The organism is Spirosoma liriopis, from assembly GCF_023196085.1.
Lineage (GTDB): Bacteria > Bacteroidota > Bacteroidia > Cytophagales > Spirosomataceae > Spirosoma > Spirosoma oryzicola.
Genome location: NZ_JALPRF010000002.1, coordinates 922,745 through 980,415 on the forward strand (window position 1 = coordinate 922,745; position 57,671 = coordinate 980,415).

The following is a 57,671-nucleotide window of genomic DNA, read 5'->3' on the forward strand; positions in this document are numbered from 1 at the left end:
ATGCCGGTTGGAATCTGACGCCAAAGCTGAGCATTCGGGCAACGGGTAATTACGTGCGCGACGGAAGCGATAACCGTACCAACTGGGGATTGTACTTTATCTGGTTCGGTCGTCAGGTAGATATGGAGAAACTGCAAAATTACCAGGCTCCGAACAGCATCTATCAATACAACTGGAACTACAACTACTGGGCTAATCCGTATTATTTCCTCAACCTGAGCACCCGCGCCAACGACAAAGACCGGCTCTACGGCAATATGTCGGCTACGTACAAGTTCACGCCCTGGCTGACGCTGACCGCCCGCACTGGTACGGACGTGTACGAAGATCGACGTAAGACGAAAAATGCAGCTCGTATCGACAACCTTAATGGTGCCAAGCAGTTCGACAGTTACAACGAAGAACAGATTTTCCTTCGCGAATCGAACTCGGACTTCCTGCTCAACGCGACGCACAAATTTGGTGAGTTCGACGTAACGGCTAACATTGGCGGTAATCACCGCTACAACTACGCGCAACGCAATTACATGGGCGCTACGGAACTTGCTATCCCGCGCGTGTGGAACCTGGGTAACTCCCGGCAGGCCAAAGTTGCCGAAAACTCCTACACCGAAAAGACCGTCAACAGCCTTTATGCTTCGGCTAATATCGGTTTCCGTAATTACCTGTTCGTCGATCTGACCGCCCGCAATGACTGGTCGAGCGCTCTGCCTGCCAGCAACCGGTCGTACTTCTACCCGTCGGCGGCTGTAAGTGCGATCTTGACAGACATCTTTAATGTAAGCTCACCGGTGCTGTCGTTTGCCAAAGTCCGGGCGGGTGTTGCGCGGGTTGGTAACGATACCGATCCGTACCGCCTGATCCAGTCGTATCGGTACGAAAACCCTTGGGGATCAACGCCTTCGCTATCGGAGAACAACGCGATGCTGAATGCTACGCTGAAACCGGAGCTGACGAACTCATACGAAATTGGTGCTGAAGTAAAACTCTGGAACAACCGCGTTGGGCTGGACGTGACCTACTACGACAAGGTATCGTTCAACCAGATTCTGGACGTAAACGTATCGCAGGCATCGGGCTTTAACTCGAAGTTGTTGAACGCCGGGAAATTGCAGAACCGGGGCGTTGAGGTTCAACTGAGCGCAACACCAGTTAAAGCGGGCGCTTTCCAATGGGACGTTATGCTAAACTGGGCGCAGAACCGCAACAAAGTGCTTGAACTGGCCGAGGGTCTGACGACTTACCAGCTAAATACGTCGTACAACCCATTGACGCAGGTTACGTCAACCAACTCGTTCCGGGGCATGTCGGTCGAAGCGCGGGTTGGTCAGCCATACGGTACGTTCTTCGGGCAAGGGTTCCTGCGTGATCCGTCGGGCAACATCATCTACGACAAAAGCGGTTATCCGCAGCTGGACCCAACGCGTCGGATTCTGGGCAACTTCACCCCAAAATGGATCGGTGGTTTGCAGAATACATTCAGCTACAAGCGGCTTTCGCTGAGCACGCTTATCGACATGCGGCACGGTGGCGACATCTTCTCGCAGACGGTCAATATCGGTCGCTACACGGGTGTGTTGAAAGAAACAACGATCGGTCGCGAGGATGGTATTGTCGGTCAGGGTGTAGTCAACACCGGAACCACAGACAACCCGGTTTACACGCCAAACACAACGCGGATTTCGTCGGAAGAATGGCATAAGAAATACTACTCACTGACAAACAACGAAGCAACTATTTTCGACGGAAGCTTTGTCAAACTGCGGGAAGTGAAACTGACGTACATGCTACCCGGTAAAGTGTTTAACCGCCTGCCCTTCCGCGATATTGCCATTTCGGTAGTCGGTCGCAACCTGGCTTTGCTGCAAAGCAACGTTCCGCACATCGACCCCGAAACCAGCTACTACAACGACGGTAACCTGCAAGGAATCGAGAACGGTCAGATTCCAACCACACGGACCGTCGGCTTCAACATCAATTTCAATCTGTAAACGAGTTTTGGGCTCGGCGTTCCTGTCCCGCTTTGGGTACTGAGAAGGCCGAACCCAGAACTGAAAATCATACTCGTTTCATGAAACGCATTTTTCATTCCTTACGATATAAAGCATTGCTGGCCGCTCTTATGTTGGGTACTGCGGCCTGCACCGGTGAGTTTGATACCATCAACACCAACCCCAACTCGCCCACGGTTGGCACTGCCGATCTGTTTTTGCCACACGGTATTCAGAGCGCGGTCGATGCGTACTGGGGTGGTTCGCTGGGTATGGATGTGGGTGATCTTATTTCGCAGTACTGGGCTCGTATTCAGTATACCGATGCTGACCAGTACACCATCACCAATGATGTGTACGGAACCGCGTCGTGGCAGGTTTTCTTTATCGAATCACAGGCCGATTTTCAACGGATTTATAAGCTCGGCGTTGATGGGAATAACCCGAATTATCAGGCCGTGGCGATCATCATGCGGTCCTGGGTGTTTTCGGTGCTGACGGACATCTATGGCGATATTCCGTACAAAGACGCGATCAAAGGGCTGGAAGGAACATTACAGCCTAAATACGATGCGCAAAAAGATGTTTATGCAGGGTTGGTGGCCGAGTTGAAAGTAGCCAACGATATGATCGTGCTCAATGACAATAGCAAAGCCATTGCGGGCGATATTCTGCTCAATAACAACCTGACACGCTGGAAGAAATTCGCCAATACCCTGAGCCTGCGTCTGCTCAACCGGATGATCAACAAAGCCGATGCGCCCATTGATGTAAAATCGGAAATCAACCGGATTCTGGGCGACCCAACCAAATACCCGGTCTTGACGTCCAACGCCGATAACGTGCAGCTGAACTACCTCGACGCGACAAATAACAACAACCCGATCAACCAAAATCGGAAAACGCGCGACGATCACCGGGTTAGTGCCACGTTGGTGAACAAGCTCAAGGCGTTAAGCGATGCGCGGCTAGCCGTGTATGCTAACGCTCCTGCCGACGGTGGCGACTACAAAGGTGTGCCAAACGGCTTGTCCAACGCTGACGCTAACGCGCTAGGCTTATCGAAAACCTCGAAGGTGGGTAACTTTTTCGTATCGCCAACCGCGCCGGGGGTTATTGTGAGCTACGCCGATCTGCTGTTTACCAAAGCTGAACTAGCCTACAAAGGAATCACAGCCGCTGGCGATGTATCAACGAACTACACCAATGGTATCACGGCTTCGCACAGCCAGTACGGGCTTACGGTTGCCCCTGCTTACCTGACCGCCAACGCATTGAAATCGGGCGCGGATGGCTACACGCAGATCATGGAGCAAAAGTGGATCGCCTTGTACGGACAGGGGCTGGAAGCCTGGACCGAGTTCCGTCGGACGGGCCTGCCAGCTTTGCAACCTGCGGTGATCAACACCAACGGCGGAATCATCCCGACTCGTTTGCCGTATCCCGGCTCTGAAGAATCGTTGAACGCGACAAATTTCAACGAAGCGCTCACTCGCCAGGGTGGAAAGAACGATATGAAACTCAAACTCTGGTTCGCCAAATAATACCGTAACGTGGACATCCTGTCCGCCTAGTCGGGGGCTGACAAAATAACGTCTCTAACCAGGCGGATAGGATTTCTGCGTTACCCTTCCTCTATGAAAAACCGTATTGCTACTCCCTTGCTGGCTTGCCTGGCTGTTACCGTCTTTTCTGCGTCGGCGCAGGACGACAAGGCGCTGATTAAAAAAGCGCATAAGATTCACGAAAAAGCGTTTACCGTCGATACCCACGCTGATACGCCTATGCTGCTGTCGCGCGGTGGCTTCGACGTAACCAAAGACAACGATCCCCGCACGACCAATAGTAAGATCGATTATCCTCGGATGAGACGCGGTGGATTAGATGCGATCTTCTGGGCGGTGTATCTGGGCCAGGGGCCGCGCACCCCCGAAGGACACGAAACGGCAAAAAATAAAGCACTGGCTATTTTCGAAGCCGTTAATACAACGCTGAAAAATACCGCTTCGGAAGCCGCTCTGGCGACAACACCCGAAGAAGCGTTTCAGATCGGAAAAACGGGGAAGCGGGTCATTTTCATCGGTGTCGAAAACGGTTACCCGATGGGGCATGACATTACGATGCTCAAACAGTTTTACGACAAAGGTGCCCGCTATATGACGCTTTGCCATTCGAGCAACAACGATATCTGCGACTCATCGACCGACCCGAAAGGAGCCGAATATCAGGGCTTGAGTCCACTAGGAGAGCAGGTCGTGGCGGAAATGAACCGACTGGGTATGATGATCGACGTGTCGCACGTGTCAGATTCGACGTTCTACGATGTGGTTCGTTTATCGAAAGTGCCCATTATCGCGTCACATTCGGGAGCGAAAGCGATCTGCGATCATCCGCGTAACCTAACGGACGATATGCTCAAAGCGCTGGCCAAAAACGGTGGTGTCGTGCAGCTAAACCTGTTGAGCGATTACGTGAAAACGATTCCGGCCAGCCCAGAGCGTGAAGCTGCGCAGAAAGCCATGATGGACAAATGGGGCGTCAAGGACCGTCGGGCAATGATGGCGGCCATGAGCAAGTTGTCGGAAGAGGATCAAAAGAAGCTGCGCGAGGAATTTATGGCTATTAACAAAAAATATCCGGTACAACTGGCGACGGTGAAAGATGCTGTGGATCACATAGACCACATCGTCAAACTAATCGGTATCGACCACGTAGGCATGGGCGCTGACTTCGACGGGGGCGGTGCATTGGCCGACTGCTTCGACGTGAGCCAGTACGAAAATTTCACGGTTGAATTTGTCCGCCGGGGGTATTCGAAGAAAGACATCGAAAAAATCTGGAGCGGTAATTTCTTCCGGGTGATGAAAGCGGTTGACAAAGGCAAATCCATGGAAGTTGCCAGCAAGTAATTCTCATTACAGTTTCTTAAAAGCAGTGGGGGCAGGTTTGAGAACCTGCCCCCACTGCTTTTAAGAAACTGTAATGAGAATTAAAGAGAGATAATATACTGGCAAAAATCACTCTTTATCAATTAGTTACTTGCCCAGGCTCGCGTACGTTGGCACCTGTTCGCTGCTGAATGTCATCGCCCAGATCGGTGCGGGCTTCTTCGGCGATCTTTTCCAGCTTGGCCACGATTTCAGGATGCTGTTCCAGCACATCATAGCGCTCGCTCGGGTCGCGTCGAAGATCATACAGTGCCTTTGGAAATTCGTGCGTTTCGGTACTCGGACCCGGCTTGCCATTTTGTCCCGGCAGGAATCCTTCGTACGTACGGCCCGGATGCCCAAACACCAGTTTCCAGTCGCCCTGCCGAACGGCTTCCAGGCTGTTCTTGCGGTAGTAATAATAAAAATGGTCGCGGGGTGTTACCGTTTCGTCACCTTTCAGCAGCGCCAGCCAATCGACACCGTCAATCCGTTGTTTGGGTAAGCGGGCACCACAGATTTTGGCGACTGTCGGCAGGATGTCCATGGTCGTCAGCAGTTTGTTACTGACGCGACCCGCAGGCACCACGCCCGGCCAGCGCACCAGACATGGCACGCGGTGACCGCCTTCGAACGATGTGCCCTTGCCTTCGCGGAAGCCACCCGCTGAACCCGCGTGGTCACCGTAGTTCAGCCAGGGGCCGTTGTCACTGATGAAAATAACGAGCGTGTTTTTGTCCAAACCCTGTTGTTTCAGCTCCCCCAAAATCTGTCCAATCGACCAGTCGAGTTCGGTCATTACATCGCCGAAAAGACCGCGCGCGGTTTTACCTTTAAACTTATCCGAAACCGCCAGCGGAACGTGCGGCAGGGGATGAGGAACGTACAGGAAAAACGGGTCTTTTTTGTGCTTCCGAATAAACGAAACGGCTTTCTCCGTCACGGTCGATGTGATGTGACTGGCATCGTCCAGATTCTTGATTTCCCCTTTCGGCTCATTCCCCTCGATCCAGTGCAGCGGAGGAAACTTGACCGTAGGATGTTGCGGCCACATATCGTGCGAGTACGGCACACCGTAGTATTCGTCAAAGCCTTGCTGTAGGGGCAAAAACGCCTGCTTATCGCCCAGGTGCCATTTGCCAAAGATGCCGGTCGCGTAGCCTTTCTCTTTCAGTAGATCCGCCAGCGTTTCTTCGTTTGGGTTCAAACCAATGGGTGAATTTGGTCCTAACGCACCCGAAATACCTAAGCGGTTCGGGTAACAGCCCGTCATCAAAGCTGCCCGCGATGCACTGCAAACGGCCTGAGCCACCAGAAAATTGGTAAAGCGCGAACCGTCGGCGGCCAGACGATCCAGATTCGGTGTCGTGTAGTCGAGCGCGCCCGTAACCGACAGATCGCCATAACCCATATCGTCCATGAAAAACAGTACGACGTTGGGCGTTGCCGGAGCTGGTTTTTCAACCCAGGCCGTAATCAGCAGGCCGGTACTAATCAGGGCAAACGTGCTTAGGAGCAGATGCGATAATCGTTGCGGTAATAGAGTCATAGAGGATGGTTTACTACTAAAAGTGGTTGTGGGCTGTTCGTTACTACCAGCCGGGGTTTTGGGTAAGCGTCGGCGTTAGATACCGTTCCCGCTGGGGAATCGGCCAAAGGTAATGCCGCGACTTGTCAAAGGTTCGGTTAATACCCACGACCTGCACCGTCGCTAAGTCGCCGGTAGCGGTTTTGTAGGTTATGCCGTAAACTGGCCCCGGCAATACGGTTTCGGCTAGTTTCCACCGGCGAATATCAAAGAGTCGCTGCCCTTCGAAAGCAAGCTCGACCGTCCGCTCCCGGCGAACAATAGTGCGCAACTCAGCCTGGCTAACCGTGCTGTTGATCGACGGTTGCTTGACATCGGTACGGCCATTGCGAACGGCATTGATGGCGGCAAAGACACTCGCGTCAATCTGGTTGAGTTCGATTTTTGCTTCGGCGTAGGTCAGCAGAATTTCGGCGTAGCGCAGCAGAATGATGTTTATGCCGTTGTTGGTTGGATTGGCGTAATCCTCCGCGTTGACGTACTTCTTGATGTTGAACCCCGTTGTCGAAGCGATGTATGTATTTCCTACGGCGTCGGCTGTTCCGCTATTCGGCTCTGGTCGGAAGGTAATACCGCTGGGGAGCGGATCGCCGGTTAGGAATACGGAAAATTTAAGCCGGGGGTCGCGGTTGGCGTAGGGAGTGGCCGGATCGTAACCGCTGGTAGCGTCGGTGATCAGCTTACCCGCCGTTGTCTCGTACATATCGACCAGCGCCTTTGTCGGTACGTAGGTGCTTGTTGCACTTTTCTGACTGTAAGGCGCGAGCAGGTTAAAAACGATGTCGGGGTACGTATCCTTGATAAACTGCCGGTCAAAGAGCACTTCTTTATTGTTTTCGGCTGCGTAGGTAAACAGCTTTTCGTACGAATCATTCAAGCCGTAAACGCCAAGCTTCATCACCTGATCGGCAGCTGTGGCCGCTTGCTGGTACCGACCCGCCAGCAAATTGGCCCGCGCCTGTAGACCGATGGCTGCGCCTTTCGTGATTCGTCCTTTGTCGGCAGCCGCGTATGTTGTCGGCAATAGGGCAGCGGCCTCGCTTAGTTCTTTGTCCACAAAATCCCAGACTTGGGCAATCGGAGTGCGCGTTAGTTTCAGGCTTTCGTCCAGCGAGATAGGTGTAGTGATCAGCGGTACATCGCCAAACAAAGCGGCTAGTTTCAGGTATTGATACGCGCGCAAGGCTCTGGCTTCGCCCTTGAACTGGCTGATCAACGTTGGGTTGGATGACGCAACCTTATCGACATTCTGCAAAAAGTAATTGCACGCCCGAACGCCTTTGTACGCCTTTACCCACTCGCCGTACACCTTCGAGCTGGTTGCGTCGTACTGACCGAGTTCGATGTACGCCTGTACGTCGAAGGGTTGGTTCGTATGGGCAATATCCGTCAGGGCGTCCCAGCTGATGATGTTGGTGCTGTCGAGGTCCGTGTACAGCGAATTGATCGCCAGCCGGGCGTCGTTTTCGGTTTTCCAGAACAAATTTTCGGACAGCCGGTCGTTTGGAACGGTATCCAGTAAATCCCGGTCGCAGGAGGAAAGTGTGAGGCCAATCGCAAGCGATAGGAGTAGGACTAAACTAGAGCGGATTGATTTCATGAAATTTCTGTCAGCCAAAAGGGGTGGCGATTAGTATTGTAGATTGAGTCCCAGTGTATACAGCGCCGTTTGCGGATAATACACCGCCCGACCGGAGCCAACCTCTGGGTCCAGGTTCCACTCGTTTAGCCTCGAAATGGTAAACACGTTGGTTGCTGATACATAGGCCCGTATCCGGCTCAGCCGGACTTTACTCGCCAGCGCAGCCGGTAACGAATACGCTAGCTGAACGTTTTTCAACCGGACGTACGAGGCATTGATAACCAGCCGGTCGGACGTGGCAACGTTCCGCAAATCGAATTTTCGCGGGAGCGGGAAACGCGCGTCGGTCCGTTCGGGTGTCCAGTAATTGTTGGTATAAATGGAATGCGTAAAGCCTTCCTGATTGCCCATTTCGGCCAAAGCCCCCGCCAGGCGTGTATCGACTTTAGCTGCACCCTGAAACAACAGATTCAACTCAAAATTTTTGAAGGAAAAGCTTGAATTCAAGCCGAACGTGTATTTGGGAAACGAGTTGCCGATTGTAGTCATATCGTTGGTATCGATCTTCCCGTCTCCGTTTCTGTCCACGTATTTCACGTCGCCCGGTTTCGTGTTGGCGGCATAGGTGGCTTTGTAGTTGTTGATTTCTTCCTGCGTTTGGAACAAACCGTCCGTCTGGTAACCCCACAACGCATTGATCGGCAGGCCAACGGCAATGATATAGCGCGGGTCGATGTCTGAGCCGGTAATGTACGGTCCGGTCCCTTTCAGATCGACGACTTTGTTTGAATTGATGCTGAAGTTAGCGCCCAGATTATACTGGAAACCGGACGAGCTTCTAGCGCCCCGGTAGTTGAGCGCAAACTCCCAACCCTTGTTCTCGACGGACCCCGCGTTCTGAGGTGGCGCGATCAGACCGACCGTCGCCGGAATGTCCAGATTCAGCAAAATATCGTTCGTGAGTTTGCGGTAATAATCAACCGTCAGGTTTAGGCGATTACGGAAGAAAGACGCGTCGAGACCCAAATCCAGTTGAGTTGTCGATTCCCAACCCAGGTTCGTATTGGCAAGTGATGTCTGGCGATAGCCTTGGGCCGCAGCACCGTTGAATGTGTAGCCGCTGGCTCGTAAGGAAGAGTAATAGCTGTACAGATCAACCGACTGATTACCCGTAATGCCCCACGATCCGCGTACTTTTAGGTCATTGACGGTCGTTTGCAAACCCTGCCAGAAATTCTCTTTCGACAGCCGCCAGCCCGCCGAGAAGGACGGAAAGAAGCTGTACTGTTTATCACCCGTAAACTTGGACGACCCGTCGAAGCGACCGTTTACTTCAACCAGGTATTTGCCGTCGTAGTCGTAGTTGACCCGCCCAAAATACGACCGTAGCCCAAAAGCCGCGTCGTAACCCCCATTGCTTTTCGTACCGTCGTTCGTTCCCTGACTAATTGACTGAATATCGTTGTTGTAAAATCGTTCGCGATAAGCATTCAGAAACGTTTGCGTATTGCCGATCTGCGAATAACCGAGCAAACCTTTAACGTTATGATTACGGATATGCCGGTCATACGTAAGCAAGCTGATCAACGTGTATTCTTTCAGCGTGTTGCGTACCTCGGTCAGTGTGTTGTTCGCTACGGTCTTGGTGATGTTGGTGTTTTTGTCCGTGTTGACGTATGCGTTGGCAAAGTTCTTTTCCTGCGTGAAATAACCCCGGCCCGCTACCTGCGTCGAGAAGGTCAGGCCATCCAGAATGTCCCACTCACCTTTGACGTAACCGACCAGAAAATCCGAAAACCGCTTCGAATCACCCCCGATTTCGGCGTACATCAACGGGTTATTACCCTGCGTACTCAGGCCATACGTACCATCGGCGTATTTCGGGACGGCCCACAGTGAACCGTGTAGGAAGCGGTCAATGGGATCGACGGTCGGCGCTTGCGAATAATTATAGCGGTAGTTCAGGTCAGTGCTGACGCGCAGACGCGGGGCAATGGTATAATCGGAATTCAAACGAATCTCGCCGATCTTGCTGGCGTAATGCGTGATGATACCCGCCTGATCCTGATAGCGCACACTCAGCCGGGTACGAAGCGTTTCCGTACCGCCCGCTACGGATATCGTGTGGTTCTGCTGAGGGGCCGCATGGAGCATGGTCTGAAACCAGGTGTTTGGTAGCGGGTATTTCTCCCTGTCGCTGGTACTGACGTAGGTTTGAATCGACTGTTCGGTAAAGCGGGCGGGCAATGGCGAACCGGCGTTTGTGTACGCGGCAACCTGCATCCGCATATAGTCTTCCAGTCCCATCATGTGTGGTACGTTGATCGATTTCTGAATGGCATAATAGCCGTTGTAATCGACCTGAACCTTACCGCCTTTGGCCCGTTTGGTTGTGACCAGTACCACGCCGTTGGTCGCCCGTGATCCGTAAATAGCCGTCGAAGCGGCATCTTTCAGAATCGAAATCGACTCAACATCGTCGGGATTAATATCCGACAACCGCTGCTCAATACCATCGACAATCACCAGCGCGTCATTCTTGCTTAAATCATACTGACCGTTGGCATTACTGGCTCCGGCACCGGCGGTGCCGTTTATATTGAACGTCGTTACGCCCCGAATGCGAATGGCCGTGTTCGAGCGACCGGGTGAACCGCCCTGGTCCAGTACCGTAACGCCGGGCAACTGCCCCTGCAAGGACTGCTGAATGTTGGAAACGGGGCGTCGGGCAACTTCTGCTGCGCCAATCTGCGCCACTGAATTGGTCAGGCTTTCCCGCTTTTGTGTGCCGTAGCCGACGACGACAACCTCGTCAAGCTGTTTGTTGTCCGTCGCCAGCGAAATGGTAATGACCGTCCGGTTGTTGACGGCTATTTCCTGCGTGGTAAAGCCGATGCCCGAAAAAACGAGAACCGCATTGGTTGGTACATCGAGCGTGAACTTTCCGTTGACATCGGTGGTGGTTCCTTTCGTCGTTCCTTTGACGACCACGTTGATACCCGGTAAGGTTTCACCCGATTGACTCTTAACCGTACCCGTAATAGGACCCGCTGTTGTCCCGGCTTGGGCGGTAGCTACGCTGTTGCGAGCGAAAACCACCGACTGTGACCAGCCCAACCTGGGGCCAATCAGCAGAAGCGTTACCAAAAGACTCACCTGAGAGCGTTTGCGTATAAGCTTTATCATAGAAATGAAAATTGATTCGGTCCGGTAATCGGACATTGCAGAGGATGAGTAGTTAATCGATTAAACAGAGTCGCCAACTAAGAGCAAAAAGATAGGAAAACCCCAATTTGCTATGGTACTATAGTTAAAAGGTGGGCAAAGTTTAGTAGGCGGAATTAGTTTTCCAAGCGAAATGTAAAATTTTGACAATCAATCGATTGTCTATTAGTCTATCGGGAAATACCCTTATTCGGTAAGGATATGCACTAGTGCAATGAGGCAGAAGTTGTTAGCAGGTTACGCGCTGGTAAGAATTGACTGTTCTGCTGAACGATGGGTTGTATACGTATAAGCTTGTGGTGTCGGTTTTGAGAACCCGTATTGTCCGGAATCCGTAGAATGCATGATAGATAGGGTGATGTTTGAATAGTTAGGTGGTTGGGCGGCCCCGCCGACACCACCCAACTATTCAAACATCACCTCAGAAAACCGTTAAACATCAGGCCGTAACCTCAAAACTTAGTAGTCAATTTTTTTGCGATTGGCTTTTACGTCGCCTTTTCGCTTCTTCTCGGCAATCCGTTCGGCCACCGACGCTTTCGACGGTTTGGTTGCCTTTCTGGCTTTCGGCTTTTCAAACGCTTTCTCAATCAGTCGGTAAAACTTCTTGGTAACCTTTTCTTTGTTCGCCAGCTGCGTTCGTTCGGTTTGGTGGGTAAGCACCAGTTCGCCGTTGGTCGTGAGTTTTGTCGCCAGTTTTTCTTCCAGAACAGCGCGCTCTTCCTCGGTTAATAGAGACGATGCCCGAACGTTGAAACGCAGTTCAGCTTTGGTCGCCACTTTGTTGACATTCTGCCCGCCAGCGCCCCCGCTCCGGGCAAACTGATACTGTATGTCGGGTTGTAGGCGGGTTGCATCCATGAATAATCGAGTCGATTAGTAGATTTTGTGTAAAAAACGCTAAGTAAACGAACAATCGCCTGTAGTAGCGGTTCTTTTTGTCAAAACTAATGGATTCAACGTTATGGCTCATCACGATCAGAAAATCGATACCATACTGGACGATACGCTGGCAACGCTCGGTGGTGGCGCGTCCTCCACAACACCCGATGCAGGCGTAGACCTTATTCAGGAGTGGATTTTCATTGTGCGCTCGAACGTGAGTACACAATGGGTCGCTGAACCCCTCGAGAAGCTGCGGGACGCAATTAATACCGGTACTGTTCGAGAAGTAGAGCGTATCCTTTACGATCTCTCCGGTGAAACAGTCGACCTAGCAAATAACGCTGCCGAAGGAGACTACAAAGTACGTTTGCAAAACTTGTCAACAGCACTAAAAGACTTTGCGCACGGACTGGCCAAATAAAGTCCGGGTGCCTTTACTCAACAAACAAAATCATGATTTCTCAAGACCAGAACCAGACTTCGCTCATTGAGCAAACAGTAAATACATTCGACGGAGCTATCGGCGAAACGACGGCCACCGACGGTTTATCACTCATTGATCAGTGGCTGAATCGGCTCGACGTAGCAGGCGACGAAGACACCGACGATATTGCGGATACGCTTGAAAGCCTGCGGGCCGAAGTGCACACCGCGCAACAATACAACCGTCCCGACAACCAGCGGATTGCGTCGCTGTTGCAGGACTTAATTGATCAGACCCGGAAAGTAGCTACCTCGGCTGAAGCTAGTGCCGAGCAGGTTGAGCTTTCTCAACTGATTGCCACGCTCGAAAACCTGCACCGGCAGGTTGCTCGTGCTACTGAACAAGCCTAGTATTCACCCCTAGCTAAACCCGATAATATGGCAATTAATCAGCATGCATCAAACTTAGTTGATGTAACCGTCAATGCGTTCAATGGCGATGTGACAAGTATTTCGCCGTTCGATGGAATCTCGCTTATTGACACCTGGATTACAACCTTGCGTAATGGTGGCGAGTCGGACACAATTTCGGTAGCCAACGGCCTAAGTGAACTAAAGGCGGAGCTACAGAGCGGTAACCCCAACGGATGGCATATCCGGGGCATCATGGAAAATCTGGTTAGCCAGGTTCGACAAAGGGCGGATTCGGCGGATACCGACGTGAAAACAAAACTGGACGCGCTTGTTGAAGTACTGGATGGTTTTAGTCAGCAGCTTGGTGGCTCGTCGAAACCAGCTAATACCGGAGGACAGGCACCGATGACCAGCACAGTCGGCGGTGAGTCGACCAACAGCGGGACCGGTACATCAGCAATGGACGACACAACGGGCAGCGATGCACGGAGTACGGGCGGCACGGGTGATGACTACAGCCAAGGGTCAGGTACACGATCATCAGGGGTTTCGAGCGGGCCAATGCCCGACCATACGCCCCGGGATGAATCGGAAACCAGTACCGGAACATCAGGCGGTCGTTCGCAGTACTAAACCGTTGTCAACAGAAGGAGAGGGCTTTGCTAGAAGGGCGGGCTCTCTCTTTTTGTTGACGACAAACAAAGCGTCGTTGGACGGGTTCTAACAAATAACAAAACCAATTAACCTCCGCTTCGGCGGTCTTAACGAACATGGCAAATCAACACTCGCAGACAACTGGTTCGTCGGCCACTACATTGCTTGATGCAACCGTAGCGGCTTTCGATCAGGGACAGGCTGCAACCCCGCAGGAGGGTATGTCGCTTATTACGGACTGGTTTTCATCCATCAAAAATAATCACTCGACCGGCGATCTGGTAGAGCCGCTTACGCAGCTGCACGATGAGTTGAAAACGGGTGAACCAAATCCACAGAAACTCCAGAAGTTGCTTAACGAACTGGCCGATAAAACGGAAAAAGCAGCGCCGAAAGCGGAAGGTGATTTACAATCACGCCTGCAAACGCTGGCAACGGCGCTGCGCAACTTCGCTGGTCAGATTTCAACGGCAGTATAAAACAAGGCTTGGATAAAAAGTCTGTTGTCAGTGATTGGTGATCGGCTTTTTTGTAAACCAAAAACAGTAAACACATGGCTTCACACGCATTAGATCAGCGTCTGTTTGATCAGACGATTGGCATAGCCGACAATGGAACGGCAGCATCACCCGCTGATGGCGTACAGCTCATCAACGGATGGTTGAAAGTTATTGAAGGAAATAAAAGTACTGAACTGATTGAAGCAAAGCTGAAAGAGCTGCGCGGCTTGTTGCAGTTTGCCAATCCTGATGCGGACCGCGTTCGTAGTTTGCTGATGGATCTGGCGGATCATACCGAGCAAGTCAGCCAGGGGTCGGATATTCAGGAGCTGACCGTCAAGAAGCTCGAAAACGTCGTTGATTCGATTCAAAAACTGGCCGAACAACTGTAAAACAAAAAAGTCAGTTTGCTGCCACACGCGCTGAATCAAAAATAGACGATGTGCCTTGCTTAGCAGCAAACTGGCTTTACAAAACGAAACTGCACATGATGGGATCTAACATATTGGAAGAACGGATGCTCCAAGATACACTTGGGGTGTTCCGGGACGATAGCCAGTCGAGTGTTACACCAGCGCAGGGCGTCATGCTGATCGATGGCTGGCTACAAGCGCTTCAGGGTGACCCGAATCTGGAACAGCTTGAAGCCGAACTCACCGAACTCCGCAATGAGTTGCAGAGTGGTCAGCCCAACGAGCAGCGCGTCCGGGAGCTGATGCTAAGTCTGGCCGACAAGACGCAGGCCGTTGCCGAAGGTCCTAATGCCGAAGGTACCTGGACCGGCGGTTTAGAAAGTCTGTCAAAAATCTTACGGAATTTTAGTAATAAATTGTAGGGACGTGGCGGCTTCAAAGTCGCCACATTCCTTAGTTCAAAAGTATAAACTGTTCACTACTATATGGAAACGCAAACCACGCTAGAGCACAGAATGCTCAATGATATGCTGGGAGCATTTGGAGAAGGACATACAACGGTAGTTTCTGCGGAACAAGGGATTCTACTGTTGGAAGGCTGGATAAATGCATTACAGGGTGATATCGGTGCCGAACGGATTCTGGATGAGTTAAGACAACTACGGGATCAAATCAAGTCCGACCATTGCGATAACGATAAAGTACGGCATTTGCTGTTGAGTCTGGCTAGCCACACATCCGCTATTTCGCACGAGCCGCGCGTCGATCCGGCAACCGCTGACCAGCTGAAACAGTTAGTAAACATTTTACGAAACTTTAGCAGCCAACTTTAATATGCTTGATCACGAAAAATCATCGGATCTGCTCGACTCCACGATGGACGTTTTGAATGCAGATACTGCTACATCAACACCGCAAAGCGGAACGGGTGTCATCAATAGTTGGCTCGAGGAACTCCGCAAAGCGGACAACGCTGCCGACATCACAAACAGTCTTGAGCAAGTGAAAACGCAACTAGAAAGCGGTGAGATCAGTGCGGGCGAGCTAAGTGAGTTGTTTACTACGTTGGCTACCCAAACGGTTGAATTCAGCACGCGCTTAGGATCGGAAGGAGATATTGCCTACCGACTCGAAGGCTTGGCATCGGCTCTACGCTCGCTGGCCGGTCAATTAGGGAATCAATAAAAAAGTCAGGGTATTCGGTTTGCACGCATGATACGCCTTCCAAAAGAGGGTACATCCCTGTAAACCGAATACCGACAATCAGGGCTTTTGCTGGTTCCAGTAAATAAGCACGTTCAGCGTAGCACGACCCGATGCAATCAGGTCCAGATCCCCATCACCATCCAGGTCAGCCGCTTGCAGATCTTCGCAGGCCATCCGTACGCTGTCGTCCAGTGAGTACCCTTCCAGATTCCCTTCTTCTTTAGGCTTAAAGAGCCGGACTCCTACGGCTCCCGCTGCGTTTGGATTGCGCCATCCGGCTACAATCTGGTCACTACCGATCCCCAGAAAATCACCGCAAACAAGGGCGTGCCCCTGGCTGAGTATATCCGTCAACACATCGACTACTTTATCCTCAACTTTCGGTTTTGGTTTCGCAAACGTGTACGCTCCGCTTTCGACCTGTAATAGATTCCCGTGCATAGGCTGGATCGTTGCAATAGCGCGGCCACCGTTTAGCCGACGAATTTCGCCAATACCTTCGGTGCCTTTCGTCAGTAACGGTAACGCATTGCTGGCCACTTCATCATCGTACGGACGCCACCGCTTTTTTCGCCACTCAAAAATGCCACCGCCTTCTTTTCCGGCAACAATCAAACCGGTAGTAGCACCATCTTCCCACAGCTCGAAATTATGCGTGAGGTGCATCGTCGAATCGACCAGGTGACGCTTCCAGGTGTCCCTTGGATTTTTGGGGAACTCGTAACCCCAGATGCGAACACCCCGGCCTTCGCCGTTTTTGTTGCCCAGGCCGTGCAGCGGGACAACGATCAACTGGTGACTGTCTTTGCTAACCTTTGCCCAGCGCATTCGGTGGGTCGTCACTTCGTGTGGCAAGCGAATGGCTTCCCAACGTTGGGTCGGATCTTGGGGACGAACGAGGTAAAAAACGGCACCGGACTTCGTACTGTCGGTTGTTTCGGCGGGATTCCAGCCAGCGCCAACGGCCACTTCAACGCGCCCGTCGCCATCCAGATCGCGGGCGGCAATGCACACATTATCCTGTGGCGTCAGATTTGCTGCCATTACATGACGTTTCCACGGGCTACTTTTATCGCCTGGATTCTGATACCAGACAAACTCTTTCTGATCGGCCAGTAGAATGTCGGGACGACGGTCGCCGTCAACGTCACCAATCGCCAGTCCGTAACCGATATCAATCTGATTATCGACAACCTGGATTTTAAAGTTGGGCGTGGTAGACTGACCAGCACTGTCGTGACTAAGCAATAGGGGTGCAGCCAGCAAGTAAGCCAACAAGGGATGTTTCATCGTTTTAGATTCGTTTCGGGCTCCCGACTTAGATGGATTCCTTCGCCCAACTGCATGACGCGGTAAGGCGTCCCGTATTGGTTGCAGGCTTCGACGAAGTCGGCGGGGTCAGCTGTGTTAAAGGCAAACAGATCGTAATGGTGCGGGACAACGAGCTTTGCCTCAATGGCTTTACCGAGCCGGGCGGCCTCGTTGGAATTAAGATTACCCGCTACGCGTCGTTCGGGTTTATTACCATTGATGGGCAAAAAGGCCACATCCACGTCAAACGGTTTCAGAATATCGACCAGGTTATCATACCAGAGCGTATCACCAGAATGGTACACGCGATAGGGACCCAGTTCGACCACAAAGCCCATGAATTTACAGCGGCCTTCGGCGTCACGTTCGAGTTCATTATGGGCTGCGGGAACACCGTGGATAACGAACCCATCAACCGTACTGGCTTGCCCGTCGTTCAGGCCGATGGGCCAGTGCCGTCCGCGCCAATGGGTGGACTGCTCCAAACGTTCGGCAACAAAATTGCGGTTGGCTTCGGGGATAACAAAGCGTAGCGACGGGTTTCCGGCCATGATTGGCAACAGCGTTTCGGCGTCCAGATGATCGGTATGGTTGTGGCTTGACGTTACCACGTCGATACCTGTGAGCTTGGCCGGGTTAATGACAATCTCCGATAGTCGAACGTGCGGTTTATCCGTGTGGGCATACTTACGGCTTAGCGAATCCGACAGATACGGATCAAACAGCAGTTGTTTCCCGTTGTATTGCAGCAGAAAACCGCTTTGTCCAAGCCACCAGATATGCAGTATATCCGGTTTGTCTCTCGCTGAGGCTATATTGGCCAGTAGCGCGTCGTCTTTTTGAAAAGCAGGTTTAAGCATGGGCTGTTATCTGGAAGCGAACCGTTAACGACTGAAAGCGAAAAATCTTACGGCTTATACCGCAATCCACTCACCCGGCCCAGAATCCAGTCGATAGTTCGGTCCGGCAATAGCCTTGGTAGTATCCAGCTGGTTAGTTTGTTTGGTACTATTGCGTACCGCGTATGAGGATGCTTTGTTTCGTGAATTTGCACAATACGCTCACCGAGGTAATCGACAGAAAAACCACGTTGCTCAGACGCTTCAACCTGCTTTAGAAACCATTGCATGGCCGGATAATAAGCCGTGTCCCGATAAGCGCTAATATCCGTCCCTTTTCCCCAGATCGGCGTTTTAACGGCACCCGGTCCAACAATAACGACAGGAATACCAAACAGTTTCAACTCCCGGCGCAAGCTGTGCGAGATGCCTTCAACGGCATGTTTGGAGCCAACGTACGCGCCCATAAACGGTATCGCAACCTGACCGTTGACTGAGCTGATGTTGAGAATTCGGCCCGGCTGAACCGGATGGTTCGCCCGCGCGCCCAGCAAAGGCAGAAAGGCCTGTGTAACCTGAATCAGTCCCAGCACGTTTACGTCGAAATGATTTCGGATGGTTTCGATAGGCTGATAGTGCAGCGGACCGCCAACGGCAATCCCCGCGTTGTTGATGAGCCCACCCAGGCCGCTGTCGCCGAGCTGATCCGTAAGCCATTGCGCCGATTCAGCAATGGCGCTGGCATCCGTTACGTCGAACACCAGCGGAACAAACCGAGGCCCCAGTTCCGCCTGAAGTCGGTCGGCGTCGGCCTGCTGGCGGACACTGCCAAAAACCGTATAGCCACGTTGAATAAACTGCCGGGCTGCCCCGTAGCCAATACCGGTCGATACGCCGGTGATGAGAATGTTTTTGCTGACGGGTTTCATGCTGTAAACATACCCATAATCCGGCTCAACAAACGCCCGGAAATTGGCGTTATCTTTTTCGAATTCGTTAGGGATACGGTAAATTGACAAACAAATCCGGCTCTGGTAAGCGAAAATCCTTATCGGTGTCGACCAAATTAGTTACTCAGCACATCAATTCGTTAATCAGTCAACAGTTATGCAGGACATTGAGCCCTTCTACGGCTGGGAAAAATATTATACGTCGGCCGACGATGAACGGTCGCCGTTTCATGAACGGGAGTATAATATGCAGCAGTACGAAAACAATATATACGGTTATTACATCCACCCGCTTTGGGACGAAATCGGATCGGAAACGCTTTACTGCAAAATACTATACGCCAATTATGACCGACAGTTTGTTGTGATTGAGCTTTTTGGGGAATGGAATGACACGCTTCACAACGACATCATGTACTTGAAGCGGCAGGTAATCGATCCGTTGGTGTATCAGGAAATCAAACATTTTATTCTGATCAGCGAAAACATTCTCAACTTTCACGGTTCGGATGATAGCTATTACGAGGAATGGTTTGAGGATGTAGAAGATGGCTGGATCGCGGCTATTCATTCGCCGGAGTTTATCGAGCGTGAATGGAAAAAATACCACCTGGATTATTACATCAATTTTGGCGGTACGCTCGACATTGCCAACTGGCGAACATTAAAACCCGTCAATCTGTTTGAGCTAGTGAACAGCCTGATCGTGCGTCGGTTAGGGTAAGCACCCGCAAGGCTCTGTTCACGAGTTACCCATTACTCAAATCCCACAATCCTATGGAAAATAACGCGAAAAATACCACTGCTGACGATGTGAACACGGCTAAATCGACGGCGGCAGAGAAGCTGGCGTCTTTCAAAGCCGAAGCGAACCAGCACTTAAACGCAGCCGCTGCGCAACTGGACGAGTTAAAAGACAAGCTGATTGCTCAGGCCCAGGAATTCGGAAAGGACATTGATGTGGAAGGCATCAAAACAAAAGCAACCGAGCATTTTGACGCGGCTAAAGCATCCACCGCCGATAATCTGGCCAACCTGCAAGCTCAGGCCGAAACGGTTTTTGCTGCGGCATCGGCCAAAGCAGATCAACTGTCGGAGGTTGCCGAAGATAAATTCGACGAATTGAAAGCCGAAGCCTCGGTGCAGTTCGAAGCCGCTCAGGTAAAACTGGACGAGCTGAAAGCCGAAGCGGCTCTTCAAATTGAAGAAGCCAAAGAAAAAGCGAAGAGCTTCTGGGAGCAGCTATTCAAGTAAAAACAATACCGTAAGGGACGGCGAACCGGGTAAGGCTTAAAAAGTACGCCCAACGTTCGCCGTCCCTTTGTCTTTACAGCTAACTTTGCCTTTATGAGGCTCCAACTTCGTAAACCTGCTCAATCACTCAACAAAGCCTATGCTCGACAGGCCGTCACGCGGGAGCAGATGGATAAATTCCGGCGGGTACTGGCAGGCTTGTTTTCGCGGGTAAACGAAAAAGAGTCCGAAGACTATCAACGAACGATTGTTGCTGATTTCCTGCGTGACGTGTTCGATGCGGAGGCATTCGACCTGAGTGCCCAGGAAGGAGTTGATATTAGTATTCAGCCAAAATCAGTTACGCAGGCTTCGACTGAAAAGGTGTCGTCCGGCGCGTCCGTGTCGGCTGTAGAGGTGCCGAGTGTTGTTGTCGAAACCAGAAAGGTGTTTGCCGGTGAGATGATGACACCGCTTAAGAACAACGTCAGGGCACTGCACGAACTAATTCTGCACTACTTCGAAAACGCTGAACGCGATCAGCCTACCGTTATCCGTCAGTTGATTATCACCGACGTTTACAACTGGTTTCTTTTCGATGAAGTCGATTTTCGCCGTTTTTTCTACAACAATGCCCGGCTCAAAAAGCTGTATCAGATCAAGCAGCAGCAACAGAAAGAGAACACCTTCTTTTTTGCGGAAACGGCCCGGATTTTACGCGACCTTGACGCCGAAATCCCCGTCACGTACCTGAACCTTCGCCAAACGGCTGACTCGCTCAATCGCGTTTCCGAGCCGGGTAACCGCGCTTTATTAACGGCTTTTAAACTGCTTTCGCCGGAACATCTGGTAAAGCGTCCATTCGATAACGGTACCGGCTCGTTCAATCAGCGCTTCTACGATGAATTGCTGTGGATAATTGGATTGCGGGAAACGCCAACGGCTAAGATTGGCCCGCGCATTGACCGGTTACCCCAAGACGAACGGTTAGAAGGCTCGTTGCTGGAAGATACGATTCAGCAGCTACAGGCGCGTAACGTACTGGGATCGGGCGACGACTGGACGGATTACGGAGCCAACGAAGACGAGCAGCTTTTTGCCGTTGGACTTGACCTATGCCTTACCTGGATCAATCGTATTTTTCTGCTTAAAGTGCTGGCAGGGCAATTGCGCAATTGCTATCCGGATGAGCCGCCCCGCCCGTTTCTGAGCGTACGATGTATTGATAATTTCGCTTCGTTGAGTGAGTTGTTCGCCACGTTAACCATACCTGTTGAACAGCGTTCCGTAGATGCAATCAATCGTTTTGGCCGCGTTCCTCACTTGGGCAGTTCTTTATTCGACAAAACGGATCTCGAACAAAAAACGCTGACGGTCGATGCGCTTACTGCTACGCTCGAATTACCGCTGTTCGGACAAACCGCTTTGCGGAGTTCGCCCAATGAGCCGCAGACTGGATCGCTAGCGACGCTGCCTTATTTGCTAACTTTTCTGGACGCTTACGACTTTTCGGCTGATGGGTCTGTTGAAGTAGTAGACGCAGATAAGCCTAGCATTCGTGCCGCTACGCTTAGTGTAACGCTCGAACGGCTTAACGAATATCGAAATGGCTCATTGCCCATACCTGCCGCCGTAACGGCGTACACGGTTCAAGAGGCACTCCGTAGAGCGATACTATCCAAGTTCACTACGCTATCGGAATCGATCGATCCTTCTATTCCCAATCTGAGCGGTGCGACGAGCATTGCTGAGCTAAAAAGTCTTTTTCGTGATGCGCAACCCGATGCGCTGCTTCGATTAAATACAATTGTCAACAGCCTGCGTCTTGTCGATCCAGCCGTAGGGAGTGGACGTTTTTTACTCTCGGCGCTCAACGAACTGATTGCTTTTAAAGCCGAACTCGGTATTCTCGTTGACATTAACGGACAACGCTTGCCGCAGCTTGCAATAAGTGTCGTTGATGGTGATTTGCTGATGACGAACGAAGACGGTGAACTGTTCACGTATACCGGAACCGAAGAGGACAATGCCGCCTACTCGCCTTTCGAGCGGCAACGGATTCAGAAAACAATGTTTCACGAAAAGCAGACGCTGATCGAAAACTGTCTTTTCGGAGTAGATCGTGCTCCTGGTTCGGTGGCAACGTACCAGGTTCGTTTGTGGATAGAACTGCTAAAAAGTCTATATCGGCCAAGTGCTGAACCGCAATACCTTACTGTCCCAAAAGACCAGTTTGTCAACCGGACAATGGTATCCGACGCGGATGACTCACCCGATGGCGTAGCTTTGCGGCTCACGCCGAATAGCAACGTAGGCAATTCGTTGGTGTCGCGCATTAGCGTTGATTTTCGGGTAGAAAGTCTGAGCAGCCTATCGGCGCGCGAAAAGCTTCAGGTCGATCTTGAGCAATACAAAGCCGACTTATTGACTCGTAAACAAAGGCATGATAACGCCGGGGACACCGAGACTCGTACTCGCATTAACGCATTCGAGGAGTCAATAAAGCTGCTTTTACCCACTGATCAGAAAGAAATCGCATTGATCAGGCGGATGGAAGCAAAACTAGCGCAATCGACGCTGACGTTTGATTTTGTCGATAACGACGACCGGTTTCGCAAACTGAATGAGCAACTGGCGGTTCGTAAGCAGGCACTCGCTAACCAGCAATGGCTGTTTCAGCAGGCGGTTGAGTGGCGGTTTGTATTTCCTGACGTTCTCGATGATGCTGGTAACTACGTGGGTTTCGATGCTGTGATCGGGTGTCCGGTTTACCCACGCTCCGATGATTTTAGCCGGTACAAGCCGTACCTACAAAAAGCGTTCCCTAACACGTATACGAGTAAGGCCGATCCGTACATCCTGTTTGTCGAACTAGGAATGCGACTGCTAAAACCAGATGGACATCTGGCTTATGTGTTGCCCGCAAAATGGATGCAGGCCAGTACCGCGAGTAAGCTGCGCAACTGGTTAACGACCAGACACATCGAACAGGTTCTGGATTATAGTAGTTTACTGACTACAGAGCAGAATACGTCTTCAACAAGCGTTTTGTTCGTAAGTAATACCGAAGCGACGCCGACATTTCAAGCGGTTAAGATCGACGCGCTTGACCGAAATGCGGATAATACTGCGGTTACCAGTCAAACGGTGGAGATTGCTGTTGCATCCTTACAAGACACGCCCTGGAAACTATTTACTGCCAGTAACTAGTAATCAATACTAGTTCACCGTTGATTTTAGCGGGTTGAGTAATGCCAAAATTGTAGCATAACAAGGAAAACTAAAACGATACCGCCAATCTTACCGTTCGGTGAGTCCGTTCAGATTGGTTATTCCCGGCGCTGATTATATTTGTAGACCTACCAACCGTATTGGGTGTATGGGTAAGCTTCAACGTCACGTCATACTGCACCGGTTTCTTTGCCTGTTGATGGCTCTACATGTCATCAATGTCAGTATTGACGCGCCCGACCCATACGCGCACCCGCGCTATCCCGGCGAACGACGCGAAGATTTATCCATCAACGAAATTGAAAGTTTTGGCGAACTGCTGCTGGAAGAATGTTTCGGTTTCGAGAACGCCATTCCCGAACACGAAGAATCGGACGACGATTCCGAAGTAACCAACGTCGAACACGATTACTTCTTTCATCAACTTTTCGTATTCACGACCTTACCCGCGCGTTATTGGTATTTGATTCGGCAGTCCGTGCCCTTCAAACCCGCGCATGTGCCTTCGCACGTGCCCGAAATTACGTCTCCTCCTCCCCAGTACGCCGTATAACCAGAGCGGTTCGCGTTTGTACTGGCTTAGGATAGCTTCTGCTCACGATTGGTTGATAATCAAGTAACGTACTGTGCTTTCGGTCCAAAACAGATCGATACACACCGTACGGTGTGTGCTTATTGACTAAATCTTCACTATAAATTAATTGGTGCGATCAATTGCTGGCAACCACGGAAAAGGTGGGCGGGCCGGACTGTTTGCACACAGGTACAATTCTACCTTCAGAACCATGAAAAACTATGAGATGTTGACCGCGCTCATGATGGGTGCGGTAATGATCGGTTGCACAAAACAGGAAACGCAAACCGATCAGGCCGAGAAGCTTACCTTGCCCGTTGTCAAGCTGGCGCGCCAATCGACGACGCTTAAAAAAGAGTACGTTGGTACGCTCGAAGCCGTTCGGAACGTCGAAATACGGGCGCGGGTGTCGGGTTTCCTCGAAAAAATCTTTGTCGATGAAGGGCAGCCTGTCCGGCAGGGACAACTGCTGTTTAAATTAAATGAAGCCGAATACCGCGCCGAACTCGACAAAGCGAAAGCGAACCTGAAAAGTGCAATGGCTGGTGCCAAAACGGCCGAAGTCGAACTGGGCCGGGTGAAATTACTGGTCGATAAAAATGTTGTCTCACCCTCTGAACTGGAACTGGCTAAAGCGAAGCTGGATGCAGCGCGGGCGGCTATCGACGAAGCGCGCTCCATGCAGGACAATGCTTCCCTTCGATTGTCGCACGCCAGTATCAAAGCACCGTTTGACGGCGTCATCAACCGGATTCCGTTTAAAATGGGCAGTCTGATCGAAGAAGGAGCCTTGCTGACATCGGTATCCGACACCCGCGAGGTCTACGCGTACTTCGACGTGTCGGAGAAAGAATACCTGTCTTACGTTAAGAAACATCGCAAAAATCCGGAGCAGGGCGTTCGGACGGTGGAGATGTTGCTGGCCGATGATACGAAGTACCCACATACGGGAAAAATCGAAACGGTTGAAAGTGTCTTCGAGGAAGGAGCCGGGACGATTGCCTTCCGGGCGCGGTTTCCAAACCCCGAGAAGCTGCTTCGGCATGGCTCTTCGGGAAAGGTTCGGTTGGCAAACGATGTAGATGATGCATTGCTGGTGCCTCAGAAAGCGGTGTTTGAGGTACAGGACAAAAACTACGTGTACGTGGTCGACAAGGCGAATAAAGTAAAATCGCGGAGTTTCGTGCCGCAGGGCCGGGTCGATCATTATTACCTGGTGCAATCGGGGCTGCAACCGGGCGAACGGGTTGTTTACGAGGGTATTCAAAATATCCGCGACGGCATGCAGATTATTCCCGAAGCCGTTCCTGCCGATAGTGTGGACTCACAGAGTACGCTCGCACAGCACTAACCTAGTTTACAGCCGCTGGTTTATCGCTTCATCGTTTTGGTGTGGTTCCTCCGGAGCTACCTCAAAACGGCGTTGTGGGCTATAAATCGTGTACCGAAACCTTAAAACATGTTTAATCTCTTTATTAAAAGACCGCTGCTGTCGGCGGTCATATCGGTGCTGATTACCCTGCTGGGCGGATTGGCACTGGTCGGTTTGCCTATTACGCAGTTCCCCGACATTGTGCCGCCTTCCGTAACGGTAACGGCTAAATACACGGGAGCGAATGCCGAGGTGGCTACCAAAGCGGTAGCGATGCCGCTGGAACGGGCCATCAACGGAGTGCCTAACATGGTGTACATGAACTCCACCTCCAGTAACGATGGGACAACACTGGTGCAGGTGTTTTTCAAAGTAGGCACTGACCCCGATCTGGCGGCCATGAGCGTTCAGAACCGCGTGACCACCGTGCTGGACGAGTTGCCACAGGAAGTGATCAAAGCCGGGGTGTCGACGGAAAAAGAGGTAAACAGTATGCTGCTGTACCTCAACGTTTTCAGTAACGATCCGAGCGTTGACGAGAAGTTTATTTACAACTTCGCCGACATCAACGTGCTGGCTGAGCTCAAACGAATCGATGGCGTAGGCGTGGCTACCATCATGGGCGCTCGTCAGTATTCGATGCGCGTCTGGCTCAAACCGGACCGGATGACGGCTTACGGTGTATCGGCCGACGAGGTCGTTGATGCCATTCGCGAACAAAACGTCGAAGCGGCCCCCGGTAAAGCGGGCGAGAGCGCTGACCGAGCCCCGCAGATGCTTCAGTACGTACTTCGATACAGCGGTAAGTTTTTCGAGCCGAAGCAGTACGAAAACCTTGTGTTGCGGGCCGAATCCGATGGTTCGATCCTGCGCCTGAAAGACGTAGCCGACGTCGAATTCGGATCGCTCAATTACGATGTATTGTCGAAAACGGACGGGCGGCCATCGGCGTCGATTATGCTTAAGCAACGACCGGGATCTAACGCGCAGGAAGTCATCAACAACGTAAAAGCGCGGATGGCGGAATTAAAGAAAACCAACTTCCCGCCCGGCATGACGTACAACTTCGCATACGATGTGTCGCGCTTTCTGGATGCGTCTATCCACGAAGTAGTGAGAACGCTGATTGAAGCGTTTGTGCTGGTGTTTCTGGTCGTGTTTCTGTTCCTTCAGGACTGGCGGTCTACCCTGATCTGTGCACTAGCAGTGCCCGTGGCACTGGTGGGTTCGTTTGCTTTCATGAGTGCAATCGGCTTTTCGATTAACCTGCTTACGCTGTTTGCCTTGGTGCTGGCTATTGGTATTGTGGTGGATAACGCCATTGTGGTGGTGGAAGCCGTTCACGCTAAAATGACGGAAGAACATCTGTCGCCGAGAGCCGCTACGTTTGCCGCCATGAAGGAAATCAGCGGAGCGTTGATCGCGATTACGCTGGTGATGTCGGCGGTGTTTGTACCCGTTGCGTTTATGTCGGGTCCGGTCGGTATTTTCTACCGGCAGTTTTCGCTGACGCTGGCCGTCGCTATTGTTATCTCGGGAATTAACGCCGTTACGCTGACGCCCGCTCTGTGCGCCCTGCTGTTACGCCCGACGCATGCACACGAAGCAACAGGATTGCTTGGGCGGTTTTTTGCCCGCTTCAACCGGGGTTTCGATGCGCTGACTGGCCGCTATCAAAAAGTACTTCGGCGAATCGCCAGCCGAGGTATGGTGACGGTTGCCATGTTGTTGCTCTTCGCGGCTGGTACGTGGGGCATCACGTCCTTTCTACCGAGTGGATTTATTCCGACGGAAGATCAGGGTATGATTTACGTGAACGTGACGACACCCGTTGGGGCTACGGTTAAACGTACCGAAGATGTACTGGACAAAATTCAGCGGGTGGCTTCGAAGATGGACGCCGTTGAAAACGTATCGACGCTGGCCGGTTACAGCCTGATGACCGATGGTAACGGAGCTTCGTACGGAATGGGTATGATCAACCTGAAAAGCTGGGACGCTCGTACGCAAACGATGGACGATTTAATTGTCGCGCTGCAAGAAAAGACACGAGGCATTCAGGATGCGAGTATCCAGTTTTTTCCCCCACCAACGGTTCCCGGTTTTGGTAATTCCAGTGGTTTCGAGCTTCGTATGCTCGACCGTACGGGTTCCGGCGATTTACAGAAAACCAAGAAAGTTGCTGACGATTTTATTGCTGCATTGAAGAAGCGCCCTGAAATCAGCAGTGCTTTTACAAGCTTCGATCCGAGCTTTCCGCAGTATCTGTTGCAGGTCGATCAGGACAAGGCCGCCCAGAAAGGTGTGTCCATTGACAATGCGATGAATACCTTACAAACGCTGATGGGCAGTTTTTACGCGTCGAATTTTATTCGGTTCGGGCAGATGTACAAAGTGATGGTGCAGGCTTCTCCCGAATACCGGGCCAAACCGGAAGACGTACTGAACCTACGGGTGAAAAATGACGAGGGGGAGATGGTGCCTTATTCGAACTTCGTCAGCCTGAAGCGGGTGTACGGACCAGAGCAGATTACCCGCTACAACATGTACACCTCCGCGCTGATCAACGGCGATCCCGCGTCCGGTTATAGCAGTGGCGACGCCCTGCGCGCGGTTCAGGAAGTGGCCGATAAGACACTACCGCGTGGTTATTCCTTCGAATGGTCGGGTATGTCGCGGGAGGAAGTACTGTCGGGCGATCAGGCCATTTACATCTTTGCCATCTGTCTAGTCTTTGTGTACCTGCTGCTGGTAGCGCAATACGAGAGCTTGTTTTTGCCACTTGCCGTATTGTTATCGCTGCCCGCCGGAATTTTCGGTTCGTTTGTTTGTCTGCAACTGGCTGGGCTGCAAAACAACATCTACGCACAGGTATCGCTGGTGATGCTCATTGGTTTGCTCGGAAAAAACGCGATTCTGATTGTCGAGTTCGCTAACCAGCGTCAGCAGGAAGGACTGTCGATTCTGGATGCCGCCATTGAAGGAGCCGTAACGCGCTTGCGTCCGATCCTAATGACCTCGTTAGCGTTCATTGCCGGACTGATTCCGCTTTGCATCGCGTCAGGAGCCGGAGCATTAGGCAACCGGTCCATTGGTACAGCGGCTGCTGGGGGTATGTTTATCGGAACCGTCTTCGGACTGGTACTCGTCCCCGGCCTGTACATTCTCTTTGCTAAACTAGCCCAGCGATTTCCGTCGAAAACGTCTGCTACCGATGACGAATCGGAAACGGGTTCAAATCAACAATCCATTAAAACGAATGCCACTCGTACAGTCTTTCAAGAAACATAGTCTAACCTACAGTCTATTCATTTTTCTGGTCGGTCTGAGCGGTTGCCAGGCTGTCCGTACGCCTTCCCGGTCGCCGGGAGTGCCATTGCCCGCAACGTTTATCAACCGTACGGATTCGGTCGGTATCGGCGATCTGCACCGGACAAAACTATTTTCGGACCCGTATCTGGTCCGGCTGATTGACACAGCCCTAACGCAAAACCCGGATCTCAAAATGGCTGTACAGCGAATAGAGGTAGCGCGGGCAAACTTTGTTGTTAGTCAGGGCGCGTTGCTGCCGAGTGTTAATGCGGTGGCTGCTGCTGGTTTTGATCGGTACGGACGGTATACGCTGAATGGCGTCGGTAATTTTGATACAAACCTGTCGGGCAATATTGACAACCAGCAACGGATTCCCAACCCGACCCCTGATTTTTTCCTGGGGTTACGCAGTTCCTGGGAGATTGATATCTGGGGGAAGCTCCGCAACCGTCGTCGGGCGGCTTACACACGGCTGTTGGCATCGCAGGAGGGACGTAATCTGGTTGTAACGGCGCTCACTGCCGAAGTAGCCCGGTTGTATTACACGCTTCTTGCGCTGGATGGGGAGTTGAACATTATCGAAGAGAACGAAGCCCTGCAACGACGTGCGGTTGAGTTGGTCAATGTACAGAAGGATGCGGGTCGGGTAACGGTGCTGGCCGTTCAGCAATTTACGGCTCAACTGCTCAATACGCGCAGTCTGGAAGGTCGGGTGAGGCAACAAATCGTGGAAACCGAAAACCAGCTGAATGCATTGCTGGGGCGTTATCCGCAACCGATTTCGCGCGGTCAGACCATCGAAAATCAGCAATTGCCTGCTTCGGTTGTTGCCGGATTACCCGCGCAATTGGTACGACGCCGACCCGACATTCGGCAGGCTGAACGCGAACTGGAAGCGGCTAATATTGACGTAGCCGTGGCTCAGGCCGAATTTCTGCCGTCGCTGACGCTGACGCCTTACATTGGGTTAAATTCATTCCGGGCGGCTACACTCCTAAACCCCGGATCGTTGGCGCTCGGCGCATTGGGGGGATTAGCCGCTCCGGTGTTCAACCGGCGGTTGCTGAAAGGGAATTATGCGGCTTCCGTTGCACAAAGTCGGGGTGCTTACTTTGCTTACCAAAAAGCAATTCTCACTGGTGTCAGCGAGGTTGTCAGTAGTCTGAAAGGGTTGGAGAATTACCGGTCTGTGGCGGATATACAAACGCAGGAAGTGGCGATGCTAAAAAACGCGGCTGTCACGTCGAACGAGTTATTTACGAACGGATACGCTACGTATCTGGAAGTGATTACGGCCCAGCGTAGCGTATTGGATGCGCAATTAGCGCAGATCGACACCAAGCGGTCGCAGTTTTTGTCGCTGGTCGATTTGTACCGGGCGCTGGGGGGCGGCTGGGAATAGCCGAATTGGCCGGGTTGTTCATCGAAACGAGGTGTCGGGTTCTGAAATCCGACACCTCGTTTCGATGCTAGAGGTATTACGATTTATCCGTGATGATCGCAATCGTCAGTCGGCTGACGCAAACCAGTTTGCCTTCTTCGGTGGTGATCCGGATATCCCAGACGTGCGTTGTCCGTCCGATGTGAATAGGCGTACAGCGTCCGTATACCCACCCGTCGCGCACGGAACGGATGTGGTTGGCGTTGACTTCAAGCCCAACGGCACGCTGTTTCGCGGGATCGTCGAGCAGCATGTACGAGGCTACGCTTCCCAGCGACTCGGCCAGAACGACCGATGCCCCCCCGTGCAGGATGCCAAACGGCTGATGCGTTCGCGCATCGACGGGCATACGGGCGGTCAGATACCCTTCGCCCGCTTCTGTAAACTCAATACCTAACAGTCTAACAATCGAGTCGGCATGGGCAAACTCAAGGTTACTCAGGTCAAAGCCTGCTTTCATAATGCAGCGAAATTTGTTTAATTTTGCATTTGAATACAACGGAAGACAAAGCTAAAGGCTTGCAACAAAAAACCATATATTTGATTCGCCACGGAGAAACCGATTATAATCGGCGGGGTGTGGTGCAGGGGAGTGGCGTTGACTCAGATCTGAACGATATGGGTCGCGCGCAGGCGATGGCTTTTTTTCAAGCCTATCAGCATGTTCCTTTCCAGAAAATTTATATCTCCGGTCTTCGACGGACGTTTCAAACGGCCGAGCCGTTTATCGAACTGGGTATTCCGTTCGAGAAGCTGACGGGTCTCAACGAGATCAGTTGGGGCGTTATGGAAGGTAAGGTTCCGGGCAATATCGATAACGAGTATTACCGCAATCTGATCGATGCGTGGTCGTCTGGTAATACGGCGTTACCCACCGACGGGGGCGAAAGTCCCGACCAGGTGGTCAGTCGTCAGAAAGTGGCTATCGATAGCATTTTATCGCATCCCGATGAAGAAACCGTCCTGGTCGCTATGCACGGACGAGCCATGCGTATTCTGCTCTGCTGGCTTACCAATCGGCCTTTGTCGATGATGGATCACTTTGAACACAGCAATTTGTGCCTGTATAAGCTTCAGTATGATTACGATACGGCAGCGTTTACGATAGAAATTGCGAACGATACATCACACTTGCTGACGCTGGCGTTGGCTTAGGATGCGTAAACGGATATAGAGGGAAGAAGGCGGTAGATGGTTCTGCGGCCTTTATCCGTTTTTTCTCCCTTTCCTCCTTTGTCGCTTCCTTTGATGTAGTTCTCCCGCTTTTTGCCTTAAAATCTTGTACATTCGCTTATTGTCCGAAAAAGGACGATAAATGGAATGAGCACGTCAAAACAAAATATATATTGGTTTTGCCAGTTATTTGGCTGGTCGCTCCTCATCCTGGTGGAGTACCTGGCTTATGTACTGGAATCAGGCTTTGACCCGGAAGCCCTGTATCTGGCCATCGCGAATATTTTTCTGGGCATTACCCTGACGCACCTTTACCGCCTGATGATCCGGCGCTGGAACTGGGTGCGACTTCCGTTCTTTCAACTCGTACCGCGCGTACTTCTGTCGGTACTGGTGTTGGCCATGATCATGACGCTGGTTAACATTCCCATCGATCGGCGGCTTTTCCCTCAATACTTCATCGAAGAACCCTGGCCGACGATCGGTTATCTGCTCACCTGGGGTAAGAACATGCTTGCGTGGGTGCTTAGCTATACGGCCTATCACTACGTTGAAGAAAACCGAAACGCTGAAATTGAGCGTATTTTGCTCAAAACCAGTATTCGGGAAACCGAAGCAAAGGTGTTACGGTCGCAGCTTAATCCGCACTTTGTCTTCAACGCACTGAATAGCATTCGGGCGCTGGTGTACGAAAACCCGACCAAAGCGCAGCAGGGCATCACCCAACTCTCCAATCTGCTTCGTAATTCGTTGTTGGCCGACCGCCGGAAAACGGTTGAGTTGCGCGAAGAAATCAAGACAGTAGAAGATTATCTGGCTCTCGAAAAAGTCCGCTATGAAGATCGCCTGACTTCCCGCATTGAACTGGACAGCCGGACATTATTTTGGCAGGTGCCGCCGATGATGCTTCAAACGCTGGTAGAAAATGCCATTAAGCACGGGGTATCAACGGCAGTCGGTGGGGGCTTTGTCGAGGTACAATCGACTATCGTTGCGGATAAACTGCATATCATTATCCGAAATACCGGCGTTCTGGGCGACAAGGAAGCATCGGGTGGTTTTGGTCTGGCAAATACCGCGCAACGACTCGAGTTGCTGTATGGCCCCGAGGCTACCTTTCATATTTTTCAGGAAGAAGACAACCCTTTCGAGGGACCAGTCGTTTGCGCCGAAATCTGCATTCCGACCCAGTCGGAAGGAATGTTCAGACGCCGAGAAGAAGCGGCTAAATTAAAAAACTAAGAACTACTATCGTTTATTGCATAAAGGCTTTAAGAGCATCGATTGGTACCTTATCGAGAAGCCAATACGCTATAAACCGCAAACACATCTATGAAAACCCTGATTATCGACGACGAACGCCTGGCCCGTAATGAATTGCGCCGGCTGCTGGAAAACTTCCCCAAAATTCAGATTGTCGGTGAAGCGGCTAATGCCGACGAAGCCTTGCCCATGATTGATGATCTGGAGCCTGAACTGCTGTTTCTGGATATACAAATGCCGGGTAAAAATGGATTCGAGTTACTACAGTCCATAGAAGGTAAAACGCCGGAGGTGATTTTTACGACTGCCTATGATGAATACGCGATTAAGGCGTTCGAGTTTAATGCGCTTGATTATCTGCTCAAGCCGGTTGAATTAGCCCGCCTTTCGGAAGCCATTCATCGCGTTGAAGAGGAACAGCAGCACGCCAGCGAAGTTCAGGGACATTCGATAGCCGGTATTGCCTCCAAAGTGCTGGGCGAGAACGATCAGGTATTTGTGAAAGACGGAGAGAAATGCTGGTTTGTAAAGTTGGGCAAAGTGCGTTTGTTTGAATCGATGGGCAACTACGTTCGGTTGTACTTCGACGATCAAAAGCCGCTGGTGCTCAAATCGCTCAACGCGCTGGAAGATCGGCTGAATCCAGCCACCTTTTTCCGGGCAAACCGCAAGCATATTATCAACCTGCAATGGATTGAAAAGATTGAACCCTGGTTTAGTGGGGGATTGCTGGTGACATTACGCGGTGGGGATAAAATTGAAATAAGTCGTCGGCAGGCAATACGATTTAAAGATTTATTAAGTTTGTAAGTAGTGAGGCCCTTTTCATTGGTTGGTGGGTAGGTCAATTGACAAGACTATCGTTCATGCATCGGATTGCTCAGTAAACCAATTACTCAACTTATTACTTACTCCCTGCATGAAGTATCTTTTCGCAGCGTTGCTTTGCGGTTCAACAGTTTTTTTTGCGGCTTGTAATCGGTTTAAATCGGGACCACCGGAACTGGATCGCAAACAGTACGATCTCACCGGAGAAAGTAAGTGCGACACCTCACTCAACAAAGGTGTAGATGTGTCTGTATCGTACTTCTTGCTCAAAGAAGACTCGCAGGTGGCTCGAACGATCAATGACAGCATGCGCCACATCAGCGTTGGCAGTATTGTGGGCTGGCTCGATAGCGCAACCGTTGCCCGCAATCCCGAAGCCCGTACCGATATCAGTAAAGCAGCAACCCTGTTCGCAGCCGATTACGAAGCCATGATGAAGGATATGGATAAGCTGGGCGGCTGCTGGGAACTGAAAACCACGGCTGATACGGTTTATACCAGCCCAAATGCCATTACCGTCAAGGTCGAAACGTACGCCTATACGGGCGGGGCTCATCCGAACTCAAACCTGGCGTTTTATACCTTTGATCGGGAAACGGGCAGGACGCTGGCGCTAAACGATCTGGTTTCCGATACCACCGCGTTGCTGGGTGTCGTCGAAAAGGCGTTTCGGAAACAGCAGGATCTGCTACCGCAATACAATCTTGAAGAACGGGGATATTTCCTGCGCGACGGTCAGTTTTTTCTACCTGCCAACATTGCAGTGGGTCGGGGTGGATTGATCTTTTATTACAATCCGTACGAAATAGCCGCTTACGCCGTCGGTCCGATTGAAGTGACGGTTCCCTACGAACAACTCAACGGTATCCTACGCGATTCGTGGTATTGATAACCTGAACAATCTCTCCTGGATATGACATTTGATCAGTTTACGGCTACGCTCGACCAGCCACAACCACCAACGGACTTGCCTCCGCTGATACAAGCGCTTTGGTACGATGCGAACGGCGACTGGGAACAAGCGCATGAGATTGCGCAAGCTCGCGAAGGCGAAAAAGCCTACGACCGTCTCCATGCCTACCTACATCGCAAAGAAGGTGATCGCTTCAACGCTGGTTATTGGTACCGTCGTGCTGGAGCCTCTTTTTTTGACGGAACGTTAGAGGATGAATGGGCAGTGCTGGTAAAGCAGCTTTTGGGGTAGCCACTCTTTCTGTGACGAAAAAAAAGGCCGCTCCGTGAAAGAGCGACCTACGTCTGTCGATGAATGGGTAATATGTAAACAAAGCTCAACCGGCAAAAAAAATCGTTGACCGTGGTAGCTTTAAACAGTTTCTTCTATCAATACCTGGCTCACTGGCGTAAGTTCTAGTCCGAAGGCATCAGCAACGCCTTGGTACACCACTTTGCCATCAACCACGTTAAGTCCCAATTGCAGGTCCATGTTGTCGCGGCAAGCTTGCTGCCATCCTTTGTTTGCAAGTTGCAAAGCGTAAGGCAAGGTAGCGTTGGTAAGCGCAACCGTACTCGTGTAAGGAACCGCACCCGGCATGTTCGCTACGCAGTAATGCACAACACCATCGATGATGAATGTCGGGTCTTCGTGCGTTGTAGGACGGCAGGTTTCAATGCAACCGCCCTGATCGACGGCTACGTCTACCAGTACTGTACCCGCTCGCATCAGACTCAGCATATCGCGGGTGATGAGGTGTGGTGCTTTTGCACCCGGAATCAATACCGCACCAACGATCAGGTCACAAACTTTAATCATCTCGCGAATATTGTATTCGTTCGACATCATCGTCTGCACGTTCGGTGGCATGATATCCGACAAATAACGGAGCCGGGGTAGGCTAACGTCCATGATCGTAACGTGAGCGCCTAAGCCAGCCGCCATTTTGGCCGCCTGCGTACCGACAATTCCTCCACCCAGAATCAAAACGTTGGCAGGTTTTACGCCTGGAACGCCACCGAGTAGAATACCACGTCCTTTCAGGGGTTTTTCGAGGTATTTTGCTCCTTCCTGAACCGCCATCCGACCCGCTACTTCCGACATAGGCACCAGAAGCGGTAAACTACGATCGGGCCGCTCAACGGTTTCGTAAGCCAGACAAACAGCACCTTTCGCCAGCATGGCTCGGGTCAGTTCTTCCGACGAAGCAAAGTGAAAATAGGTGAACAGTAACTGATCTTCTTTGATCAGGTCGTACTCAGCCGCAATTGGCTCCTTGACCTTCATGATCATTTCAGCAATGCCGTATACTTCTTCGATGGTTGGAAGCATCGTAGCACCCGCTGCAATGTATTCTTCGTCCTCAAAGCCACTGCCTTCGCCAGCGTTGACCTGTACATATACAGTGTGGCCGTATTTGCGAAGTTCGGTAACACCCGCTGGTGTCAGAGCAACGCGGTTTTCATTGTTTTTGATTTCCTTCGGAACACCAATAACCATGACGTTTGGGACTTAAAATGTTGGTGATTAACTTTTGCAAAGGTAGATCAAATGGCTTCATTTTCTGAGTCCACCTGATTAATCAGGAAATAAGAATTATTTTTGGTTCTGCTATGGGAAAATAGTCTAAACGATAGCTAAAATTTGGGCCTATAGCGTAAAAAATTCGTCATGGTACAATTAGACGCGATTGACCAAAAAATACTGGCTCTTTTGCAGGAAAATTCCCGACTGACAATTCAGGAAATCGGGCAACGAATCAATCTGTCAAAAACACCGGTTCATGAGCGCATCAAACGGCTCGAACGTGAAGGCGTTATTGACCGCTACGTATCAATTCTTGACAAAAAGAAGCTGGGGAATATCCTGATGGTATATTGTCAGGTAACGCTTGATCGACAAACGCGCGACGCTTTTGCTGAATTTGAAGCCGCAGTGCGTGGCTTACCGGAGGTGCTGGAATGCAACCGAGTATCGGGCTCTTTCGACTATCTGCTAAAGATTATTAGCCGGGATATGGAAACCTACAATCGTTTCCATCAGGATCAGTTATCAGTGATACCCGGAACGCTGCACATCAGCAGCTTTTTTGTGATGTCGGAAGTAAAGAATTCAACGGTAGTGCCGCTGGGCTAAAGTAAACACGAACAGCTTGGAACGACCCTGCCGCGCAGAGCCGTTCCAAGCTGTATGATACTCAATTCGGCTAGTTCCCTAGTGCGTTGTAGATCAGCAGTTGATTGGCGGTAACAACGCGGTCGCCGGGGGTTAGGCCGCCGGATAGAAACGTTTTTTGACCCACCGTTTTGTAAATATTGACCTCGCGCACGATAGGCTGGTTGTCTTTATTGACAGCAACAACAAAGTTACGGTTCTTGTCGAAAACGACGGACCCTGCCGGAATCGTGACACGTTTGTCTCGGCCAGCATACGTAACACTCACATTGGCAAACATTTCAGGTTTTAAACGATAGTCTGCGTTGTTAAGGGTGACACGCACTTTCAGCGTTTTGCTATCCGGGTCAAGCACGTTAAAAATTTTGTCGATGCGACCATGAAATACCTTATCAGGGTAGGAGAGGGTGGTGATCGTGGCTGGATCGCCTTCGTGTACGTTTGCCAGATCGGATTCGTACACGTTTGCCATGACCCACACCCGATCAAGGTTTGAGATGGTAAACAAATTTTCGGGATCGTCAGAGCGGAGTTCCATACCGGGCGACGCCGTTTTTTCGACTACAAATCCGCTCATGGGGGCTTTCACGATGTAAACCGAACCTGTGCCACCCAAAATCTGCCGCCGTTCGTTGACCCGCTTCAATTCGCCTTTGGCAGCCAGAAGTTGCTCTTTACTAGCTACCAACTCCCGCTGCGAACTCAAGCCTGCGTTGGCCATGTCTTCGGTCACCTGCAAATTCTTCTGTGCAACAGATAGCTGGCCACGAGCCGCGATACCCTGCTGTTCCAGATCGGCCAAATCACCCGACCGTATAATGGCCATCGTTTGTCCTTTTTTTACAAAATCACCCAGGTCCGCCTTGATCGTTTCGATATGGCCGCCGACAAGGGGAAACACTTTAATGACCTGGTCCTGATTGAACGTAATCTTGCCCGTCAGGTTTAATTCATTGACTGCGTTTTCCAACCGGGCTGTATCATACTGGGCCGTCGCCAACAGGTTTGTTTCGTGACGTTCCGTTGCCGTCACGTCGTCTGATTTAGCCGACGAGCCGCAACTGCTTAGCCCACTCATCAGTAAAATACCCGCTACAGCCGCTACAGCTCGCTGCCGTAGTCTGGCACTGGCCGACGAACGAACCAGAAAGCCAAAAGCCGCTGCTATTGGTCTGTCGGTACTTAAACCCAGCCGGTCAGTGAGCTGAAGAGGCCGGGAGCAGGGTGATATAAATGAATGTTTTTTCATGGATTAGTTTTGAAAGGGGTTAGTACCTACGGCAAAGCTTATTTCTTCGAGACTTTGCATACGGTTATTCTGGAGCTGAGCGAATTGAACCTGGCTGCTTTTGTAGGAATCAAAAAAGTCGAGGAACTCAACAACGTCAATATTTTGCTTTTTGTAGTTTGTCGTCACTCCGTCGATCAAGCGCCCAAAATCGTCGTTAAACTGTTGATCGAACGTACGGTAGAGCTGCTCCGTCTGTTGTGCTTTGGCATATGCCCGTTCGACGTCGCTATCGACTTGCAGGGTATACGCGTTTACGGTCTGCTGGCTGCTCTGGATACGTACCTTTGCCGCCTGGATATTACCCTGGTTTTTGTTGAGCACCGGTAGATTGATACCTACCCCAACTCCAAAATAGTTTGGTATATAGCTGCCATTACGGTCGTACGTGCCCTGAAGCGTAAGATCGGGAACGGCCATTGCTCGCTGTAAGGACAGGTTCTGCTCTTCCTGCTTCGCCAGATCGCGGTAGCCTTTCAGATCAAAACGATGCTGGTCCGCTAGTTGAAATAAACGACTCAAGTTCAGGGTATTCACAGAAAACTGGTTAATAAGGCCAGACCCTATTATTGGCTGAATTGTAACCGATGGGTTTGTATTCAATAGGACTGTCAGATCAGCCTGATCATCGATTAGCTTGCTAAGCAACTGTTGCCGCTCGGTTGTCAAGCTAAATAGGTAAGCTTTCAGGCGGGTCAAATCTTTCAGCGGTACGTTTCCTTTGCTATACTGCTGCTGGTAGAGCGACACGGTCTGTTGAAGCGTAGCAATCTCTTCGTTATATACATTCAGCGTCTGCCGAGTGTAGTATAGATCGTAAAAGGTCGTATGAAGCTGGTACGTCAGCGTACGCAAGAGGTCGTAAAAGCGGTCGGAAGCCAGTTCGGTATTGGTTCTGGCAATGGCAAGCTGCTTGTTTCGCTTCCCAGCCAGCCGGATTAGTTGTTGGACCTGTACGACCTGCTGAGCACTGCTTTGCCGAAAAGGCAATACTTCCTTCGTCTGCTGGTTATACGGCATCGTTTCGACGTAAACCGCCGGATTGACTCGCAGTTGCGACTGAATCTCGTATGCCTTGTTTTCATTGATACCCAGCTGAGTAGCCAGGACTGTCAGATTATGCGCTTTAAACTGTTCATCGGCTTGCGCCAACGTTAATCTGATTGTATCCGGGGATACAGAAGAGGCAACTTGCGTTTGCGCTTCGGAAAAACTCATCGATAGAAAGAGAGCCAGCCATACGATCAGCACAGAGCGTATTGAAAAAACAAAAGTCGTTACTAAGCGGAGAATCATGTTGAAAGAATGTTCGTACATTTTTCAACAACAAAGGTCATCAGTGCCGATTAAACGGCGCTTAAACGCGAATTAAAAGGCTGTTAAATGCCTATGGGTAATACCAGGGTAGATGTACTAGGTTATACCTGATTGAATTTACATAATATATTGATTATTAGATTTTTACATTTAAAGTGAACGTGTTTTATTGAAACCAGATTACTCATAAAAAAAGAGAGTTGTGATCAATGACCACAACTCTCTTAAAAATTTAACAAGTCAGTTGACTATGCCTTAAACGCGTCTTTCGAGTGTTCAACACCGCTTTGCGCGTCATCAGCAAGCTGATCGACCTTGTTATTATATTGTGACTTTAAATCTTCTTTTTCCCGGCTAAACGCATCCTGAGCCTGATCTTTATACTGACCATATTGCTCTTTTGCTTTGTCAGCATACTGGTTCACCTGCGATTTTGCTTGTTCGAAGCCTTCTTTCACCTGTGAAACGCCTTTCTGCAATTGATCTTTCAGGTCACCAGTCCTCTTATTAGCTTCCTCAGTCAGCTTCTCGCGGGTTTCTTTACCGCTTCTTGGAGCTGTTAAAAGACCAATAACTACACCAGTGATAATACCTGTTAAAAAATCTCTTGAGCTTCTCATTATCTTGCTTTTTTAGGTGATTAGTGAATGTTAATACAGTTTAGTGCTTTGCCTTACGCTTTACCTGGCTAACTACGTCCTGCGTCTTAGAAGAAGCACTATCAACATAGTCGTTGTACTGGTCGCGAATATTGTCTAAACCAGATTGCAACTGATCCTGTAAGTCCTTGAAAAACGAATCCGATTCAGAAGTTATCCGTTTACGGGTCTTTTTACCACTTTCTGGGGCTAGCAATACGCCGACAATGGCACCTACGGCTAATCCCACTAAAATTCCTGGTAACGATTTCATAATTACTTGATTTAGTGAGTGAAGCATTTCGACGTTAGGGTAGAAAATTCTATACCAGAACGACTTTATGTAGGTAAGTTGTTGACAAATAGTGGATTACCTATAGGATTGATAGTTATTGTGCGCAGCGGCAATGGGGTATTTTTTCCACAAAGGGGGCCAATAGTTCCTCACCCAATGAGCATTTACCCACGAAGGTTTATCAAGTCTCATAAAGGTAAAAAAACAAAAAATCCCTACACTCAAATTGGTGCAGGGATTCCGTACCCACCGTAACTTGTACTTAACCTAAAATGAAACCACCTAAATATACAACCTCATTAGGTATGCTATGTATATTGTAACCAGAACAATCTGGCCTAAAAGGTAACCAACTTCAGTGTGCCTTAAACCCCTCTTCCTTGGATTAGGCGTAGGATTACTGCAATGACAGCGATAACCAGTAAGACGTGTATTAAACTGCCCAGGCCGAAGCTGTTAAAGCCTAAAAAACCTAAGAGCCAGATTATTATTAACACCACGGCTATCGTGTACAGCAAGCTTCCCATAACGTTAATTGAGTAAATCAGATTGATTGTCTCGCATTCGTCTTTTCTAATAGAAAAATGTGTGCCAAAAAGACGGAAAATACCAGAATGGGGTTAAAACAAACTTACTCGCTTGTAAATGAGACTGTAGTATCCATCCAGAAATTACAAAGAAGCTAACGGACCTATAAACGAGCATTGTCGCAGTGTGGATTAAATTCCACAATTGTAGAAATAACGGGGAAAAACAGCCCATTGTGTTGATCTGTTTTACTGAGCGTAGATCCTACTAATTCTGTTTTTAGTACCGATTAATAAGCCTAATGACCGCATTATCTGGACTTTACTAAGTATAACTACGCGATTATAGGGTGTTGTTTAGTCTTCGGCATAAAATTTCATGTAGTATGTCCAAAGCAATCCCTTTTATTAATTGGAGTAAAGCGATGATGGGAGTTAGCACCAGACCGAATTTTAGGCCGACTATAATGAATCCAGTTACCTCTACAAAGCGGGTTCTAATTGTTGATGACGAGGCAGATATTTGTTTATTATTGTCGGGTTTATTAAGAAAATTAGGATACATACCGACTTGCGCCCATTTCATTGAAGATGGTCGCCAATGTTTGAACAGTCAGCAGTTTGACGCAATTTTTTTGGATCTAAACCTGCCAGATGGGTTAGGTTTCGATCTATTACCATATATCAAACAAGATCAGTCAGAAGCCAAGATTATTATGATAAGTGCTTTTGATGGACAGGCTGAGCGCCGTCGAGCTACCGAGCAAGGAGCTGACTATTTTGTTGGTAAACCCTTTACCCGCCGTTCGGTCGAGCAGGCTTTGCAAACCATTCAGGTTTGAGTAACTTTGTTTGTGCAGCCATAAGTACCTTTCTCGTCTTTTCGTTCGTTATTTATCTGGCATAGGTTGCCTGAATCGGCTGCTACTACTTCATGGAAAAGATTTTAATCGTTGACGATAACAATGATATATGCCTGCTTCTCGAACGTTTTTTGAGCAAGCAAGGGTATAAAACGGCGTCGGTCCAACGGGGTGAGGATGGTCTCATGCTGTTAAGAAAAGAGACCTTCGAGCTGGTTATTTGTGATTTTAAATTACCTGATATTGACGGCTTAGAGATGTTGCGCCGAATCAAGGTGCTGAACCCCTCTACAGCCGTTATTATTATAACCGGCTATTCCGACGTAAGGATAGCTGTTCAGACGGTTAAGCACGGCGCGTATGACTATGTTACGAAGCCGCTTTACCCGGACGAAATTCTTCATACAATAAAGAACGCGCTCGAACGGCGGAGTCAGTCTCTAAGTGCTGCCGTCGAGCCGTCAGTTACTCCCGCTGCTTCTGGAACTACGCCAACAAAAGCAACTCCTTCTAAAACATCCAACAGTAAGGCGTTGGTAGCGCCTAATGGCAAGCGGTTTATTTTTGGTAAAAGCAGGGTAGCAGAACAGCTTCAAAAGCACATCGATCTGATCGCTCCGACCGATATGTCTGTGATTATAACCGGTGAAACCGGAACGGGCAAAGAGTTTGTCGCGAGTGCCATTCACTTGAAAAGCAAGCGGGCTGATAAACCGTTTGTTGCTATCGACTGTGGTGCGTTGAGTAAAGACCTGGCAGGGAGTGAGCTGTTTGGTCACGTCAAAGGTGCTTTTACGGGCGCGATGGCCGACAAAGCCGGTAGTTTTGAGTTTGCTAACGGGGGAACGTTGTTTCTCGATGAAATCGGCAACCTTTCCTACGATAACCAGATTAAATTACTGCGCGTATTGCAGGAGCGTAAAATCCGTCGAATTGGCTCAAACCAGGATATTGCGGTAGACGTTCGCATTATCGTTGCTACAAACGAAGACCTTCGTGACGCAGTGCGGCAGGGACGTTTCCGGGAAGATATATACCACCGGATTGCTGAGTTTGAAATTCATTTGTCGCCACTACGTGAACGGAAGGCAGACATTATGATTTTTGCGGAGCATTTCTTGGAACTGGCAAACCAGCAACTCGAGAAGGATATCATCGGGTTTAATGACGAAGCCAAGGATAAACTAAAAGAATATTTCTGGCACGGTAACCTGCGTGAATTACAAAACGTAGTTAAGCGATCCGTACTGCTAACTCAGGGCGATTACATCGAGGTTGATGTATTACCTCAGGAGATTATATCGCCACAGTATCTGGCTCCCGAAAGTGTACCAACTGCTCAGGTGAGTTATGACCCGGCCCGGCCTGGTGTTCCGGTTATCAGTCAATCAGCTGCTAATCTGAAATCTGTTTCGGAAAATGCTGAGCGTGCTGCTATCTTGAAAGTCCTTGAAAAGACAGGGTATAACAAAACGAAAGCGGCAGAGGTCCTTAATATTGATCGTAAAACGCTGTATAATAAACTAAAAGCGTACGATATCCATTTATAGTTCCTATAACCAAATTCCTGCTTGACTGGTTTTATACGCTACCGATAGCCTATGACCAATCAAGCAGGAATTGTTATTTTAGTTGAAGCTAAATCCTACCGATAACAGACCCACACCGTTTTTAGCGTTGCCTAAAACCGTACGAGCCGCTCCGCTATTCGCAATGTTTTGTAAGCCTTGTGCGTAACGAGCTCCGATAAATGCTTTCCCAAAGTAAACATTCAGTCCACCCGCGAGGCCATAGTCGACTTTGTTGAAATTATCCCGATTGATGGCCGATGTACCCGTTCCAAAATCACCGTTCGAGTTGACATTCGAATTCAGGAGATAAGACACATACGGTCCTGCCTGAAGCTCAACAGCCTGACCTAGTTTGAACGTAGCCAAGACGGGCAGTTCTGCGTAGTTGAGTCGGAATGTGTTTTTGCCGTTAAAGCCAACAACATTGTAGTCAGCAGATGCGCCTTTTGTCGTGTAAAGAAGTTCTGGTTGAATGGCAAAAAACTCGCCGATAGGAGCTTGGGCAAACACACCAAGGTGGAAACCAATACGTTCGTTTTTGTTTTGGACACCCTGGCTATCATAGTACAGGGAGCTAGCGTTCAAACCGCCTTTGATCCCGGCCCGGACGCGGCCTTGGGCCAGTGTAGCTGTGGAAGTAGATACGAACGCACCAATTGTTAAAACAGCAGCCGTTGCTAAAATACGCAGTGAGCTTTTCATCGTGTTTGAATGTTGGATTACAAAGCAGGAACACGTCCTGTTGCCTCACTTCATTGTAAAAATTCGTGCCAAAATCTGAAGACAAACGTTCGATTATTCAGCAATAGATTGTAAGTCAGCTCATTGGTTGCTCGCGCGTGAGAGAAGTGCCGCTTATCTGCTTGTATGGTCTGCTATTTTGCGGATTGTCTTCCACAAAATGGGGAACAATTCGATCAAAAAAGGAAAACAGCGCTGTACGGGATTAGGACAGACAATCATCGACGAGGTTATTTTGGCATGACGAAGAATAGCTTACAAAGCCCGGCTATCATCCCAACTTTTTTGCGTGCTTTTTACAACGGATACGAATACTCAATTAAGGGCTCAACGCGATTATTTTGTTTCCTACAAACCTTATAGATGATAGTTTTTTTTTACTTTTGAGCGATTGTAAGTAGGCGGAAAATCACGACAATACAGTTTACCTAGTTGACCGTTTTTCTGCTCGCTCAGTTTACGATACCTACCGTTTTGTAGGAATTGACAGAAAGTACTTTTCCGTAACTGCTTAACTCGATTGAATCCATGCAGCGAAAGCCTACCGTGATGACTATTCTTATTGCCGACGACGATGCAGATGATCGCATGTTCCTCGAGCAAGCGATGCGGCAGAATGGCTATAATCAGACAATTGAGTTTGTTGAGGACGGTGAACAATTGATGGAATATTTGAGGCAGGAAGGACGTTATAGTAACCAGAATGTCCCCTGGCCGAATTTGTTGATTTTGGATCTCAACATGCCCCGCAAAAATGGGTTTCAGGCACTCAGTGAAATAAAAGATGATCCTAAACTCCGTCGGTTGCCTGTGGTCGTTATGACGACATCATCTACGGACGAGGACGTGATCAAAACCTATAATCTTGGCGTTAATTCGTTTGTGACGAAACCCTTTAATTTTAATCGACTGGTTGAAATGATTGGCGCCCTGAAGACCTATTGGATGGATACTGTCAAACTGCCCTAAGTGATCATACTGACATTTACGGCAAGTAAGGCATTTGCTGCTAGTGGACAACTGATCGTATGGACTACACTCCGAGAATTCTATGACTGCTGATTCTGCACTCGACGTTTCTGTTAAAAAAGACATTATTCGCGTTCTCCTGATCGAAGATGATGAGGACGATTACATGTTGACCCGGGCGCTTGTGTCGGCGCGGGAAAACGCAAATATTAAACTTGACTGGGTCGATAATTACGACAGGGCTTTGGAAGCGCTGGAGCAGAACGACCATGATGTTTATTTGGTCGATTACCGGCTGGGGCATCATACAGGAATCCATTTGATTCAGGAAGCCTTCCGGTTAGGGTGTCAGGCTCCCATGATTTTGCTGACGGGTCAGGACGATCTGACCGTCGATCAATCGGCTCTTGAACTGGGTGCCGCCGATTACCTGGTAAAAGGACGCATTGATGCTCAACTGCTCGGGCGTAGTATTCGTTATGCGCTCCGGCAAGCCAGCGTCTTGGCCGAAGTTGCCGAGAAGGAAAACAAATATCGTTCGCTTTTTGAACGATCAATCGATGCCATTTTCGTGGCTGACGAACAGCTTCACTTTCAGGATGCAAACCCTTCTGTAGAACGTTTGCTTGGCTACAGTCGCGATGAGTTACGAAAACTAAATCCCGCCCGCCTATTTACCGACCTGAACTTCCTTCGCGAGTTACGGTTCAACGTTCGCGAATACGGTCAGATCAAGGATTTCGAAACAACGCTTATCAGTAAGAATGGTCGTAAGCGTATCTGCTTGATTTCGGTCTGGGCCGTTGAGGACCGGGCTGGCCTGCCTGAATGGTATCAAGGGATCGTGCGGGACATTACCGATCAGAAAAAAGCGCAGCAGGACTTGATTCTGGCCGAAAAGCTAACTATGACGGGTAAAATCGCCCGCAGTATCGCGCATGAAGTGCGTAACCCGTTAACCAACCTGAGTCTGGCTCTGGAACAACTCAAAGACGAGCTGGAAACCGAGAATGAATACGTAACCATGTTTACGGATATCATTGGCCGGAATGTGGACCGTATTGGGCAGCTGATCACTGAGATGCTTAACTCGTCGAAACCACGTGAACTCGAACGGCGTCGGCAGGATTTCAACGGTGTCGTAAAATCAACGCTGCAACTTATCAGTGACCGCATCAAGCTAAAGCGGATGCGGCTGGAAGTTCATTTCTCGAATGACGATTGTAATGCACTGCTCGACAGAGAACAGGTAAAAACCGCATTGCTTAATATCCTAATCAATGCCGTGGAGGCCATGGAGGAAGGTAAAGGCGTGTTGGTGGTCAGTACGTTTTGTTCGGAGGATAGTCGCGTTTGTGTAGAAGTGACAGACAATGGCGGTGGGATCAGCGAAGCCGATCGAAAACGCCTGTTCGACCCTTTCTTTACAGGTAAGTCAGGCGGAATGGGCCTCGGGCTGACGGCTACGCAAAACATCATCAATAGCCATAAAGGCTCGATCGATGTCGAAAGTCAGGTTGGTCACGGAACCACGTTCCGACTGTATTTTCCCAAATAGGTAGCGGCAGATCGATAGTGTTAAGAACGCTGACAGCTACAGCTGTTTTATCCTTCGCTTTCTGATTTGAATCGGTATAGGTAAGGGGCTTTATGGGCTCCTCCACTATACTGCTTTTCCAGCCGTTCCAGAATGTCCAGCCCCAGCATCCTGCGCTGAAAGCTGGATCGGTGTAAAGGCTCCCCCAAAATGGTTTCGTAGAGACTTTGTAGGTCATTCATTGTAAACGTTTCCGGAAGTAGGTTGAAGCCTATCAATTTGCGATCTAAGTCAGCTCGTAATGTTTCCAGCGCTTTCTGCACAATCGTCTGATGATCAAGCATCAGAGTAGGTAGGTAATTCAGATCGTACCAGGAGCAGTCATCGGCCAGCAAATCGGGGTTCGGGACCGCCTTAGTGAAATCAACAAGAGCGTAATAGCCTACCGTAACAAAACGGCGCAGTAACCAATGATCGTCGTCGGGTGGCAGGTCCTTACCAGCCATGATCATTTGCAGCGGGACCGGATCGTACCGAGCGAAATTTCCAAACGTATAAAACTGCTCCAAGTAGATGTCGTGAAGCCCTGTTCGTTGGGCTAAGGTCCGCTTGGCGGCATCGTTTACGTCTTCCTTTTCACGAATAAAGCCACCGGGCAGCGCAAACAAATCCGTGTTCCGATAGGCTAGCAATAAAATTTTAAGCTGATTGTCGTGAAAGCCGAAAATGACGCAGTCAATAGCCAATCCTGGTAGAAAACCGGCTCCATCGGGTTGAATTTCTTCTTGAATAACGTGTTCACGCATACGTTTTTATTCAGGTTACAACGAACAGAAATTTGGCGGTTTCAATATAAGCGTTTATTATTGTCTCACTTTGCTACAATAATAAAAATAATCATTAACAAGTTGCTATCTCGTCTTTAATACCCTCGTTGAGACGGATCGCTCATTACTCCTAAACGATGAAAAAGCCTTTTATTTTACTACTTGCCCTGCAACTGACGGCGGGGGCATTTGCGCAGTCATCTAAAGACGCGCCCCAGATTAAAACCGCTAATGGCGTTGTCGAAGGCGTTGTCGAGCAAAGCGGTATCCGCTCGTTCAAAGGCATCCCTTTCGCGCAGCCACCCGTTGGAAACTTACGTTGGCAGGAACCACAGCCAACCAAAAACTGGCAGGGTGTTCGTCAAACCAAAAAATTTGGTCCACGGGCTATGCAGCGTGCTTTGTTTGGCGATATGGGCTTCCGCTCGGATGGCATGAGCGAAGATTGCCTGTACCTGAATGTCTGGACACCCGCCAAGTCGTCGAAAGAGCGGTTGCCAGTCCTCGTTTACTTTTACGGAGGTGGATTTATGGCGGGCGACGGCTCTGAGCCTCGTTATGATGGCGAAAGCATGGCTAAAAAGGGTATTGTCGCGCTTACGGTCAACTACCGACTAGGCTTGTTTGGGTTCTTTGCCCATCCAGAACTAACAAAGGAGTCTCCGCATCAGGCGTCGAGTAATTATGGCTACCTGGATCAGAGTGCAGCGTTGCGCTGGGTGCAGCAAAACATCGAAGCCTTTGGTGGCGATCCTAAAAAGGTAACGATTGCCGGTGAGTCGGCGGGGTCTGTTTCAGTTAGTGCCCAAATGGTGTCTCCTTTGTCGAAAGGGCTTATCGCTGGGGCCATTGGAGAGAGCGGTTCTTTGCTGGGAACTTTACCACCCGTTTCACTCGATGAAGCCGAAAAGCAAGGAGTTGAATTTGCAAACAGCGTAAATGCCAAGTCATTGGCTGAGTTACGGGCTATGCCTGCTGATCAGCTACTTGAAGCGACGGCTAAAGTTCCTTTCGGTCGTTTCTCGGCAGCGGTCGATGGCTACTTCTTCCCTAAACCTCCCGCTCAACTGTTTGCCGCTGGCCAGCAGGCGCACGTTCCTTTACTGGTTGGCTGGAATTCTGAAGAAATGAGCGGTCGAGCTATTTTGGGTCAGGAAAAACCAACGCCAGAAAACTACACCAAAGCCGTGCAAAAACTATTTGGCGAACGTGCCGATGAGGTGTTGAAACTGTATCCTGCTACAACCGAAGACGAGGTTATGCAGGCGGCTACGGATCTGGCAAGTGATCGATTCATTGGATATAGCACCTGGAAATGGTCAGATGTTCAGGTTAAGACGGGCGGCAAACCCGTATATCGTTATCTGTACTCACGGCCACGGCCCGCCATGACGCCCGAAATGGGTAATGCTGCGCCAGGGTTAGCGGGCGGAGTTGTAAAAGGAAACGATGCTTCAGCCGTAAAAATGCCGCCCGCTCGTGGCGCTGTTCATTCGGCGGAAATTGAGTATGCTATGGGAAATCTGGCGACCAACAAGGTCTATGCCTGGACGCCGGACGATTACAAAGTATCGGAGGTGATGCAGAATTACTTTGCAAACTTTATAAAAACGGGTAATCCAAACGGACCCGGTTTGCCAACATGGTCTGCCGTTGGTACTGGCAACTCGGCTCAGGTGATGCACATCGATGTAAACACCCGGCAGGAGCCAGAGCAGAATAAAGGTCGTTACCTATTTCTAGATCCATTGTACACAAAACAATAGAGAACAGACGGTAATTAGCTGTAAGGTTTTACCATAAAGACTCATACCAGCCATGGGGTTTGTATGAGTCTTTTTTTATGCGCGGACTAGATGGTAGATTATGTATGTATGAAATATAGAACTTGCTGCTTAGATAGAATGATTTTTAAGGTTATTAAATAATGTATACTGTTTTATATAGATAAATAAAGATTGAATAATTAAAACTCTAAAATTTCTTATTATATAAAAATTATAATTAGAGTTATCAATAAATCACTTAAGGTATCTCTGTTAACAGAAGTGCATGTGTGACAAATCCACAAGATGAATGTCGAAAACGGTAAGTAATACGTAGGGAAATTACTTACATGTGTCTTTCAGGCCTTTTGGGATTTTCGCCGAGATGAAGCTGCTGAGCTTACTGTTGTTTATGCTGTTGTGTGGTACCTTGAAGGCCGAAATATCTGCTATTCGACGTATTACAGGCCATGTATTTGACGCTAAAAGTAAATTGCCATTGGCCGGTGCAAATGTATATGTGGCTGACAACAAGGAAGGTTGTCTAACGTCAGATGTAGGGTTCTTCTCAATCAGCGTACCTGCTAGCGCTATAACTGTTGTCACATTCTCTTATGTTGGTTTTGCCTCCGTCACATACATTGTACGACCGGAGAGCGGCACTGAACTCAGCATTTTTCTGACCGCAGGACAAACCTTGGGTGAACAGCGTGTGGAAGGGAGTAAACAGGCGTCAGTAGGCAGCGACACACCGATGAGTACAGTAAGCCTTTCAATGACTCAACTTAAAAAAGTACCAGCATTATTGGGTGAGAAGGATGTGCTGAAAATGCTGCAACTGATGCCCGGCGTACAGAAAGGGTCGGAAGGGAACGCTGGTTTGTACGTTCGTGGAGGAGCACCGGATCAGAATTTGATTTTACTGGATAATACCCCAATCTACAATCCAAACCATCTGTTGGGGTTCTTTTCCGCCTTCAACGGTGACGCTTTGAAACAAGCAGACTTGACCAAGGGCGGTTTCCCCGCTCGTTTCGGCGGACGATTGTCATCGGTTGTTGAACTAACGACGAAAGACGGAGCGACGGACAAGGTACATGCCGAAGCTACTGGCGGAATCGTTGCCTCTCGATTACTCGTAAGCGGACCACTGAGCAAAAAGGTTACGTACGTTGTAGCAGGGCGACGCACGTACCTGGATTTACTGACGGGACTGCTGGGAAAAGGCACGGACGATCAACCCGTGTTGAAAACGTTCTTTTATGACGTAAATGCCAAGTTGACGATTGAGGCTGGTGATAAAGATAAACTATACGTTAGTGGGTACCGCAGTCACGATCAGTTCAGTAATGTCCGCACCGATGGTATTGCCTTACGCTCTGCTCTGCAATGGACCAACGAAGCCGGAAGTATACGCTGGCATCACCAGGGAGCCAGAGGGTTGGCGTTCGATCTGTCGATTTTGTCTAGTCGCTACCGCATGGCGGTGCAGGATGAACAGTTGCTTCCGGAAAGCTCTTCAAACGGAACCTATAGGCTTGCTTATCAATCCGCTATCCGAGACGTAGGTGTTAGTTATGCCCTTCATCAATATATCAACAAAAAGCACCAGCTTCGCTACGGAGTACAGGCAACCCAGCACGTATTTAATCCTCAGGCTTCGGTGTCGCTGACGGTTGCCGACCCTCCGGTACAAACCGCCGATCATCAGGTTAATACGGCAGAAGCGGGTGCCTACATTGAACACACCTGGACCCCCACTGATCAGTGGAGTATCAACAGCGGCTTACGGCTGAGCGCTTATTCGCTAATTGGTGGTCGTCAGGATGCACCTTCTGGATCGGCTGGTGAAAAATTATCCCTACCTGGATACGCTCTTCCTGAACCCCGGCTGTCGCTGGCTTATCGGGCGGCACCAACGTTCACCCTAAAAGGATCGTTTGCCTTAATGAATCAATATGTTCATCTACTTTCCAGCGCTGGTGTGGGCCTTTGTACGGATTTATGGGTGCCCACAGTGGGGTCAGTCAAACCACAGCAGTCGCAGCAGATCGCACTGGGTATAGTCAAAAATTTCTCAACGGCAGGAATAACCTTAACGGTGGAGGGTTACCATAAACAGATGAATAATCTGCTTAGCTACCGGGAAGGGGCCAGCTTTCTGACCGCCGACACGAAGGGATCGATCCAATCAACCCAGTGGACCGACAATGTAACCAGCGGACACGGAAGATCCTCCGGAGCAGAGGTATTGCTGCAAAAGCAGACAGGGCGGCTGTCGGGCTGGATAGGCTATACACTCTCCTGGACGAAGTGGCAGTTTGCTGAATTGAACGCTGGTAAGCCATTTTTCCCTCGCTACGACCGTCGCCACGACGCGTCTGTCGTTGGTATCTACGAACTAACGCCTTCAATCACGCTTTCCGGCTCATGGGTGTACGGAACGGGTAATGCGCTCACACTGCCACTATCACGTTATTCGGGCTACCTCGATCAAAAAGCGGAATCTAATCCAGCTACGGCTAGTACGCTTTATGGCTCTGGTCCAAACGTCAAGGAGTACAGCGAACGAAATGCGTTTCGGGCCGATGCCTATCACCGGTTAGACATTGGTTTACGCTTCACCAGAAAGCGGACGTCTTACGAGCGGGTTTGGGAGTTGAGCGTATACAACGTGTATAACCGCCGAAATGCGTTCCTCTATTCGCTGGAAGGAAAAGAGCAGGGTAAGGGAATGCCATCGAAAACGGTCTTGTACAAGTACTCGCTATTTCCTGTAGTTCCGTCGGTGAGTTATACCGTTCGGTTTTGACTGGCATTCCTGAAAAAGATAATCCGCTGAAACTTATGGTTTCTTTCGATAAAAAATGGCTATTGCTAGTTCTGTCTACGATACTACTAGCCTGCAACTCGATGCGGGAAGAGATCGTACCGCAGGTGCTTGCGGGGCAGTCCGATAAATTGGTTGTTGATTGCTTTATTTCTCCGCAGGATACGCTGCTGACCGCTAAAGTAACCCGGTCGCGTCCTGTTTTGGATAACGATGCCACCAGGCGCGTTGAAGTCTCCGACGCTGTTGTAACACTGTCTGACGGTAGTAACTCAGTTAGACTGGTCTATAATTCTCAATTGGCTTTATATGCGGTAAAAGCACAAAAAATGGTGGTTCGGTCGGGTAATACCTACCAAATGACCGTGCGCTCCTCCACGGGTCAACAGGTGAGTTCAACCACGACAGTACCCTCAATGATTGCCCTCGATGCGATCCAGTTCGATTCAACATCAACGTCAGGACAGGTCAATGGGGCGCAAAAAGAGTATCGTGTTGTGGGAAGCTGGCAAGATCCTGCGAATGCGTATTACCGAGTCAAAGGAACTGTACGCGGTATACCCATCAATACGCCTTCGAACTCATCCTATGGCAACCCGGAAGCTATTTCATTCATTATGGCTACTAATTCGCTGGGTTTGCTAGCAAGTCAAAACAAAGCAGGAACCCTGTCGGCTTCGGCGTTATTAGATAAAGACAGACTAAGCCGGCAATACCGATCAATGGCGATTAGCTTTGACCTGATGCACGTTGACGAAGCTTATTATCAATACCATGTGGCCCTGGATCAGCAACTCAAAGCCGCCAACAACCCTTTCGCCGAACCCGTGATTATACCAACTAATATCCAGAATGGATTAGGCTGTTTTGGCAGTTACAATCAATCGAGAAAGACTGTGACGCTAAAATGAGCGTGACGAATCCTCTAGCATTGATCATCTTTAAGTTACTATAAATTTTAATATTTTAACTAATAGTTATTTATATTGCACAGGTGTTTCAATTGTAGTCAGTGTGACTTAGGTTAGACTACGCTAATTTCTACAACCTGTGAAGCGACTTTTCTTGATCATTTCTTGTCTGTCCGTTAGCTTTCTAACGTCTGCACAGATAGATTCTTTCCCTGTATCTGCTAAGCGACAAACATTTATTGACGCCGAAATCGGAGGTCTGATTGCATCGGGTAGCCGGACGCCTTTCTGGTTACAGGCTAATCAGTTTGGTCTTGTTCCAAAGAGTAGTCCGGCAGGGACGGTACGGGTGGGCATCAGCGAACGTTTTGGCATAAGTAGTATTCATCCAAATCGGTCTATTAGCTACGGTATTCAGGCCGTTGGCAATGCGGCTAGAACGTCAACTGTTTTGTTGCCGCAGGCTTATCTATCGCTTGACCTAGGACGTTTTAGCTTGTGGGGGGGACGCAGGAAGGAAGTCATCGGTCTGGGCGATTCTACCTTAACATCGGGTTTTTACTCCTGGTCGGGCAATGCGTTGCCGATCACCAAAATACAGGTTGGGACAAACGGATTTACGCCGTTAGGTTTTACAAATGGGTTTGTCTCTATTCATACTTTCTTTGCGCATGGCTGGTTTGCCAATACCGATTCGGTCCAGGGGTCTTATCTTCACCAGAAAGCGTTTTATATACGCATTGGACGCCCCAATTCGCGCGTTCGACTGACGGGTGGCGTATTGCACAACGCTCAGTGGGGGGGACGCTCAGGCTATCTGCCACCCTCGCGTGCCAAGGATGGCAAGATGCCTTCCTCCTTCAAGGATTATCTGTATGTGTTAACGGCCAGTGAAGGCAGTGACTCCAATTCGCAAGAGCTGAGTGATTTTGATCGGATTAACCGAGTTGGTAATCACCTAGGCTCCATCGATTTTAGCCTCGAAACAACGATAGGAAAGTGGGAGGTAATGGGTTATCATCAGCACCCTTTCGAAGACAAATCGGGCGTGGTTTTTATCAATTTTCCTGATGGGTTGTACGGCCTCCGCTTACTACGTCGACCAACCGAAGCAGGTGGTTTTCAGCTACGCCATATCCTGCTCGAATATTTCAACACCATGAGTCAGAGTGGGGCCTATGTCAATACCGGAACGCGCTACGAAGGCCAGGACGACTACTTCAACAATTACCAGTATATTGACGGTTGGGTGCAGAACCGACGCGTGATCGGTTCGCCGTTTATAGCCTACCGGTCAGACTTGCGGCCCGAACGGCAGAACGAGCATCCGGAAAAGCGCATTTGGGCTATTGCAAGTAACCGGGTTCAAATGGGGCACGTAGGATTTGCTGGTACCATTGGTCGGGGAGTGCAATGGCAAACTCGTTTATCGATTAGCCAGCATTACGGAACGCATCGTCATCCGTTTGTCCAACCCGTAGCGCAGTTTTCGGGGGCCGCCTGGTTAACCTGGCCGCTCGGCTGGTTAGGCGGTTCAGAATTAAAAACGGCTATTGCACTTGATCAGGGGCAACTTTACGAAAACACCCTGGGGGGGTGGATCAGTGTACGAAAGGTTTTTAAAACAGTGAAGTAAAGTGTTTTTACTGTCTTAGCCCATCCAGCAAGCCTTTGTACGCTAACTTCTTCTTATAAGTCGTGTCGAACGGCATCGGGGCATCGGGGCATTGACAGTCTTTAAGTTGATAACTGTCTTTATCGCTAAGATTCCAGATCGTAATCCCATACCGCTGCTTTTTAGGAACAACATCTTTATAAATCTCAACTATCGATTCATACTTCTGCTCCTGTTCTTCCAGCATGTTCTCTGTAATTGTAAGAGTTTTAATCTTTTTCGTATTCAGACGAATATCCAGTTCGGAGATATGTACAAGCAATCCAACCGAAGTCATCACAGCGAGGCCTCGTCTGTACTGACTGTCAGAATGGTAGATAGATATATGGGATTGTAGACCAACACCATGTATCGGAATCTTTCTCTTCCTGAGATTTAATAGCATTGCCTTAATTGCCAGTGCTTTTTTTAGATTGATCTCCTGACCGTAGTCATTATAAAATAGTAGTGCTTTGGGATCTGCCTCGTGCGCGTATTGATAGCAACGAGCGACGTAATCTGGACCTAAATGCGCTGACCAGATCGATTTACGCAATGAACCATTATCATCAATGACTTCGTTGGCAACATCCCATGACTTAACTTGTCCTTTATAATGACCTATAACGGTTTGAATATGGCTCTTTAATAAATTCTCCCAGGCTATCGAATCCCCCTGAAATGCCTCAACCCATTTTGGTACACTTCGGTGCCAGACAAGCGTATGTCCATGCATACGTTTGCCAGTTGTACGGGCAAAATCAACGATAGAATCACCTCCTGACCAATCGTATTGATTCGGCGCTACGAGAAGCCGATTCATTTTTAACGCATTTTCCGACGTTATGCTGTTGAATTCCCGATTAACCGTATTTCGGTATTGCTTATTGCTGGTCAGCAGTCTGGCATCTACTGAAACACCTAAGGGAAATGGTGCGGCCTGTTTTAACGTTGTGCTGTCTTGATTCAGTTTAGTGTTGTCAGTAGTAACATTACTATTTGTCAGGTGCCAGAACAGCGCTGATATTAACAAAAAAAACAGGTAACGCATGTGCATGTACGTTTTTAATCAATAAAATACTACGCACTATTTCTAAGTGCTGCAAACTCCTGACCTCTAATCTGTCGAACGCGTCTGAGAAAGACAAAATTGCCGATTACATAGCGCGTAAATAGTCTACGGGGTTCCAGTAAAAGCCGGAAGGCCCACTCGCCCCCAATCTGCCGGACCCAGTTTGGAGCTCTCACTACTTTGTTTCCCCAATAGTCGATAATAGCCCCCCCGTTGACAATGACACAGGGATAATCGAGTCGTTCTTTAAGATAGATCGATAACTGTTCCTGCTTGGGCATCCCCATACCTAAAATAACCACATCGGGCTTGGCTTGCTTTATAATCGGCAAATAGTTCTGGATGGAATGAAAACCATGAACCGTCAAAATGACATTGTGGCCTTTTTGCGTTAAAAAATCAGTGGCTTGTTGCAGATAGGGTTCTTCCGTACCAACTAAGGCAATACGTTTTCCTTTAGCCAGTGTGAGTAACTGAGGAATGGTATCGGTTCCACACATATTAACTCCAGGCTTCCGACCAATCGACTTATACAGTATCTCAATACCTTTGCCGTCTCGCAACAACCAATCGGATTTTAACAAAGCCTCTGCAAACTGATCGTTTCGATAACAAATATTAAAAGCGTGGGCATTGATAAAAGAGATAATGGTACAGTTCCGACTAGCAAGTGCGCTCTTGAATAGTCGATCAGCTGTTGCCTTATTCTCGATGAGGCTAACCTTATTGATCAAGGCCTGAGCAAGCTGTTTTGGAACAAGGGAATAAGCGTTTTCCATAAATAAGTTAAACAATGGAATTGTAAAACGTAAGTCAAATAAATACGGTGGGTTTAATTCGTTGCACAAATAGGGTGTGTAAGCCAACTACCACTATGCTGTTATCGTATACTGAGCAGCGTTTAGCCTTGATTTAGCTAAGCTGTGGCTGTTGCATTCGCTCCGTAGCCATTTGCACAACCCAGTCGATCTGTTCATCAATAGTTGTGTAGGACGTATCGAGTAAAAGAGCGTCATCAGCTTGGCGTAAAGGGCTTACTGTGCGAGTCGTATCATCGTGATCACGCTTTTTGATATTATCCAGAATTTCTTCCAGAGCGACAGCTTGCCCTTTATCGACCAGCTCAACTTGCCGGCGTTGGGCACGGATAAGTGCATCCGCCGTCATAAATACCTTGAGTTCAGCGTCGGGAAAAACTTGGGTCCCAATATCACGGCCGTCCATAACGATACCGCGCTGTTGACCCATCTGATGCTGTAATCGAACAAGGGTACGTCGTACTTCAGGAAGAGCACTAACCTTGCTTACCGAGTTAGCGACATACAACATCCGAATTTCATCTTCCACGTTCACACCGTTCAGATACGTTTCATTCCGTCCCGTGATCACATTAAATTTAAATGAAATCGAAATTTGAGCCAGCGCATCCTGGACTGCGTGGGAGTCAGTAAAGAGGATGTTATGTTGAAGCAAAAAAAGCGTAACGCTACGATACATAGCCCCCGTATCAATATAGGTGTACCCCAGACGGGCTGCAACTTGCTTTGCGGTTGTGCTTTTTCCACAACCTGAATAGCCATCAACGGCAATAATTAATTTAGGACAGTCGAACGTTATGTTTTCTCCGGAAGAAATTAGCTGATCAGGTTGTAAAAGTTGCATCGGAATGATTTTATTAGTTTGTTATAAATAATTAGAGAATTTCCCTTTCTTAAAAATAGTACACTTGCCACCTACTGTCGCATCGATAATTTCGCGTCCATTCTGCTGATAAAAATCGCGGGCAAGTGCGTAAGAATATTCGGATTTATCTAAATCAGGTAATTTCCATTTAATTCCTTTTGGGAAGTAATTGGGATCAAAATGGCTTTCATCTTTCTCGTAATTACGTACTTCCACCTTAGTCGCTAGTCCTTTTTCTTTGAAACTATGGTCCATGCCAATAATAACTACTTCTTTAAAACCCATATAGTAGGCTAGCTGTAGACAGGCATAGGTTACTGTTCCGCCAAAATGAGTGGGTTCAAGAATATTATCTTGAAAAAAAGGATTAAATGAGTAAGCTTCTTTCAGGAAGTGCGCTTTAGGGAATTGTTTGTAAAAGCGCCAGTTAAAGAAGGTCTCACACGAAAGATTATTAAAGTCTTCTTTAAATTGCTCAAGAACTAGTTCTTCAACGCAAGTCAAAAAAGTAGGGGTGAATCCGAGCTTGTCAAAGTAAATATAGAACCGGTTCATGCACATGGTATACTTATCTTTCAAAACCGAAAGATCCATGTCTTTAATACTTGGCCCATTCGCGATTAGAAAAAGCCGTTCTCCTGCGTAGCGATTATGAATTTGCTGCAGATAACTCCTGTTTTTCTTCCCCTGAGCGGAATTGTACCAGGCCTGCGTGAATGG

The 57,671-nt window shown here is 49.4% G+C and carries 53 protein-coding genes (3 of these 53 only partly in view); 32 read left to right on the forward strand and 21 right to left on the reverse strand.

Annotated elements, in window-relative coordinates; translation table 11 throughout:
* From M0L20_RS12725 to M0L20_RS12735, 3 genes are all read left to right on the forward strand, one after another.
* Positions 1–1,991: the 3' portion of a SusC/RagA family TonB-linked outer membrane protein gene (locus M0L20_RS12725; protein ID WP_248477318.1), read on the forward strand. The gene continues 1,153 nt to the left of window position 1, outside the view; only the last 1,991 of its 3,144 coding nucleotides appear in the window; its start codon lies off the left edge, out of view; the stop codon is at positions 1,989–1,991.
* A gap of 80 nt (positions 1,992–2,071) precedes the next feature.
* The gene (locus M0L20_RS12730) at positions 2,072–3,535 is read left to right on the forward strand and encodes a SusD/RagB family nutrient-binding outer membrane lipoprotein (protein ID WP_248477319.1); all 1,464 of its coding nucleotides are present in this window, start codon (positions 2,072–2,074) and stop codon (positions 3,533–3,535) included.
* A 93-nt stretch (positions 3,536–3,628) separates the two neighbouring features.
* Positions 3,629–4,900: a dipeptidase gene (locus tag M0L20_RS12735; RefSeq protein ID WP_248477320.1), complete on the forward strand. Its 1,272-nt coding sequence runs from the start codon at positions 3,629–3,631 to the stop codon at positions 4,898–4,900.
* A gap of 118 nt (positions 4,901–5,018) precedes the next feature.
* Here M0L20_RS12735 and M0L20_RS12740 read toward each other — a convergent pair whose 3' ends face one another.
* The 4 genes from M0L20_RS12740 to arfB form a co-directional block, all read right to left on the reverse strand.
* The gene (locus tag M0L20_RS12740) at positions 5,019–6,467 is read right to left on the reverse strand and encodes a sulfatase family protein (RefSeq protein WP_232561352.1); all 1,449 of its coding nucleotides are present in this window, start codon (positions 6,465–6,467) and stop codon (positions 5,019–5,021) included.
* Positions 6,468–6,510: 43 nt separating this feature from the next.
* Positions 6,511–8,106 (reverse strand): RagB/SusD family nutrient uptake outer membrane protein, encoded by a 1,596-nt coding sequence (locus tag M0L20_RS12745; protein ID WP_248477321.1) that lies wholly within the window; start codon positions 8,104–8,106, stop codon positions 6,511–6,513.
* 30 nt (positions 8,107–8,136) lie between these two features.
* Positions 8,137–11,274 (reverse strand): SusC/RagA family TonB-linked outer membrane protein, encoded by a 3,138-nt coding sequence (locus tag M0L20_RS12750; RefSeq protein ID WP_248477322.1) that lies wholly within the window; start codon positions 11,272–11,274, stop codon positions 8,137–8,139.
* 498 nt (positions 11,275–11,772) lie between these two features.
* Positions 11,773–12,174, reverse strand: a complete 402-nt coding sequence (gene arfB, locus M0L20_RS12755) for an alternative ribosome rescue aminoacyl-tRNA hydrolase ArfB (RefSeq protein ID WP_248477323.1) — start codon at positions 12,172–12,174, stop codon at positions 11,773–11,775.
* Between the two features lie 103 nt (positions 12,175–12,277).
* Between arfB and M0L20_RS12760 the strand changes: the two genes are divergently transcribed.
* The 8 genes from M0L20_RS12760 (at position 12,278) to M0L20_RS12795 (ending at position 15,787) form a co-directional block, all read left to right on the forward strand.
* A complete protein-coding gene (locus M0L20_RS12760; protein WP_248477324.1) occupies positions 12,278–12,619 on the forward strand; it encodes a hypothetical protein in 342 nt (113 codons plus the stop codon).
* 32 nt (positions 12,620–12,651) lie between these two features.
* Positions 12,652–13,032, forward strand: coding sequence for a hypothetical protein (locus M0L20_RS12765; RefSeq protein WP_232561357.1), 381 nt, complete (start codon positions 12,652–12,654; stop codon positions 13,030–13,032).
* A 27-nt stretch (positions 13,033–13,059) separates the two neighbouring features.
* The gene (locus M0L20_RS12770) at positions 13,060–13,668 is read left to right on the forward strand and encodes a hypothetical protein (protein ID WP_248477326.1); all 609 of its coding nucleotides are present in this window, start codon (positions 13,060–13,062) and stop codon (positions 13,666–13,668) included.
* A 137-nt stretch (positions 13,669–13,805) separates the two neighbouring features.
* A complete protein-coding gene (locus M0L20_RS12775; protein ID WP_232561359.1) occupies positions 13,806–14,168 on the forward strand; it encodes a hypothetical protein in 363 nt (120 codons plus the stop codon).
* Between the two features lie 74 nt (positions 14,169–14,242).
* Positions 14,243–14,581 carry a hypothetical protein gene (locus tag M0L20_RS12780; RefSeq protein ID WP_248477328.1) on the forward strand — a complete coding sequence of 113 codons (339 nt, stop codon included), beginning with the start codon at positions 14,243–14,245 and terminating at the stop codon, positions 14,579–14,581.
* Between the two features lie 95 nt (positions 14,582–14,676).
* Entirely contained in the window at positions 14,677–15,024 is a 348-nt protein-coding gene (locus tag M0L20_RS12785; RefSeq protein WP_248477330.1) for a hypothetical protein, read from the forward strand.
* A 63-nt stretch (positions 15,025–15,087) separates the two neighbouring features.
* Positions 15,088–15,435 carry a hypothetical protein gene (locus M0L20_RS12790; protein WP_232561362.1) on the forward strand — a complete coding sequence of 116 codons (348 nt, stop codon included), beginning with the start codon at positions 15,088–15,090 and terminating at the stop codon, positions 15,433–15,435.
* Between the two features lies 1 nt (position 15,436).
* A complete protein-coding gene (locus tag M0L20_RS12795; RefSeq protein ID WP_248477332.1) occupies positions 15,437–15,787 on the forward strand; it encodes a hypothetical protein in 351 nt (116 codons plus the stop codon).
* A gap of 78 nt (positions 15,788–15,865) precedes the next feature.
* Here the strand turns inward: M0L20_RS12795 and M0L20_RS12800 are convergent, their stop codons facing one another.
* The 3 genes from M0L20_RS12800 to M0L20_RS12810 are packed head-to-tail and all read right to left on the reverse strand — an operon-like array spanning position 15,866 to position 18,977.
* On the reverse strand, positions 15,866–17,098 hold the full coding sequence (locus M0L20_RS12800) for an FG-GAP repeat domain-containing protein (protein ID WP_248477334.1): 1,233 nt from the start codon (positions 17,096–17,098) through the stop codon (positions 15,866–15,868).
* Complete coding sequence (locus M0L20_RS12805) at positions 17,095–17,979, reverse strand: MBL fold metallo-hydrolase (protein ID WP_248477337.1); 885 nt, start codon at positions 17,977–17,979, stop codon at positions 17,095–17,097. The genes M0L20_RS12800 and M0L20_RS12805 overlap by 4 nt, the downstream gene beginning before the upstream one ends.
* A gap of 47 nt (positions 17,980–18,026) precedes the next feature.
* A complete protein-coding gene (locus M0L20_RS12810; RefSeq protein WP_354004174.1) occupies positions 18,027–18,977 on the reverse strand; it encodes an SDR family NAD(P)-dependent oxidoreductase in 951 nt (316 codons plus the stop codon).
* Positions 18,978–19,065: 88 nt separating this feature from the next.
* Between M0L20_RS12810 and M0L20_RS12815 the strand changes: the two genes are divergently transcribed.
* The 7 genes from M0L20_RS12815 (at position 19,066) to M0L20_RS12845 (ending at position 30,032) form a co-directional block, all read left to right on the forward strand.
* Positions 19,066–19,632 carry a hypothetical protein gene (locus M0L20_RS12815; RefSeq protein WP_248477338.1) on the forward strand — a complete coding sequence of 189 codons (567 nt, stop codon included), beginning with the start codon at positions 19,066–19,068 and terminating at the stop codon, positions 19,630–19,632.
* Between the two features lie 53 nt (positions 19,633–19,685).
* Positions 19,686–20,162: a hypothetical protein gene (locus M0L20_RS12820; protein WP_248477339.1), complete on the forward strand. Its 477-nt coding sequence runs from the start codon at positions 19,686–19,688 to the stop codon at positions 20,160–20,162.
* Between the two features lie 93 nt (positions 20,163–20,255).
* A complete protein-coding gene (locus M0L20_RS12825; protein WP_248477340.1) occupies positions 20,256–23,351 on the forward strand; it encodes a DUF7149 domain-containing protein in 3,096 nt (1,031 codons plus the stop codon).
* Positions 23,352–23,520: 169 nt separating this feature from the next.
* The gene (locus M0L20_RS12830) at positions 23,521–23,925 is read left to right on the forward strand and encodes a hypothetical protein (protein ID WP_232561369.1); all 405 of its coding nucleotides are present in this window, start codon (positions 23,521–23,523) and stop codon (positions 23,923–23,925) included.
* Positions 23,926–24,157: 232 nt separating this feature from the next.
* Positions 24,158–25,297, forward strand: a complete 1,140-nt coding sequence (locus M0L20_RS12835; RefSeq protein ID WP_248477341.1) for an efflux RND transporter periplasmic adaptor subunit — start codon at positions 24,158–24,160, stop codon at positions 25,295–25,297.
* 108 nt (positions 25,298–25,405) lie between these two features.
* Positions 25,406–28,609 carry an efflux RND transporter permease subunit gene (locus M0L20_RS12840; protein WP_248477343.1) on the forward strand — a complete coding sequence of 1,068 codons (3,204 nt, stop codon included), beginning with the start codon at positions 25,406–25,408 and terminating at the stop codon, positions 28,607–28,609.
* Positions 28,578–30,032: a TolC family protein gene (locus M0L20_RS12845; RefSeq protein WP_232561372.1), complete on the forward strand. Its 1,455-nt coding sequence runs from the start codon at positions 28,578–28,580 to the stop codon at positions 30,030–30,032. Before M0L20_RS12840 ends, M0L20_RS12845 begins: the two co-directional genes overlap by 32 nt.
* 76 nt (positions 30,033–30,108) lie before the next feature.
* On the opposite strand, the gene M0L20_RS12850 is transcribed toward M0L20_RS12845, so the two are convergent.
* The gene (locus tag M0L20_RS12850; RefSeq protein WP_248477344.1) at positions 30,109–30,531 is read right to left on the reverse strand and encodes a hotdog fold thioesterase; all 423 of its coding nucleotides are present in this window, start codon (positions 30,529–30,531) and stop codon (positions 30,109–30,111) included.
* Positions 30,532–30,590: 59 nt separating this feature from the next.
* Between M0L20_RS12850 and M0L20_RS12855 the strand changes: the two genes are divergently transcribed.
* From M0L20_RS12855 to M0L20_RS12875, 5 genes are all read left to right on the forward strand, one after another.
* A complete protein-coding gene (locus M0L20_RS12855; RefSeq protein WP_232562799.1) occupies positions 30,591–31,226 on the forward strand; it encodes a histidine phosphatase family protein in 636 nt (211 codons plus the stop codon).
* Between the two features lie 165 nt (positions 31,227–31,391).
* The gene (locus M0L20_RS12860) at positions 31,392–32,486 is read left to right on the forward strand and encodes a sensor histidine kinase (RefSeq protein WP_232561374.1); all 1,095 of its coding nucleotides are present in this window, start codon (positions 31,392–31,394) and stop codon (positions 32,484–32,486) included.
* A 90-nt stretch (positions 32,487–32,576) separates the two neighbouring features.
* Positions 32,577–33,317 (forward strand): LytR/AlgR family response regulator transcription factor, encoded by a 741-nt coding sequence (locus M0L20_RS12865; protein WP_232561375.1) that lies wholly within the window; start codon positions 32,577–32,579, stop codon positions 33,315–33,317.
* A gap of 109 nt (positions 33,318–33,426) precedes the next feature.
* A complete protein-coding gene (locus M0L20_RS12870; protein WP_248477345.1) occupies positions 33,427–34,224 on the forward strand; it encodes a DUF3298 and DUF4163 domain-containing protein in 798 nt (265 codons plus the stop codon).
* 24 nt (positions 34,225–34,248) lie between these two features.
* Entirely contained in the window at positions 34,249–34,539 is a 291-nt protein-coding gene (locus M0L20_RS12875) for a hypothetical protein (RefSeq protein WP_248477347.1), read from the forward strand.
* A gap of 120 nt (positions 34,540–34,659) precedes the next feature.
* Here the strand turns inward: M0L20_RS12875 and ald are convergent, their stop codons facing one another.
* The gene (gene ald / locus M0L20_RS12880; RefSeq protein ID WP_232561378.1) at positions 34,660–35,787 is read right to left on the reverse strand and encodes an alanine dehydrogenase; all 1,128 of its coding nucleotides are present in this window, start codon (positions 35,785–35,787) and stop codon (positions 34,660–34,662) included.
* 171 nt (positions 35,788–35,958) lie between these two features.
* Between ald and M0L20_RS12885 the strand changes: the two genes are divergently transcribed.
* Complete coding sequence (locus M0L20_RS12885) at positions 35,959–36,423, forward strand: Lrp/AsnC family transcriptional regulator (RefSeq protein WP_248477348.1); 465 nt, start codon at positions 35,959–35,961, stop codon at positions 36,421–36,423.
* 70 nt (positions 36,424–36,493) lie between these two features.
* Here the strand turns inward: M0L20_RS12885 and M0L20_RS12890 are convergent, their stop codons facing one another.
* The 5 genes from M0L20_RS12890 to M0L20_RS12910 form a co-directional block, all read right to left on the reverse strand.
* Positions 36,494–37,711, reverse strand: coding sequence for an efflux RND transporter periplasmic adaptor subunit (locus M0L20_RS12890; protein ID WP_248477350.1), 1,218 nt, complete (start codon positions 37,709–37,711; stop codon positions 36,494–36,496).
* Between the two features lie 3 nt (positions 37,712–37,714).
* Complete coding sequence (locus tag M0L20_RS12895; RefSeq protein ID WP_248477352.1) at positions 37,715–39,046, reverse strand: TolC family protein; 1,332 nt, start codon at positions 39,044–39,046, stop codon at positions 37,715–37,717.
* A 269-nt stretch (positions 39,047–39,315) separates the two neighbouring features.
* Positions 39,316–39,687, reverse strand: a complete 372-nt coding sequence (locus M0L20_RS12900) for a YtxH domain-containing protein (RefSeq protein WP_232561382.1) — start codon at positions 39,685–39,687, stop codon at positions 39,316–39,318.
* Between the two features lie 40 nt (positions 39,688–39,727).
* On the reverse strand, positions 39,728–39,979 hold the full coding sequence (locus M0L20_RS12905) for a YtxH domain-containing protein (RefSeq protein ID WP_232561383.1): 252 nt from the start codon (positions 39,977–39,979) through the stop codon (positions 39,728–39,730).
* 386 nt (positions 39,980–40,365) lie between these two features.
* The gene (locus tag M0L20_RS12910; protein ID WP_232561384.1) at positions 40,366–40,527 is read right to left on the reverse strand and encodes a lmo0937 family membrane protein; all 162 of its coding nucleotides are present in this window, start codon (positions 40,525–40,527) and stop codon (positions 40,366–40,368) included.
* Between the two features lie 386 nt (positions 40,528–40,913).
* Between M0L20_RS12910 and M0L20_RS12915 the strand changes: the two genes are divergently transcribed.
* Both M0L20_RS12915 and M0L20_RS12920 read left to right on the forward strand, forming a co-directional pair.
* Positions 40,914–41,369 carry a response regulator gene (locus tag M0L20_RS12915; RefSeq protein ID WP_232561385.1) on the forward strand — a complete coding sequence of 152 codons (456 nt, stop codon included), beginning with the start codon at positions 40,914–40,916 and terminating at the stop codon, positions 41,367–41,369.
* A gap of 92 nt (positions 41,370–41,461) precedes the next feature.
* Complete coding sequence (locus M0L20_RS12920) at positions 41,462–42,940, forward strand: sigma-54-dependent transcriptional regulator (protein WP_248477353.1); 1,479 nt, start codon at positions 41,462–41,464, stop codon at positions 42,938–42,940.
* Positions 42,941–43,018: 78 nt separating this feature from the next.
* On the opposite strand, the gene M0L20_RS12925 is transcribed toward M0L20_RS12920, so the two are convergent.
* The gene (locus M0L20_RS12925) at positions 43,019–43,663 is read right to left on the reverse strand and encodes a porin family protein (protein ID WP_232561387.1); all 645 of its coding nucleotides are present in this window, start codon (positions 43,661–43,663) and stop codon (positions 43,019–43,021) included.
* Between the two features lie 567 nt (positions 43,664–44,230).
* Here M0L20_RS12925 and M0L20_RS12930 point away from each other — a divergent pair.
* Positions 44,231–44,671, forward strand: a complete 441-nt coding sequence (locus M0L20_RS12930; protein ID WP_232561388.1) for a response regulator — start codon at positions 44,231–44,233, stop codon at positions 44,669–44,671.
* 82 nt (positions 44,672–44,753) lie between these two features.
* Complete coding sequence (locus tag M0L20_RS12935) at positions 44,754–46,229, forward strand: hybrid sensor histidine kinase/response regulator (RefSeq protein WP_232561389.1); 1,476 nt, start codon at positions 44,754–44,756, stop codon at positions 46,227–46,229.
* 47 nt (positions 46,230–46,276) lie between these two features.
* On the opposite strand, the gene M0L20_RS12940 is transcribed toward M0L20_RS12935, so the two are convergent.
* Positions 46,277–47,014: an NUDIX hydrolase gene (locus M0L20_RS12940; protein ID WP_232561390.1), complete on the reverse strand. Its 738-nt coding sequence runs from the start codon at positions 47,012–47,014 to the stop codon at positions 46,277–46,279.
* Positions 47,015–47,172: 158 nt separating this feature from the next.
* Between M0L20_RS12940 and M0L20_RS12945 the strand changes: the two genes are divergently transcribed.
* From M0L20_RS12945 to M0L20_RS12960, 4 genes are all read left to right on the forward strand, one after another.
* Positions 47,173–48,801: a carboxylesterase/lipase family protein gene (locus M0L20_RS12945; RefSeq protein ID WP_248477354.1), complete on the forward strand. Its 1,629-nt coding sequence runs from the start codon at positions 47,173–47,175 to the stop codon at positions 48,799–48,801.
* 412 nt (positions 48,802–49,213) lie between these two features.
* Positions 49,214–51,613, forward strand: coding sequence for a TonB-dependent receptor (locus M0L20_RS12950; protein WP_248478081.1), 2,400 nt, complete (start codon positions 49,214–49,216; stop codon positions 51,611–51,613).
* Positions 51,614–51,648: 35 nt separating this feature from the next.
* Entirely contained in the window at positions 51,649–52,542 is an 894-nt protein-coding gene (locus M0L20_RS12955; protein WP_248477355.1) for a DUF4249 domain-containing protein, read from the forward strand.
* 139 nt (positions 52,543–52,681) lie between these two features.
* The gene (locus M0L20_RS12960) at positions 52,682–54,178 is read left to right on the forward strand and encodes a capsule assembly Wzi family protein (protein ID WP_248477357.1); all 1,497 of its coding nucleotides are present in this window, start codon (positions 52,682–52,684) and stop codon (positions 54,176–54,178) included.
* A 7-nt stretch (positions 54,179–54,185) separates the two neighbouring features.
* On the opposite strand, the gene M0L20_RS12965 is transcribed toward M0L20_RS12960, so the two are convergent.
* Positions 54,186–55,247, reverse strand: a complete 1,062-nt coding sequence (locus M0L20_RS12965; RefSeq protein ID WP_248477358.1) for an endo-1,4-beta-xylanase — start codon at positions 55,245–55,247, stop codon at positions 54,186–54,188.
* A gap of 29 nt (positions 55,248–55,276) precedes the next feature.
* Positions 55,277–56,047, reverse strand: a complete 771-nt coding sequence (locus M0L20_RS12970) for a WecB/TagA/CpsF family glycosyltransferase (protein ID WP_248477360.1) — start codon at positions 56,045–56,047, stop codon at positions 55,277–55,279.
* Positions 56,048–56,180: 133 nt separating this feature from the next.
* Entirely contained in the window at positions 56,181–56,930 is a 750-nt protein-coding gene (gene cmk / locus M0L20_RS12975) for a (d)CMP kinase (RefSeq protein ID WP_248477362.1), read from the reverse strand.
* A gap of 21 nt (positions 56,931–56,951) precedes the next feature.
* Positions 56,952–57,671: the 3' portion of a 6-hydroxymethylpterin diphosphokinase MptE-like protein gene (locus M0L20_RS12980; protein ID WP_248477364.1), read on the reverse strand. It continues 24 nt past the right edge of the window; the window shows 720 of its 744 coding nt (coding positions 25–744); its start codon lies off the right edge, out of view — the gene reads right to left on this strand; the stop codon is at positions 56,952–56,954.
* On the reverse strand, positions 57,601–57,671 hold the 3' end of the coding sequence (locus tag M0L20_RS12985; RefSeq protein WP_248477366.1) for an O-antigen ligase family protein. Its footprint extends 1,342 nt past the window's final position; the window shows 71 of its 1,413 coding nt (coding positions 1,343–1,413); the start codon falls outside the window, past its right edge — the gene reads right to left on this strand; it ends in the stop codon at positions 57,601–57,603. The genes M0L20_RS12980 and M0L20_RS12985 overlap by 95 nt, the downstream gene beginning before the upstream one ends.

Excerpts from the sequence above, each read along its gene's own strand:
- M0L20_RS12865 (WP_232561375.1), top strand. The coding sequence starts at position 32,577 with ATGAAAACCCTGATTATCGACGACGAACGCCTGGCCCGTAATGAATTG.
- M0L20_RS12940 (WP_232561390.1), bottom strand. The coding sequence starts at position 47,014 with ATGCGTGAACACGTTATTCAAGAAGAAATTCAACCCGATGGAGCCGGT.
- M0L20_RS12780 (WP_248477328.1), top strand. The coding sequence starts at position 14,243 with ATGGCTTCACACGCATTAGATCAGCGTCTGTTTGATCAGACGATTGGC.
- M0L20_RS12740 (WP_232561352.1), bottom strand. The coding sequence starts at position 6,467 with ATGACTCTATTACCGCAACGATTATCGCATCTGCTCCTAAGCACGTTT.
- M0L20_RS12915 (WP_232561385.1), top strand. The coding sequence starts at position 40,914 with ATGTCCAAAGCAATCCCTTTTATTAATTGGAGTAAAGCGATGATGGGA.
- M0L20_RS12875 (WP_248477347.1), top strand. The coding sequence starts at position 34,249 with ATGACATTTGATCAGTTTACGGCTACGCTCGACCAGCCACAACCACCA.
- M0L20_RS12885 (WP_248477348.1), top strand. The coding sequence starts at position 35,959 with ATGGTACAATTAGACGCGATTGACCAAAAAATACTGGCTCTTTTGCAG.
- M0L20_RS12795 (WP_248477332.1), top strand. The coding sequence starts at position 15,437 with ATGCTTGATCACGAAAAATCATCGGATCTGCTCGACTCCACGATGGAC.
- M0L20_RS12950 (WP_248478081.1), top strand. The coding sequence starts at position 49,214 with ATGCTGTTGTGTGGTACCTTGAAGGCCGAAATATCTGCTATTCGACGT.
- M0L20_RS12945 (WP_248477354.1), top strand. The coding sequence starts at position 47,173 with ATGAAAAAGCCTTTTATTTTACTACTTGCCCTGCAACTGACGGCGGGG.
- M0L20_RS12935 (WP_232561389.1), top strand. The coding sequence starts at position 44,754 with ATGACTGCTGATTCTGCACTCGACGTTTCTGTTAAAAAAGACATTATT.
- M0L20_RS12965 (WP_248477358.1), bottom strand. The coding sequence starts at position 55,247 with ATGCGTTACCTGTTTTTTTTGTTAATATCAGCGCTGTTCTGGCACCTG.
- M0L20_RS12730 (WP_248477319.1), top strand. The coding sequence starts at position 2,072 with ATGAAACGCATTTTTCATTCCTTACGATATAAAGCATTGCTGGCCGCT.
- M0L20_RS12900 (WP_232561382.1), bottom strand. The coding sequence starts at position 39,687 with ATGAGAAGCTCAAGAGATTTTTTAACAGGTATTATCACTGGTGTAGTT.
- M0L20_RS12845 (WP_232561372.1), top strand. The coding sequence starts at position 28,578 with ATGCCACTCGTACAGTCTTTCAAGAAACATAGTCTAACCTACAGTCTA.
- M0L20_RS12955 (WP_248477355.1), top strand. The coding sequence starts at position 51,649 with ATGGTTTCTTTCGATAAAAAATGGCTATTGCTAGTTCTGTCTACGATA.
- M0L20_RS12805 (WP_248477337.1), bottom strand. The coding sequence starts at position 17,979 with ATGCTTAAACCTGCTTTTCAAAAAGACGACGCGCTACTGGCCAATATA.
- M0L20_RS12890 (WP_248477350.1), bottom strand. The coding sequence starts at position 37,711 with ATGAAAAAACATTCATTTATATCACCCTGCTCCCGGCCTCTTCAGCTC.
- M0L20_RS12750 (WP_248477322.1), bottom strand. The coding sequence starts at position 11,274 with ATGATAAAGCTTATACGCAAACGCTCTCAGGTGAGTCTTTTGGTAACG.
- M0L20_RS12735 (WP_248477320.1), top strand. The coding sequence starts at position 3,629 with ATGAAAAACCGTATTGCTACTCCCTTGCTGGCTTGCCTGGCTGTTACC.
- M0L20_RS12860 (WP_232561374.1), top strand. The coding sequence starts at position 31,392 with ATGAGCACGTCAAAACAAAATATATATTGGTTTTGCCAGTTATTTGGC.
- M0L20_RS12910 (WP_232561384.1), bottom strand. The coding sequence starts at position 40,527 with ATGGGAAGCTTGCTGTACACGATAGCCGTGGTGTTAATAATAATCTGG.
- M0L20_RS12770 (WP_248477326.1), top strand. The coding sequence starts at position 13,060 with ATGGCAATTAATCAGCATGCATCAAACTTAGTTGATGTAACCGTCAAT.
- M0L20_RS12870 (WP_248477345.1), top strand. The coding sequence starts at position 33,427 with ATGAAGTATCTTTTCGCAGCGTTGCTTTGCGGTTCAACAGTTTTTTTT.
- M0L20_RS12895 (WP_248477352.1), bottom strand. The coding sequence starts at position 39,046 with ATGATTCTCCGCTTAGTAACGACTTTTGTTTTTTCAATACGCTCTGTG.
- M0L20_RS12765 (WP_232561357.1), top strand. The coding sequence starts at position 12,652 with ATGATTTCTCAAGACCAGAACCAGACTTCGCTCATTGAGCAAACAGTA.
- M0L20_RS12970 (WP_248477360.1), bottom strand. The coding sequence starts at position 56,047 with ATGGAAAACGCTTATTCCCTTGTTCCAAAACAGCTTGCTCAGGCCTTG.
- M0L20_RS12820 (WP_248477339.1), top strand. The coding sequence starts at position 19,686 with ATGGAAAATAACGCGAAAAATACCACTGCTGACGATGTGAACACGGCT.
- cmk (WP_248477362.1), bottom strand. The coding sequence starts at position 56,930 with ATGCAACTTTTACAACCTGATCAGCTAATTTCTTCCGGAGAAAACATA.
- M0L20_RS12920 (WP_248477353.1), top strand. The coding sequence starts at position 41,462 with ATGGAAAAGATTTTAATCGTTGACGATAACAATGATATATGCCTGCTT.
- M0L20_RS12745 (WP_248477321.1), bottom strand. The coding sequence starts at position 8,106 with ATGAAATCAATCCGCTCTAGTTTAGTCCTACTCCTATCGCTTGCGATT.
- M0L20_RS12840 (WP_248477343.1), top strand. The coding sequence starts at position 25,406 with ATGTTTAATCTCTTTATTAAAAGACCGCTGCTGTCGGCGGTCATATCG.
- M0L20_RS12925 (WP_232561387.1), bottom strand. The coding sequence starts at position 43,663 with ATGAAAAGCTCACTGCGTATTTTAGCAACGGCTGCTGTTTTAACAATT.
- M0L20_RS12800 (WP_248477334.1), bottom strand. The coding sequence starts at position 17,098 with ATGAAACATCCCTTGTTGGCTTACTTGCTGGCTGCACCCCTATTGCTT.
- M0L20_RS12850 (WP_248477344.1), bottom strand. The coding sequence starts at position 30,531 with ATGAAAGCAGGCTTTGACCTGAGTAACCTTGAGTTTGCCCATGCCGAC.
- M0L20_RS12790 (WP_232561362.1), top strand. The coding sequence starts at position 15,088 with ATGGAAACGCAAACCACGCTAGAGCACAGAATGCTCAATGATATGCTG.
- M0L20_RS12785 (WP_248477330.1), top strand. The coding sequence starts at position 14,677 with ATGATGGGATCTAACATATTGGAAGAACGGATGCTCCAAGATACACTT.
- M0L20_RS12825 (WP_248477340.1), top strand. The coding sequence starts at position 20,256 with ATGAGGCTCCAACTTCGTAAACCTGCTCAATCACTCAACAAAGCCTAT.
- M0L20_RS12835 (WP_248477341.1), top strand. The coding sequence starts at position 24,158 with ATGAAAAACTATGAGATGTTGACCGCGCTCATGATGGGTGCGGTAATG.
- ald (WP_232561378.1), bottom strand. The coding sequence starts at position 35,787 with ATGGTTATTGGTGTTCCGAAGGAAATCAAAAACAATGAAAACCGCGTT.
- M0L20_RS12815 (WP_248477338.1), top strand. The coding sequence starts at position 19,066 with ATGCAGGACATTGAGCCCTTCTACGGCTGGGAAAAATATTATACGTCG.
- M0L20_RS12760 (WP_248477324.1), top strand. The coding sequence starts at position 12,278 with ATGGCTCATCACGATCAGAAAATCGATACCATACTGGACGATACGCTG.
- arfB (WP_248477323.1), bottom strand. The coding sequence starts at position 12,174 with ATGGATGCAACCCGCCTACAACCCGACATACAGTATCAGTTTGCCCGG.
- M0L20_RS12775 (WP_232561359.1), top strand. The coding sequence starts at position 13,806 with ATGGCAAATCAACACTCGCAGACAACTGGTTCGTCGGCCACTACATTG.
- M0L20_RS12930 (WP_232561388.1), top strand. The coding sequence starts at position 44,231 with ATGCAGCGAAAGCCTACCGTGATGACTATTCTTATTGCCGACGACGAT.
- M0L20_RS12830 (WP_232561369.1), top strand. The coding sequence starts at position 23,521 with ATGGGTAAGCTTCAACGTCACGTCATACTGCACCGGTTTCTTTGCCTG.
- M0L20_RS12905 (WP_232561383.1), bottom strand. The coding sequence starts at position 39,979 with ATGAAATCGTTACCAGGAATTTTAGTGGGATTAGCCGTAGGTGCCATT.